The 57671-nt window shown below is 57.6% G+C and carries 48 protein-coding genes (2 of these 48 cut by a window edge); 21 read left to right on the top strand and 27 right to left on the bottom strand.

Annotated features, from left to right (window positions below; translation table 11 throughout):
- The 5 genes from IEW65_RS12490 to otnC form a co-directional block, all read left to right on the top strand.
- On the top strand, positions 1–147 hold the final stretch of the coding sequence (locus IEW65_RS12490) for a Bug family tripartite tricarboxylate transporter substrate binding protein (RefSeq protein ID WP_229755557.1). Its footprint begins 822 nt before the window's first position; only the last 147 of its 969 coding nucleotides appear in the window; its start codon lies beyond the left edge, outside the window; it ends in the stop codon at positions 145–147.
- Between the two features lie 111 nt (positions 148–258).
- Complete coding sequence (locus tag IEW65_RS12485) at positions 259–729, top strand: tripartite tricarboxylate transporter TctB family protein (RefSeq protein WP_229755556.1); 471 nt, start codon at positions 259–261, stop codon at positions 727–729.
- Between the two features lie 57 nt (positions 730–786).
- Entirely contained in the window at positions 787–2277 is a 1491-nt protein-coding gene (locus IEW65_RS12480) for a tripartite tricarboxylate transporter permease (RefSeq protein WP_188639794.1), read from the top strand.
- Positions 2278–2299: 22 nt separating this feature from the next.
- Entirely contained in the window at positions 2300–3586 is a 1287-nt protein-coding gene (gene otnK / locus IEW65_RS12475) for a 3-oxo-tetronate kinase (RefSeq protein WP_188639793.1), read from the top strand.
- On the top strand, positions 3583–4242 hold the full coding sequence (otnC, locus tag IEW65_RS12470; RefSeq protein WP_188639792.1) for a 3-oxo-tetronate 4-phosphate decarboxylase: 660 nt from the start codon (positions 3583–3585) through the stop codon (positions 4240–4242). Before otnK ends, otnC begins: the two co-directional genes overlap by 4 nt.
- 139 nt (positions 4243–4381) lie before the next feature.
- Here the strand turns inward: otnC and IEW65_RS12465 are convergent, their stop codons facing one another.
- Positions 4382–4873, bottom strand: a complete 492-nt coding sequence (locus IEW65_RS12465) for an Lrp/AsnC family transcriptional regulator (protein ID WP_188639791.1) — start codon at positions 4871–4873, stop codon at positions 4382–4384.
- A gap of 222 nt (positions 4874–5095) precedes the next feature.
- Between IEW65_RS12465 and IEW65_RS12460 the strand changes: the two genes are divergently transcribed.
- From IEW65_RS12460 to IEW65_RS12445, 4 genes are all read left to right on the top strand, one after another.
- Positions 5096–6112, top strand: coding sequence for a 1-aminocyclopropane-1-carboxylate deaminase (locus IEW65_RS12460; RefSeq protein ID WP_188639790.1), 1017 nt, complete (start codon positions 5096–5098; stop codon positions 6110–6112).
- Positions 6113–6269: 157 nt separating this feature from the next.
- Positions 6270–6608 (top strand): DUF6482 family protein, encoded by a 339-nt coding sequence (locus IEW65_RS12455; protein WP_188639789.1) that lies wholly within the window; start codon positions 6270–6272, stop codon positions 6606–6608.
- A 156-nt stretch (positions 6609–6764) separates the two neighbouring features.
- Positions 6765–8123 carry a magnesium transporter gene (mgtE, locus tag IEW65_RS12450; protein ID WP_188639788.1) on the top strand — a complete coding sequence of 453 codons (1359 nt, stop codon included), beginning with the start codon at positions 6765–6767 and terminating at the stop codon, positions 8121–8123.
- Between the two features lie 135 nt (positions 8124–8258).
- Positions 8259–8999 carry a sulfite exporter TauE/SafE family protein gene (locus tag IEW65_RS12445; protein ID WP_188639787.1) on the top strand — a complete coding sequence of 247 codons (741 nt, stop codon included), beginning with the start codon at positions 8259–8261 and terminating at the stop codon, positions 8997–8999.
- 25 nt (positions 9000–9024) lie between these two features.
- On the opposite strand, the gene IEW65_RS12440 is transcribed toward IEW65_RS12445, so the two are convergent.
- The 9 genes from IEW65_RS12440 to IEW65_RS12400 form a co-directional block, all read right to left on the bottom strand.
- Complete coding sequence (locus tag IEW65_RS12440) at positions 9025–9918, bottom strand: EamA family transporter (RefSeq protein ID WP_188639786.1); 894 nt, start codon at positions 9916–9918, stop codon at positions 9025–9027.
- Positions 9915–10733 carry a phosphonoacetaldehyde hydrolase gene (gene phnX / locus IEW65_RS12435; protein ID WP_188639785.1) on the bottom strand — a complete coding sequence of 273 codons (819 nt, stop codon included), beginning with the start codon at positions 10731–10733 and terminating at the stop codon, positions 9915–9917. The genes IEW65_RS12440 and phnX overlap by 4 nt, the downstream gene beginning before the upstream one ends.
- Positions 10733–11890 carry a 2-aminoethylphosphonate--pyruvate transaminase gene (locus IEW65_RS12430; RefSeq protein ID WP_188639784.1) on the bottom strand — a complete coding sequence of 386 codons (1158 nt, stop codon included), beginning with the start codon at positions 11888–11890 and terminating at the stop codon, positions 10733–10735. The genes phnX and IEW65_RS12430 overlap by 1 nt, the downstream gene beginning before the upstream one ends.
- Before the next feature lie 54 nt (positions 11891–11944).
- Complete coding sequence (locus IEW65_RS12425; protein WP_188639783.1) at positions 11945–13639, bottom strand: putative 2-aminoethylphosphonate ABC transporter permease subunit; 1695 nt, start codon at positions 13637–13639, stop codon at positions 11945–11947.
- Complete coding sequence (locus IEW65_RS12420) at positions 13636–14760, bottom strand: putative 2-aminoethylphosphonate ABC transporter ATP-binding protein (RefSeq protein ID WP_188639782.1); 1125 nt, start codon at positions 14758–14760, stop codon at positions 13636–13638. Before IEW65_RS12420 ends, IEW65_RS12425 begins: the two co-directional genes overlap by 4 nt.
- Positions 14761–14804: 44 nt before the next feature.
- A complete protein-coding gene (locus IEW65_RS12415) occupies positions 14805–15842 on the bottom strand; it encodes a putative 2-aminoethylphosphonate ABC transporter substrate-binding protein (protein ID WP_188639781.1) in 1038 nt (345 codons plus the stop codon).
- A gap of 109 nt (positions 15843–15951) precedes the next feature.
- Entirely contained in the window at positions 15952–16662 is a 711-nt protein-coding gene (locus IEW65_RS12410) for a UTRA domain-containing protein (RefSeq protein WP_188639780.1), read from the bottom strand.
- Positions 16655–17383: an HAD family hydrolase gene (locus tag IEW65_RS12405; RefSeq protein ID WP_188639779.1), complete on the bottom strand. Its 729-nt coding sequence runs from the start codon at positions 17381–17383 to the stop codon at positions 16655–16657. Before IEW65_RS12405 ends, IEW65_RS12410 begins: the two co-directional genes overlap by 8 nt.
- Before the next feature lie 79 nt (positions 17384–17462).
- Positions 17463–20162: a bifunctional diguanylate cyclase/phosphodiesterase gene (locus tag IEW65_RS12400; RefSeq protein ID WP_188639778.1), complete on the bottom strand. Its 2700-nt coding sequence runs from the start codon at positions 20160–20162 to the stop codon at positions 17463–17465.
- 204 nt (positions 20163–20366) lie between these two features.
- Between IEW65_RS12400 and IEW65_RS12395 the strand changes: the two genes are divergently transcribed.
- Positions 20367–21896, top strand: a complete 1530-nt coding sequence (locus IEW65_RS12395) for a sensor domain-containing diguanylate cyclase (RefSeq protein WP_188639777.1) — start codon at positions 20367–20369, stop codon at positions 21894–21896.
- Between the two features lie 36 nt (positions 21897–21932).
- Here the strand turns inward: IEW65_RS12395 and IEW65_RS12390 are convergent, their stop codons facing one another.
- From IEW65_RS12390 to IEW65_RS12375, 4 genes are all read right to left on the bottom strand, one after another.
- Positions 21933–23237 (bottom strand): TRAP transporter large permease, encoded by a 1305-nt coding sequence (locus IEW65_RS12390; RefSeq protein WP_188639776.1) that lies wholly within the window; start codon positions 23235–23237, stop codon positions 21933–21935.
- Positions 23238–23260: 23 nt separating this feature from the next.
- The gene (locus IEW65_RS12385; RefSeq protein WP_188639775.1) at positions 23261–23824 is read right to left on the bottom strand and encodes a TRAP transporter small permease; all 564 of its coding nucleotides are present in this window, start codon (positions 23822–23824) and stop codon (positions 23261–23263) included.
- A 69-nt stretch (positions 23825–23893) separates the two neighbouring features.
- Entirely contained in the window at positions 23894–24883 is a 990-nt protein-coding gene (locus IEW65_RS12380) for a TRAP transporter substrate-binding protein (RefSeq protein ID WP_188639774.1), read from the bottom strand.
- A 17-nt stretch (positions 24884–24900) separates the two neighbouring features.
- Positions 24901–25890, bottom strand: coding sequence for a LysR family transcriptional regulator (locus IEW65_RS12375; RefSeq protein ID WP_188639773.1), 990 nt, complete (start codon positions 25888–25890; stop codon positions 24901–24903).
- 529 nt (positions 25891–26419) lie between these two features.
- Here IEW65_RS12375 and IEW65_RS12370 point away from each other — a divergent pair.
- From IEW65_RS12370 to IEW65_RS12360, 3 genes are read left to right on the top strand one after another with little or no spacing between them, the layout of a single operon-like run.
- Complete coding sequence (locus IEW65_RS12370) at positions 26420–27172, top strand: 5-oxoprolinase subunit PxpA (RefSeq protein ID WP_188639772.1); 753 nt, start codon at positions 26420–26422, stop codon at positions 27170–27172.
- A complete protein-coding gene (locus tag IEW65_RS12365; protein WP_188639771.1) occupies positions 27169–27873 on the top strand; it encodes a 5-oxoprolinase subunit B family protein in 705 nt (234 codons plus the stop codon). The genes IEW65_RS12370 and IEW65_RS12365 overlap by 4 nt, the downstream gene beginning before the upstream one ends.
- Positions 27870–28802: a 5-oxoprolinase subunit C family protein gene (locus tag IEW65_RS12360; protein ID WP_188639770.1), complete on the top strand. Its 933-nt coding sequence runs from the start codon at positions 27870–27872 to the stop codon at positions 28800–28802. Before IEW65_RS12365 ends, IEW65_RS12360 begins: the two co-directional genes overlap by 4 nt.
- A 75-nt stretch (positions 28803–28877) precedes the next feature.
- Here IEW65_RS12360 and katG read toward each other — a convergent pair whose 3' ends face one another.
- On the bottom strand, positions 28878–31034 hold the full coding sequence (gene katG / locus IEW65_RS12355; protein ID WP_188639769.1) for a catalase/peroxidase HPI: 2157 nt from the start codon (positions 31032–31034) through the stop codon (positions 28878–28880).
- Between the two features lie 478 nt (positions 31035–31512).
- Here katG and IEW65_RS12350 point away from each other — a divergent pair, with 478 nt between their 5' ends.
- Genes IEW65_RS12350 through IEW65_RS12330 form a run of 5 tightly spaced genes read left to right on the top strand, consistent with a single transcriptional unit; the run spans position 31513 to position 37343 of the window.
- On the top strand, positions 31513–31983 hold the full coding sequence (locus IEW65_RS12350) for a GspH/FimT family pseudopilin (protein ID WP_188639768.1): 471 nt from the start codon (positions 31513–31515) through the stop codon (positions 31981–31983).
- Positions 31984–32002: 19 nt separating this feature from the next.
- A complete protein-coding gene (gene pilV / locus IEW65_RS12345; RefSeq protein ID WP_188639767.1) occupies positions 32003–32410 on the top strand; it encodes a type IV pilus modification protein PilV in 408 nt (135 codons plus the stop codon).
- 1 nt (position 32411) lies between these two features.
- Entirely contained in the window at positions 32412–33446 is a 1035-nt protein-coding gene (locus tag IEW65_RS12340) for a PilW family protein (protein ID WP_188639766.1), read from the top strand.
- A 1-nt stretch (position 33447) separates the two neighbouring features.
- A complete protein-coding gene (locus IEW65_RS12335) occupies positions 33448–33894 on the top strand; it encodes a pilus assembly PilX family protein (protein WP_229755555.1) in 447 nt (148 codons plus the stop codon).
- Positions 33891–37343: a pilus assembly protein gene (locus IEW65_RS12330; RefSeq protein ID WP_229755554.1), complete on the top strand. Its 3453-nt coding sequence runs from the start codon at positions 33891–33893 to the stop codon at positions 37341–37343. Before IEW65_RS12335 ends, IEW65_RS12330 begins: the two co-directional genes overlap by 4 nt.
- Positions 37344–37398: 55 nt before the next feature.
- On the opposite strand, the gene IEW65_RS12325 is transcribed toward IEW65_RS12330, so the two are convergent.
- From IEW65_RS12325 to IEW65_RS12315, 3 genes are all read right to left on the bottom strand, one after another.
- The gene (locus IEW65_RS12325) at positions 37399–38841 is read right to left on the bottom strand and encodes an NAD(P)(+) transhydrogenase (Re/Si-specific) subunit beta (protein WP_188639765.1); all 1443 of its coding nucleotides are present in this window, start codon (positions 38839–38841) and stop codon (positions 37399–37401) included.
- Between the two features lie 16 nt (positions 38842–38857).
- Positions 38858–40429 (bottom strand): Re/Si-specific NAD(P)(+) transhydrogenase subunit alpha, encoded by a 1572-nt coding sequence (locus IEW65_RS12320; protein ID WP_188639764.1) that lies wholly within the window; start codon positions 40427–40429, stop codon positions 38858–38860.
- 217 nt (positions 40430–40646) lie between these two features.
- On the bottom strand, positions 40647–41570 hold the full coding sequence (locus tag IEW65_RS12315; RefSeq protein ID WP_188639763.1) for a LysR family transcriptional regulator: 924 nt from the start codon (positions 41568–41570) through the stop codon (positions 40647–40649).
- Positions 41571–41730: 160 nt separating this feature from the next.
- Between IEW65_RS12315 and speB the strand changes: the two genes are divergently transcribed.
- Positions 41731–42633 (top strand): agmatinase, encoded by a 903-nt coding sequence (gene speB, locus IEW65_RS12310; protein ID WP_188639920.1) that lies wholly within the window; start codon positions 41731–41733, stop codon positions 42631–42633.
- Between the two features lie 24 nt (positions 42634–42657).
- Here speB and IEW65_RS12305 read toward each other — a convergent pair whose 3' ends face one another.
- The 7 genes from IEW65_RS12305 to IEW65_RS12275 all read right to left on the bottom strand — a co-directional run bounded on the left by IEW65_RS12305 (position 42658) and on the right by IEW65_RS12275 (position 53238).
- Positions 42658–44421: an ABC transporter transmembrane domain-containing protein gene (locus IEW65_RS12305; RefSeq protein WP_188639762.1), complete on the bottom strand. Its 1764-nt coding sequence runs from the start codon at positions 44419–44421 to the stop codon at positions 42658–42660.
- A 90-nt stretch (positions 44422–44511) separates the two neighbouring features.
- Positions 44512–45195, bottom strand: a complete 684-nt coding sequence (locus tag IEW65_RS12300; protein WP_188639761.1) for a LuxR C-terminal-related transcriptional regulator — start codon at positions 45193–45195, stop codon at positions 44512–44514.
- Between the two features lie 206 nt (positions 45196–45401).
- Positions 45402–45959 (bottom strand): response regulator, encoded by a 558-nt coding sequence (locus tag IEW65_RS12295; protein WP_188639760.1) that lies wholly within the window; start codon positions 45957–45959, stop codon positions 45402–45404.
- 343 nt (positions 45960–46302) lie between these two features.
- Complete coding sequence (locus IEW65_RS12290) at positions 46303–48291, bottom strand: sensor domain-containing diguanylate cyclase (RefSeq protein ID WP_229755553.1); 1989 nt, start codon at positions 48289–48291, stop codon at positions 46303–46305.
- A 96-nt stretch (positions 48292–48387) separates the two neighbouring features.
- Positions 48388–50508: a sensor domain-containing protein gene (locus IEW65_RS12285; protein ID WP_229755552.1), complete on the bottom strand. Its 2121-nt coding sequence runs from the start codon at positions 50506–50508 to the stop codon at positions 48388–48390.
- Between the two features lie 121 nt (positions 50509–50629).
- Positions 50630–52288: a methyl-accepting chemotaxis protein gene (locus IEW65_RS12280; RefSeq protein ID WP_188639758.1), complete on the bottom strand. Its 1659-nt coding sequence runs from the start codon at positions 52286–52288 to the stop codon at positions 50630–50632.
- A 743-nt stretch (positions 52289–53031) separates the two neighbouring features.
- The gene (locus IEW65_RS12275) at positions 53032–53238 is read right to left on the bottom strand and encodes a cold-shock protein (protein ID WP_159343401.1); all 207 of its coding nucleotides are present in this window, start codon (positions 53236–53238) and stop codon (positions 53032–53034) included.
- 306 nt (positions 53239–53544) lie between these two features.
- Here IEW65_RS12275 and IEW65_RS12270 point away from each other — a divergent pair, with 306 nt between their 5' ends.
- Both IEW65_RS12270 and IEW65_RS12265 read left to right on the top strand, forming a co-directional pair.
- Positions 53545–54714, top strand: coding sequence for a M20 metallopeptidase family protein (locus tag IEW65_RS12270; protein ID WP_188639757.1), 1170 nt, complete (start codon positions 53545–53547; stop codon positions 54712–54714).
- Between the two features lie 68 nt (positions 54715–54782).
- The gene (locus IEW65_RS12265; RefSeq protein WP_188639756.1) at positions 54783–56288 is read left to right on the top strand and encodes an AbgT family transporter; all 1506 of its coding nucleotides are present in this window, start codon (positions 54783–54785) and stop codon (positions 56286–56288) included.
- A 145-nt stretch (positions 56289–56433) separates the two neighbouring features.
- On the opposite strand, the gene IEW65_RS12260 is transcribed toward IEW65_RS12265, so the two are convergent.
- Together IEW65_RS12260 and tyrS are read right to left on the bottom strand one after the other, a co-directional pair.
- Entirely contained in the window at positions 56434–57330 is an 897-nt protein-coding gene (locus IEW65_RS12260) for a LysR family transcriptional regulator (RefSeq protein ID WP_074211385.1), read from the bottom strand.
- A gap of 221 nt (positions 57331–57551) precedes the next feature.
- Positions 57552–57671, bottom strand: partial view of a tyrosine--tRNA ligase gene (gene tyrS / locus IEW65_RS12255; protein ID WP_188639755.1) — the 3' end only. It continues 1146 nt past the right edge of the window; the window shows 120 of its 1266 coding nt (coding positions 1147–1266); the start codon falls outside the window, past its right edge — the gene reads right to left on this strand; the stop codon is at positions 57552–57554.

Genomic DNA, 57671 nt, shown 5'->3' with positions numbered 1-57671 from the left:
GGCATTTTCGATTCGGAAGACTACCAGGCCTATGCCGAGCGCGTGAACCTGACCTACCGCGACGGCTGGATGGCGGGCGACGCCTACCGCGAGCGCCTCGAGCACAACTACGAGCTTTACTCGCGGCTGCTCAGCAACGAGCAGTAAGCCACTCGTACCGGGGAAAGGCAGGCAGCCACCGCTGCTTGCCTTTCGATATTCATCGGCACGAGCAATGCGTTGCGGATTGTTCGTGCCATGCTCCCTTCGGGGTTGATCATGTACGCCAGGATTTCTCTCTTTGCGATGGCCATCGTAGTGCTCGGCCTTGCCAGCCTAGTGCCTACTTTGCAATTTCCTAGTTCGGAGCAAGTGTCGACCTTCATCGGCCCACGTGTCTGGCCGCTGACCCTCTTGCTGGCGCTCATTGGATTGGGCGCGGCGCTGTTGCTGACCACTTGGCGGGATGCCAAGCAAGGCAAGCGCTACGACGACGAGCCCGTTGATGAAGCACCCAAGCCGTGGCGCCTTACGCTGGCATCGACGCGCCATTGGTGGCTGATCGCTGCCACGCTCGTCTATACCTGGCTAATTGGCTTGATTGGCTTCCTGGCTGCCAGCGTGGCGTTCACATTGGTATGTACGCTGTTGCTAGGCGCACGCTCCTGGCGGGTCATCGCGGCCACGTTAGTTATCGCTGCGCTGCTGATGCAGGGCGTCTTCGTCATGCTGCTGGGGATACCGCTATGAGCCCGTTACGCCTGATGCTCTCCCTTGTCATCACTGTTTTCTGTCAAGGAGCTACCCATGCTTGAGAATTTTCTTGGCGGGCTAGCCGTCGTGATGCAGCCTCTGAACCTGTTGCTGCTGACCTCTGCCGTGTTCATTGGCTTCATCGGTGGTGCCTTGCCGGGCATCAGCGGTGTGATTTTGGTCGTGATTCTGCTACCCATCACTTACGGCATGGACTCCACCACGGCATTCATGGTACTGACAGCCATTTATGGAGCCACGGTTTTCTCGGGGCTGATCACGGCCATTCTCTACCGTGCGCCCGGCACCCCGGAGGCGGTCATGACCGCGTTCGATGGCTACCCCATGACGCAGCAAGGTCAGGCCGGCAAAGCGCTGGGCATCGGTGTGCTCAGCTCGGCCATTGGCGGGCTGGTCGGCACCATTGCCCTGATCATTTTCACACCGATGCTGGCCACCATGGCCCTGCGCTTTTCGTCTCCGGAGTATTTTGCTCTGGCGGTATTAGGGTTGACGGTGGTGGCTTCACTCGGCGGGCGCTTGATTTATGGCTTGATCGGCGCGACCTTGGGGCTATTCATCGCCACCATCGGGATCGACCCGCTCACCGGCACTAGCCGCTACACCTTCGATAACCTGAACCTGATGGAAGGTGTCGGACTGATTCCCATGATCGTGGGTCTGTTCGCCGTCTCGGAGGTCATGAAGCGTGCTCTGGATCAAGACACTCATCAGCCGCTCAAGAAGGTGAAGGTTAAGATCTTTGACCTGCCCATCCTGCGCAAGATTGGCCCGACGCTGACGCGTTCGTCCCTGATTGGCGTCATCATCGGCATCCTACCGGGCATCGGTGCCAGTACAGCCGCCATGGTCAGCTATAGCGAGACGGTGCGCTGGTCCAAGCATCCCGAGAAATTTGGCAAAGGGGCACCCGAGGGCATAGCGGCTCCCGAGTCGGCCAATAATGCCGCCGCCATGGGAGCTCTGGTGCCGCTATTTGCCCTGGGCATCCCCGGCAGTGGCACAACAGCCGTGATTCTGGGGGCATTCATCATGCACGGCCTGCAGCCAGGGCCCATGTTCATGATGACGCATAGCAGCCTGATCTATGCCGTGTTTGCCGGCCTGTTTATCGTCAACTTCATGATCCTGCTGTTCTCCAAGCCCTTCATCACCCTGTTTACCAAGCTGCTGAACGTTCCGTATTCCGCTCTTGGGCCCATCATTATCATGTGCTGCATCGTGGGCACCTACTCGGTGCGCAACTCGATGTTCGATGTGTGGCTGATGCTTGGCTTCGGTGTGCTGGGGTACCTGCTGGAGAAACTCAAGTTCCCGCTGGTCTCCATCATTCTTGGCTTAGTGTTGGGACCCATCGCCGAGAGCGAGCTTCGCCGTGCGCTTTCCATGTCGCAGGGGGATCTGTCTATTTTCTTCACGCGACCCATCAGCGCCTCGTTACTGGCGGTGGCGGCGCTGTTGCTGGCTGTCACGATTGTTATGCCACTTATCAAGCGCGCACGCCTGAATAGCGCCACCTCTTAACCTCTGACCACGGAAGCGACACATGACTCTTCTCCTTGGCGCTATTGCCGACGACTTCACTGGTGCCACCGATTTGGCTAATAACCTGGTGCGCGGCGGCATGCGCTGCCTTCAGGTGATCGGCGTGCCGCAGGAAGCGGTGGACCTTCGCGACATCGATGCCGTGGTGGTGGCGCTCAAGTCGCGCTCCTGCCCGGTGCAAGACGCTGTGGCCGACTCCCTGGCCGCGCTTGAGTGGTTGCGCGCACAGGGCGCCCGCCAGCTGTTCTTCAAGTACTGCTCCACCTTCGACTCCACCGACGAGGGCAACATCGGCCCCGTGGCCGATGTATTGCTGGAGGCGCTGGGTGCCTCTCAGACCGTGATGGTGCCAGCCTTTCCGGTTAATGGCCGCACGGTGTACCAGGGGCATCTGTTCGTCGGCGACCGTTTGCTCAACGACAGCGGCATGCAGCACCACCCGCTCAATCCCATGCAGGATGCCGATCTCGTCCGCGTGCTTTCCCGCCAAACGCCTCACGCCGTGGGGCTAGCCAGCCGCCAAGTGTTAGCGAACGGTGCTGAGGCCACAGGTGCGCACTTGTCATCACTGGCCGAGCAGGGCATCCGTCATGTGATCTGTGACACCTTGGATGAGCAGGATCTCGATGTGCTGGCCGAAGCGACGGTGTTACTTCCGTTGATCACCGGCGGCTCGGGCCTGGGGCAGGCGCTGCCCGCTCAGTACCGCGCCCAGGGCTGGCTGGCAACGATCGCTGAACCAGGGCGTTTAGCGTCTGCGGCAGGTGGGGCGTTGGTGCTCTCCGGCAGCTGTTCACGGGCCACTCTGGCGCAAGTGGCCGACTTTTTGGCCAAGCATCCGGACGGAGGCTTTGCGCTGGACCCTTTATCGCTGAGCGAAGGCGACAAGCAGTGGGAACAGGCGCTGGCCTTCGCCCTGCAGCGTTTATCGTTGCAGGCACCCACCCTGATCTACGCCTCGGCCGACCCAGACAATGTGAAAGCCGCTCAGGCTGCGTTGGGCGTTGCCCAGGCAGGGCACCTGGTGGAAACCGCACTGAGCCAGTTGGCGGTCACGCTGGTCAACGAAGGCGTGGGCCGCTTGCTGGTGGCCGGGGGCGAGACTTCCGGTGCGGTGGTCTCGGCGCTGGGCATTACCACGCTGCGCATCGGCGAGCAGATCGACCCCGGCGTGCCCTGGACCCAGACCCCGTGGCCAGGCCGCGAGGCGCCGCTTTCGCTGGCGCTTAAGTCTGGCAACTTTGGCGGCGTGGACTTCTTCACCCGGGCCTTCGAGGTGCTGGCATGAGCACGCCCCTTCGCCATCGACATCAGAACACCCTGCGCGAGCAGATCAGTACGCTCGGCAAGTCTCTGTTTGACCGCGGCCTCACCATGGGTTCCAGCGGCAACATCAGCGTGCGGCTGGACGATGGCGGCTGGCTGATGACGCCCACCAATGCCTGCTTGGGGCGGCTGGACCCGGCACGTATTTCGCACCTGGACCCACACGGCCAGCTGCTCAGCGGCGATGCCCCTACCAAGGAGCAGTTCCTGCACATGGCCATGTACGACGAGCGCCCGCAGTCCGGCGCTATCGTACATCTGCACTCCACTCATTCGGTGGCGGTGTCGTGTTTGCCGGGGGTCGACCCCTGCGACTGTATTCCGCCACTCACTGCCTACTACGTGATGCGGGTGGGCAAGCTGCCGCTGGTGCCCTATCACATCCCTGGCGACCCCCAGTTGGGCGAAGCGGTGCGGGGCCTGGCGGGCAAGCACAGCGCGGTGCTGCTGGCCAATCACGGCCCGGTGGTGGCAGGCAAAAACCTCGAAGCGGCGGTGTATGCCACCGAAGAGTTGGAAGAGACCGCCAAGCTTTACCTGCTGCTGCGGGGAGAGAACCCGCGCGGGCTGACCTCAGAGCAGGTTGCCGAGCTGGAAGCGCGTTTTCCCAGAGACTAGGCTTTGTATGAGAAGTCGGCGAGCGATGGCCAGACAAGGCAAAAATCGGCGAAAAGACGGAGTTTACAAGGTGTAAATGAGTACTTTGAGCCGATTTTTAACGCCGTATGGGCGAGCGTAGGCAGTTTTCGTACAAAGCCTAAATCGGTACCTTGTGGGTCGACACCACCTCCCGCAGCCCCATAAACGAACGGATCTGACGCACGCCGGGCAGGTAGAGCAACTGCTCGGCGTGTAGCCGGTTGAAGCTTTGGCTGTCCTTGGTGCGCACCAGCATGAAGTAGTCGAACTCACCCGTGACCACGTGGCACTCCATGCAGCCCGACACTTTTTGAGCCGCCGCTTCGAACGCCGCAAAGGATTCTGGCGTCGAGCGGTCCAGCACCACGCCAATCAACACCACCATGCCTGCCTGCAGTGGCTCTGGGTTCAGGTGGGCCACAATCCGGCTGATCACACCGTCTCGCTTCAGCTTTTCGACACGCCGCAAACAGGCCGCAGGGCTGAGGTTCACCTGCTCGGCCAGCGCCACATTGGAAAGCGTCGCATCCTCTTGAAGCAGCTTGAGAATACGCTTGTCGATACGATCCAGCTCACTGCCCGTGGCGTGGGCTTCTGGGGAATTACCCACTCGCTTTGCGCACACTATTATTTACTCAAAAGTTTAAATAAAAGATTAATACAACATATAACCACATAGTAACGATGTTTTGTTGCTTAAAAAGCCACCACTTCGCAACCCATAAATTCACACAACCACCTACTATAAATCACAGGGAGCACGCCAACGTTCCGACCACCGTTACCCAGCGATCTTTGCCTATCGCTTTCACTGCCAACGCAGGAGCTTGCCATGAACCTTGAGCGCTTTTCACGTTATCCACTGACGTTCGGCCCCTCCCCGATCACTCCCCTCAAACGGCTAAGCGCCCACCTTGGCGGCGAGGTCGAGCTGTATGCCAAGCGCGAGGACTGCAACAGCGGCTTAGCCTTTGGCGGCAACAAAACACGCAAGCTGGAGTACTTGATACCGGAAGCGCTGGAACAGGGCTGCGATACGCTGGTGTCGATTGGCGGGATCCAGTCTAACCAGACGCGCCAGGTGGCTGCCGTCGCGGCGCACCTGGGCATGAAGTGCGTCCTCGTTCAGGAGAACTGGGTGAACTACTCCGATGCGGTGTATGACCGGGTCGGCAATATCGAAATGTCACGCATCATGGGGGCCGACGTTCGCCTGGACGCCGCCGGTTTCGATATTGGCATTCGCCCTAGCTGGGAGCAGGCCATGGAAGATGTTCGCCAGCAAGGCGGCAAACCGTTCCCCATTCCCGCTGGCTGTTCCGAACACCCTTACGGCGGTTTAGGTTTCGTCGGGTTTGCCGAAGAGGTGCGTCAGCAGGAAAAAGAGCTGGGCTTTACCTTCGACTATATCGTGGTGTGCTCGGTGACCGGCAGCACCCAGGCGGGGATGGTGGTCGGCTTTGCAGCCGATGGCCGCGCCCAGCGGGTGATCGGCATCGATGCCTCTGCCAAGCCAGAGCAAACCCGTTCGCAGATTCTGCGAATTGCCCGCCACACCGCGGAGTTGGTCGAACTGGAAGGCGGCATTGCCGATGACGATGTGATTCTGGATACCCGCTACGGCGGCCCAGAGTACGGCCTGCCCAATGAGGGCACGCTGGAGGCCATTCGCCTTTGCGCCCGCCTGGAAGGCGTGCTCACCGACCCGGTGTACGAAGGAAAATCGATGCACGGCATGATTGATAGGGTACGCAATGGGGAGTTTCCGGCAGGGTCCAAAGTGCTCTACGCCCACCTTGGTGGCGTTCCCGCGCTAAATGCCTACAGCTTCTTGTTTAGAAACGGCTAACCTATTTTTTCTTTCTATTCTTTATCGCCTACCAACGCCCCAAGCGTGTCATCCCTTGGGGCATTTTTCTGCTCGCGAAATGCACGACCAAAAGCTATACAAATCCATCACGCTCATTAGACTCTATATAAACACAGTTGAGTCAATGAGGTGCGCTATGTCTTCACCACTCCCCCCTCGTTTAACCCTGGCTGAGCTTTCACAACTGGCCGAGCCGCTGCCCGACGTTGAGCTGCACGGGATTGATATGGGCTGGTATATCGTGCGCCTGCACCGCGATGAGTCGGTCAGCTTACTGGTCAATCCGCAGGGCGAAACGAAGCGCTTTAGCGGCACCCAGTGGGTGAGCCGCGCGCTGGCACCGTTGGGTTTTACCCACGGCATTCTTACCTGGGCCGATGCGGCCGATGAGATGATCGGCAACCCGATACCGCCTGTCTCTGCCCAGCAGCGGCTTCAGCATGGCGTACGCGTGGCCTTTGCAACTCGGCACTAAAACGCCCCGGTATCCCCTTCGCGATCAGGCGCTCCTAGCCATGATGGTAAAAAAGCCTTCATGGCTTTCAACCCCGCCTGCCGATAAGATTCATAGTGAGCCATCAAGCGCTTTCAAGTAGTTGTGTTAAAAATTAATGACCAAAGGATGGACTCTATGCGCGATGAAGAGAAATACACCAATACTGAGGAGCAGCTGCTGTATCTTCAAAAGTTACTAGATGAAGAAGATACAGCTGCCTTAAACGAGCTGTTTAATGAGCTCGATATTTTAGCGATTGCGCGCACCCTTGAGTCTTTTCCCGCCAAAACCCGTGACCGGCTATGGGAGTACATTCCAGAAACGATGCTCGGCGAGGTGCTGGCCGAAGTCGATGAGGACATCCGCGCCGATTACATCGAAGACCTCACCGCCAGCGACGTTGAGCAGATCGTTAAGGGCCTGGATGCCCAGGAAGTCGCCGAGGTTCTTGATGTTGCGGATGAAGAGATTAAGACCACCGTCTATGCCAGCCTGGACCAGGAGATTCGTGCCCAGGTTGAGAACCTCTACACCTATGAAGAGGACATGGTGGGCCGTTACATGGACCCGGAAACGGTCAATGTAAAACAGGGCGTTTCACTGGAGGCAGTTCAGCGCTATATCCGTATTCACCACCTGTTAGATGATGAGTCTCAGCAGGTGATGATCACTGATAAGGATAAGCGCCTGCTAGGCACCCTGACGCTGATTGATTTGGTCAAACAGCCACAGGAAAGCACCGTCGACGCGTTCATGGACGATGCTCCCTACACGCTCAACGATCAGATGAAGGTCAGCGATGCCGCTGCACTGTTGCGCTCCAAAGAGCTGCCCTTTGTGCCGGTGTGTAACAGCGAAGGGTTGCTGGTGGGCCAATTGAACGCCGCTGACGTACTGGAAATTACCCAAGACGACGCGGACATGACCTTGAAACACATGTCCGGCGTCAGCGACGAAGAGGAAGTGTTCACCCCGATTCTGCGCAGTGCCAAGAGCCGCGGCATTTGGCTTGGCATCAACTTGCTAACTGCCTTTCTAGCTGCCTTTGTGATCGGGCAGTTTGAAGAAGTGCTGGATCAAATCGTCGCGCTGGCCATTCTCATGCCCGTGGTCGCCAGCATGGGAGGTATTGCAGGCAGCCAAACCCTAACCGTCGTCATACGTGGCTTAGCGCTTGGGCAAATTGCGGGTAACAACAAACAGTGGCTCTACAACAAAGAGCTGTGGGTGGGCATGCTCAATGGTTTGGTATGGGCGCTTGTGGTGGGCGGTATTTCCTACCTGTGGTTTAGCGACCCGCTCATTACTCTGGTCATCACGCTGGCGATTTTTATCAACATGAGCCTCGCCAATGTGTCTGGCGTACTGATCCCCCTGGTACTCAAACGGCTGCAAATTGACCCTGCTCTATCCGGCGCGGTGATCTTGACCACCGTTACGGATGTCGTCGGCTTTCTATCGTTCTTGGGGCTGGCGACGCTGATTATTTTGTGATCACTAGCGTGCATTAACATGCGTCGTGTCATCACTCTCTTCGCCCGCTAACATTTATCTAATGCTATGCTGTTGCGCCCCGCTGCTGCGGGGCTTTTTTATGTCGGTCGCTTTTAAATACCCTGTGAGGCTCCCATGCTCCCCGAATACTCCCTTATCGCCTGGCTGTTGATCATTTTTTCTGTCTACATCACTGGCGTCTCTAAAGGGGGCTTTGCAGGCGGCTTTGGTACGCTCTCGGTGCCGTTGATGGCGCTGGCGATTAGCCCCACCCAGGCAGCCGGTCTGCTGCTGCCCCTGTTGCTTGTGATGGATGCGTTTGCCGTCAAAGCGTGGTGGGGTAAGCACGATAGCGCGGAGGTATGGCGCTTTGTGCCGGGGCTGTTTATTGGCGTGACGGTGGGCACTTTGCTGTTTGGCAGCCTGAGCGAGCAGGGCGTGCGGCTGGTGCTGGGCATTCTCTCGGTCGTGTTTGCGGCCTATATGCTGCTCAAGCCCGTGGCGAAAAAACCCATTTCCACCTACTGGGCACTGCCCGCCTCTAGTGTGTGCGGCTTTACCAGCTTTATTGCCCACGCAGGCGCGCCGCCGATGAATATGTACCTGATGCCGCGCAAGCTCACTAAAGAGACGTTTATTGCCACCTGCACAGTGACCTACGCCGTAGTGAACTCCATCAAACTTGGCCCGTATATGTGGCTGGGCGAGGTCAATATGACCAGCGCCTGGGCCTCGCTGCTGCTGGTGCCTGTCGCGTGGATCGGGGTACGTAACGGTCTTTGGCTACAGAGTCGCGTCAATGAAAAGCTGTTTTACCGCCTCGTGATCATCGCCATGTTCTTAGTGGGGATTAACTTGGTGTGGCAAGCGCTCTAGTTGAGAGAACTAGCAGGTGGCGCGACTACAGCGCCACCATCACCAACCCCGCCAGCATCACCAAGGTGCCGAGTGTTTTAGCGGTGGAAGCGGGCTCTTTTAGCCATAGCACACCCATCAACACACCTACCGGAATCGATAGCTGGCGCAGGGCGACCACGTAGCTCACTTCATCGGTCATCGCCATGGCCATCAGCACGAGGCCGTAGGTGCAGGTCATCATCAGCCCGGTGGTGATTAGCATCGTTAGACCCTGCTGACGAAGTGCGGGCAGGCGGCGGCGCTCGGCAGGCAGCAGCGCCAGCAGCGGTACCGCCCAGGTCAGCGTCATCACCGCTTGCAGCACCATAAAGACGGCCCCGGCGGTGAGCCCGCTGTGCCCAGCGCTCTGCATGAGCCCTAAGGCCTGCTTATCAATCAGCGAATAGCCCACAGTTCCCGCCGCTGCCAGCAGCGCAAACCCCATGGCGGGGGTGAAGTAGGTGGAAAACCGACGCGCCTCCGGGTGGCTAAGCGGCAGGCAGAGTGCCCCCGCCACCACTAACGCCATTCCCAAACCGTCCTGAGCATCTAGCACGCGGCTGCCTAGTAACGCGATGGAGACCAAAGGCACCAGCACCACGGGGAGCGCCCTGGCGATGGGGTAAAGCACGCTCACTTCACCCCGCGCATAGGCCCAGGCCAGGCCGCCCATATAAAGCATCTGGCAGAGCCCCGAGAGGGCCAGCCACCCCCAGAACGACCCCGGCAGCGCCATGAGCGATGGCCCCAGCACTAACAGCGGCAGCATCACTACCCCGCCTGCACCATAGGCCAGCACAAATGCCCCCAGCGAGGGCGTGTTGCGTTTGCCCAGCACGTTCCACCCGGCGTGCATACACACCGAGACAAGCACGAGGGCAAGTGCCGCTGGACTCAAGGTCGCTCCCCTTGCTGCAGGCGAGCGGTAATCTGCTCAATCACGTTGGGCAGCTCGGCAATGGTGGGAATGCAGTAGTGGGGCTGGGAGGTAGCAAACTGAGCGGCAACCCGCTCATGAGCCGCCTGACGCTCGGCAGCGCTCAGCGCTTGGTACTGCGCATAATCAAGCCCTAACGCGTTGCCCGAACAGGTCAGCGCTACTGTCCACATGCCCGCGCTGCGGCCTTCTAAAATCCCCGGCGTGGTGTCGTCCACCTTGATACAGGCGGCTACATCGCTCACGCCCAGCGCAATCACATTCGCTAGCGCCTGAGCGGGGTGCGGGCGGCCATTGGGCACTTCGTCGGTAGCCACCACATGATCGACCTCAAGCCCCTTTTCCGCCGCCAGCGCCACCACTTTTTCCATGACCACGGCCGGATAGCCCGAGCAAGAACCAATCTTCAGCCCTTGGCTGCGCAGGGCCGACAACGTATCCAGCGCGCCGGGAATGACGGCCGAATGGTCGGCAATTTTGGCGATCTGGAGCGGCATGAAGCGCTCATAAAGGGCCGTGACATCGTCATCGCTGGGCGCATGGCCAACCGCTTGCGTGAAGCGTTCGGCGACCTCCGGCTGATTGCACAGGGTGCGGATATGGTCCCACTTGCCCATCCCCATGGGCCCACGCGCCTCTTCCAGGCTGATCGTCACACCCAGCTCGGCAAAGGCTTCGACAAAGATTTGAGTGGGGGCAAACGAGCCGAAATCCACTAGCGTGCCTGCCCAGTCGCAGATGACCGCCTGCAGACGGCGAGGAGAGTCGTAGTGCATTAGGCGCTCCATGCTTGAGGTGAAAGATGAGTTGAAAGATGAGGTGAAATAGAGACGCCCATCTCGCTCAGCGCGTCTTGAATGGCCAGCAGCAGGGTGTCGATCACCGCGACATCCAGTTGGCCGATACAACCGATGCGAAAGCTGTCTACTTCCGTCAGCTTGCCGGGGTAAATCAAAAAACCACGCGCTTTGAGCGCGGCGTAGAAATCCCGAAATGCAAAGGCGGGGTCATCAGGGCTTAAAAACGTGGTAATGATCGGCGACAGCCAGCGATCCTCCAGCAGGGTAGCAAACCCCAGCGCACGCATACCCGCCACCAGCGCATCGCGGTTTTGGGTATAGCGGGCGCAGCGGCCTGCCACGCCGCCCTCTGCGCGGTGCTGGGCAAGGGCTGCTTGAAACGCCACTACGGTATGGGTGGGCGGTGTAAAGCGCCACTGGCCAGTGCGTTCCATATAGGCCCACTGAGCATGAAGGTCCAGGCTAAGCGAGTGGGCGCGACCTTCCCCCGCGTCGAGCAGCTCACGGCGAATAATCACGAACCCAAACCCCGGCACGCCTTCGATGCACTTATTGGCCGAGGAGATCAGCACGTCGATGGGCGTTTTGGACAGGCTCAGCGGCACCCCGCCAAAGGAGCTCATGGCATCCACGATCAGCGTCTTGCCGTGGGCATGCACGACTTCCGCGATGGCCTCCAGCGGGTTCAAGATGCCGGAGCTGGTCTCGCAGTGCACCAGGAAAACGGCGCTGATCTCGGGGTCTTGGTGCAGCAGAGCGTCGACTTCGTCCGGCTGAGGCGGCAGGTAGTCGCCTTTATCCAGCGTGACGTAGCGGCGGCCCATCATGTGCAGCAGCTGCGCTGCGCGCTTGCCGTAGGCACCGTTCATCAGCACCAGGGCTTTGCCGTGGGGGGCGACGGCGCAGGCCAGCGCGCTCTCTACCGCGAAGGTGCCGCTGCCCTGCATGGGCACGCAGGCAAACTCGCTATCGGCGGCATCGGCCATGGCCAGCAGTTGGGCACGCACGTCGGCCGTGACCTGGTTAAAGTCATCATCCCAGGAACCCCAGTCATTCAGCATGGCGGCTTTGGTCTCGGGCGATGTGGTAAGCGGCCCGGGCGTGAGTAAATAGGGAGTCGTTGGAGGCGTCATTTTTGGTCTATACCAGATAATCCACACAGGTTAGCGGTTGGTGCGGCGAGCTGTCTAGCCCGCCTGACGCCAGCGCTGTGCGTTGTTGAGAAGTACGTGCGTGAGCGCTGCGTGCAGCAACTTCACCACCAGTGAGGTAAGGAAAATCAGCACCGCCATGGCCGCCGCGCTGGCAAAGTAGCCCGCTTCGTCCAGATGCAGCACGGCCACCGATGCCAGTCGCGTATCGCTGTTGTAAAGAAACACCACAGCTGACACCGTCGTCATGGCATTGACGAAGAGATACACCGAGATATCCAGCACGGCAGGCAGCGAGACCGGTAGCGTCACGCGGCGAAACGTTGTCCAGAAAGGCACTTTCAGCGATGCACCCACGGCTTCAAACTCCGGGTCGAGCTGCTTTAGCGCCGTCACCGAGGTGAGGTGGCAGACCGTATAGAAGTGCACCAGCGTATTGAGCACCAAAATCGCCATGGTGCCGTACAGCCAGTTGAACGGGTTGCCCGCCTGGTTGAAAAAGAAGATATAGGCCAGCCCCAACACCATGCCCGGCACCGCCATGGGCAGCATGGCCATCAGGTGCAGCCCTTGGCGCAGCGGGCGATAGCCTTCGCTTTTTTCAATCAGCCAAGCGTTGAAGAAGATCACCAGTGTTCCGATCAGCGCCACGCTAAAAGCCAGTTTCAGCGAGTTAAACCATGCTCCCCAGCCGCCTCCACCTAGCCCTTGAAAGGTATAGTGCTGCAGCGTCAGCGTTAGGTTATAGGGCCAGAACTGCACTAGCGAGGCGTACATCGCGGTGCCAATCACCAGCAGAATCACCCCGGCCACGCCGTAGCACAGCAGCGCAAACAGGCCATCGCGTAGCGGGCTGGGCGTGGGCTGCCACGGCACGGCGCGGGCGGAGAGCTGCGCCACCTGCCGACGCTGAATCCAGCGGTCGACCATGAACGAAATCACCGCAGGCAGCAGCAGAATCACACTCACCACCGCGCCCATCTGAAAGTTCTGTTGCCCCACCACCTGGCGGTAAACATCGGTGGCCAGCACGCTGAACTGGCCGCCGATGATTTTCGGCACGCCAAAATCGGTGATTGCCAGGGTAAACACAACGAACAGGCAGGAAATCAGGCCGTAGCGAACCCCCGGCAAAGTGATGGTTAAAAAAGTGCGCCATTTGGGTGTGCCCAGCGCATCGGCAACTTCGTAGAGCCGCGCATCGCTGTGGGTTAATGCTGTAATGAGCAGCATCAGCGCATGGGGGAAAATCCAGAAGCTCATGCCCAGCACGATGCCGATGGGGCCATAAATCGTCTCCCCCATCAGCACGTCACGCAGAAAGCCTTGGTTGCCAAAGAGATACACTAAACTGATCGCGGGCAGCAGCGAAGGTGCCAAAATAGGCAGAATGGCCAGCATCCGAAACAGCCGCTTGCCCGGCATGCAGGTACGGGTAATCCCGTAGGCACAGAGAAATGCCAGCCCCACGACGATCACCGTTGTGGTCAGCGCCACACGAATCGAGTTGGCAATGGAGTTCACCAGCGCCGGGGTCTGGAAATACTGAACGAAGTTAGCGATGCCGATAAAGTCACCGCTGCGGTCCTGTACGCTTTTGACCAGCATGGCGAACAGCGGAAACAGCAGGCCAACAACCAGCAGCGCGACGCCTGCTAACAGCACCAGCAAACGGATCAGCGCTTCAGGCGACAGCCTGCTCATCGGCGGAATCCACGCGAGCGCTCTCATGACTGACAGCTCCCAGCGGGGTACAAACGCGCCGCATCCCCAGGCAAATGAAGGCCAACCACCTGCCCCAGCTTGAGCGACAGCATCGCACTGTCTCGGCTTGGCACATCGGCAAGCACGCGTTGCTCAGTGCCCGCTATGCGTAGCGAGACGCGCTGAAACGCACCTAAAAACTCGATGCCGGTGACCTCACCTACCAACGCGCCGGGCTGGCGGGTCAGGGCAACCGCTTCTGGGCGAATGGCAAGCTGCGCAGGCCGCCCTTTGGCAAACGTATGGGGCAAGCAGTCGCACACGGTGTTGCCCAGCTGCACCTGATGGTTGGCTGCTGCGGTCACGTCCAGAAAGTTCATGGTACCGATGAACGAGGCCACAAAAGCGCTAGCGGGTTGGTGGTAAATCTCCGCCGGGGTGCCCACCTGCTCGATCACGCCGTGGTTCATTACCACGATCCGGTCGGCCATGGTCAGTGCTTCTTCCTGGTCGTGGGTCACCATGATGGTGGTGACTCCCAAGCGGGCCTGTAGCGCTTTAATTTGACTACGCAGATGCCCACGCACCCGCGCATCCAGCGCTGATAGCGGCTCATCCAACAGCAGCAAGCCAGGCTCCATCGCCAGCGCTCTTGCCAGCGCCACCCGCTGCTGCTGCCCGCCAGACAGCGCCGCCGGGTACTTGGCCTCGCTCCCGGAGAGATCCACCAGCGCCAGCAGTTCGGCCACGCGGGCATGAATGTCAGCCCGAGCAACACGACGATTGCGCAGCCCATAGGCCACGTTGTCGAAGACGGTTAGGTTGGGAAACAGCGCGTAAGACTGAAACACGATACCGAAATCACGCGCCTGCGGGGGCAGCGTGGAAATATCCTTCCCACGCTGAATCAGCGTGCCCGCGCTCTGGCGGGTAAGCCCGGCAATCATACGCAGCAACGTGGTCTTGCCGCAGCCCGATGGCCCGAGAAAGCAGACGAACTCGCCTTCTTGAATCTCGAGCGCGATATTATCCAGCGCGGTAAAGCTGCCAAAGCGTTTAGTCACACCGTCGATGCTTAAGTGCGTCGTGGTGGCATGAGGGGTCGCCGCTGCGGAGGCCGACAGCGGCGATGTCAGTGTTGGGGGCATAACATCTCCAAGCCCCGGCCTTAGCCGGGGCAGCTGTGCGGTGCTTACTCTTCGGTTTTGCTGTCGTAACGGCGCTGCCATTCGGCTAATACGCGCTCACGATTTACCGCCGCCCACGAGAAGTCGGCGTCGATCATGCGCTCGGTAATATCGGCTGGGTAGTTCTCGATAGGCTGCGCCACACCGGGGTAAGCCACCACGGCATAGCCTTCGTTGTAGAGCTCGTTAGCCTCCTGAGACACGACCCAATCCATCAGCGTTTGGGCGGCTTCCTGTTGGTCGGTACCGGCCACAATGGCAGCCGCTTCCATATCCCAGCCCAGGCCCTCTTCAGGGAAGACCACCTCGATAGGCGCACCTTGTGATTTCAGGCGGGCACCGCGGAAGGCAAACGACACGCCCACCACGGCTTCACCGGTGGCCGCGAGGCTGCACGGTGCCGAGCCAGAGTGGGTGTAGCGGGAGATGTTGTTGTGCAGGCGGTCCATGTAGTCCCAGCCTTGATCTTCACCCCACAGCTGCAGCCAGCTCGCCACGTCCAGGTAGCCGGTGCCCGATGAGTTGGGGTTGGGCATAATCACGTGGCCTTCAAATTCAGGCTGGGTGAGGTCTTCCCATGAGGTGGGCATCGGCACGCCCTGACGCTCACCTTCGATGGTGTTGTAGCAAATCGCCGCAACCCAAGCGTCCATACCCACCCATGCCGGGTCTTCACCGTTGCGGTAGGCCGCATCGACGAATTTTGGGTCGAGGTTCTCAACGCCTTGCGGGGCGTAGCGGGCCAGCAAGCCCTCCTCTTCCAGCACCAGCAGGCTGGTGGCGGCCAGGCCCCAGATAACATCCGCCTGGGGGTTCTCTTTTTCCGCTAGCAGGCGAGCGGTGATCACACCGGTAGAGTCGCGCACCCAATTGATGGTGATCTCAGGGTGAGCGGCGTTAAAGCGCTCGGCGTATTTTTGCAGGTCGTCAGACTCAACGGCGGTATACACCGTCAGCTCGGTGGCCTGGGCAGAGGCGGCGAACACACTGGCCATAGCGCTAACCAGTAACGTGGGTTGGAACAAGCGGCGAAGCATCGACATGGGTGGTCTCCAGCGGTTTGGTATAGACCAGAATTTTGCCGAGCTTAAATGACAGTGCCGTGACGCTTCATTGACCGATTCTTTAAGTTCTTGTGTCTAGACGGGAAAGCTACTGCTGGCCCGACAGCTCGACGCGGATGCACAGCGAGTCGTGCAGCCAGTGCTCTTCGTCATACTCAATCGGGCGCTGCTGGTCATCGAAAATCGCGCGGCAAATATTCAGCCCCGCCGTGCCCGGTGCCACAAATAGCTCTTCGGCATCGCCCGGTGACAGCGCCTCCGACACCATGGAGATGGAGCGATTGGCCAAGTGATGCCCCCAGCGCTCGCGCAGCAGCCCCCAAAGTGACTGGCTGGCGTAGATCGACAGCAACTCTGGGGCGCGTTCGGGCACCACCCAGAGTGACTCCGCCAGCACCGCGCGGTCATCCACATAGCGGCGACGGCGAATATGGTGAAAAACGTGATCATCCGGCAGGTTTAACGCCCGGGCAGCGGGCAGGTGGGCGCGGGACTCCAACTGGAGAACGGCGGTGCGCGGCTGGCGGCCTTGGGCGCGCACGTAGTCGTTAAAACCAGCATCGCGGGTGGGGTCGTACATCAACCGTGCCGGAGAGATAAACCAGCCGCGGCGATTGCTACGGTGGATAAGCCCCTCGCCCTCCAGCTGCGCCAGCGCTTGGCGCAGGGTGACGCGAGTGGTGGAGAAACGTTCGGCCAGCGCGCGCTCAGCGGGCAGTTTGCCCTCCCACTGAGCGGCATGCTGAGTAATCAGGTGACGAAGCTGTTCGGTAAGCTGTAGGTAATAGGCATCAGGCATGCGCCGATTTTCCTGGACGGTCGTGAGCAGCAGATACACCGGCGGGTGCAGAGGCCCGCCAGTCTAAGCGCCGCCACCCTTCTACGCTAGCCACCTCGGCCAAGACCGGGTCGGGGTTGACCGCCACAGCGCAATCCACGTACTGCAGCAGCGGCAGGTCGTTGCGGGAGTCGGAGTAGAACGTGGTATGGCTAGGCGTGATGGCCCGCTCCGCCAGCCACTGCTGAAAGCGAATCACCTTGCCACCTCGGTACGAGAGCACGCCTTGGCTACCACCGGTATAAACACGCGCTTCCTCAGAAGTAGCGACCTCCAGCTCTACCGCGAGCACATGCTCGATGCCGAGCGCCGCCGCAATAGGGGCTACCAAATGGTGGGAAGAGGCAGAGATCAGCACCAGGGTATCGCCCGCTTTTCGATGGCTTTCCAGGCAGCGCCACGCCTGATCAAAAATACGCGGCTGTAGATGGGTAGCGACAAAGCGCTCTACCTCTTTTTCCACCTCAGCAACTCGACGCCCCTTCAGAGGCGCCAGGGTCATGGCAAGGTACTCTTCCAACTTAAGCTTGCCCGCATGATAGGCCTGCTGCATCTGCTCCGCGCTCGCCATAAAGCGCTCCGTGTCGCTGATCCACCCTTGCTCAATCATCCATAAATTCCAGCGGTCGCTGCAGTCTCCATCCAGGAGCGTATCATCAAGGTCAAACAGGGCCAGGCGCATGGGGGAAACTCCTATCGTCGCGGTTTGGCGCGCGTAGAGTATGCCAACGATGATGACAAGACGATGACGAAGCGCCGCGCTAGCCGTTCAGCCAAGTGCGGGCAAACTCATCGGCGGGCAGCGGTTTTCCAAACCAGTAGCCCTGGGCCTGATTGCAGCCCATCTCGGCCAGCAGCGCCGCTTGCTCGGCACTTTCAACCCCTTCGGCGAGGGTTTTCATTTCTAGTGTGTTCGCCATGGCGATAATCGTTTGCACAATCGCTCGGTCGTGATGGTTGTCGAGCATATCGCGCACAAAGGAGATATCGATTTTCAGTGCATCGGCAGCAAAACGGCGCAGATAAGAGAGCGAGGAGTAACCGGTGCCAAAATCATCAATAAACAGCGCATAACCTGCTTGGCGCATGGCTTGGGTGATGATGATGGCTTGGTCTGGGTCACGCATAAAGTCGCTCTCGGTTAGCTCCAGCGCAATCGTGCTAGGCGACACATTGGCGGTCAGCGTAGCAATGTGCGTGGTTAACCGAGGGTCGGCGAACTGCTGAGCGGAAATATTAATCGATAGGCGACCGGGCAGCGGCGTGCCGACCGACTGCCATACGCTGAGCTGGCGGGCGGCCTCTTTTAACACCCAGTCGCCGAGTAAACGAATCAGACCGCGCTCCTCCGCCAGGGGAATAAACTCACCGGGGCTAACCCACCCCCACTCGGGGTCGTGCCAGCGGCATAGCGCTTCTGCGCCGGTCAGCGTTTGGGTATGTAAATCTACCTGAGGCTGAAAATAGAGCTCAAGCCGCCCTTCTAAAATCGCCACATGCAGCCGCTCGGTCATCCATTGGCGGCGCTCCAACGTATGGCGCATGGCCTGAGTGTAAGGGGAGATGTTGGTGTCACGCTTTTTGGCGTGATGCAGCGCGATGCTGGCCGCATTGAACAGCTCGCTGACCTTGGGGACATCGCTCGGATAGCGCGCAAAACCAATGCTAACATCCAGGTTAAACACGCGGTGATCCAAGCGAATAGGCCGCTTCACCAACGCACATAGCTGCTTCACCACTTCATCGAGGCTGGCCCGCTCAATCTGTGGAAACAGGAGCGCGAACTCATCGCCAGAAAGACGCGCGCAGTGCACGCTCGGCAAATCTAAATGGCGTAACCTCCCCGCCACCGTGGCCAACAGCTGGTCGCCAATTTGATGGCCGTGCAGGTCGTTAATTTCTTTAAAGCGCCGCAAATCGAGCAACAGCAGTGCCAGTGGCGACTGCTGCGCTTGCGCCTGCTGACCCATCTCAAGCAGGTGCTCCATAAACTGCACCCGGTTCGGCAAGCCGGTGGTGCTGTCGGTATAGGCCAATTGGTGCATATGGCGGTGATCGCGGCGTCGCTCTAGCTCGGCTGCGGCACCGGTGGAGAGAATTTGTAGCACCGATGTCGCAAAGGCATTCGTCGTGAGCGGCGCTTGATAAAACACCATCATCACACCAATGGCTTCGCCTTTCGCGTTATCTAAGCGTCGACCAATCCATGCCTGCGCACTCAGTGTCGCCCCCGGCAGCGTAAACCGCTGGCCGTGATGCACAACGCTCTCTTGTTCTAATACCACCCGCTCGACGGGCGTATCGCGCAACAGAAAGGTGTGATTTTTACGGCTTTGGCCATCGACCACTAAGCTCACGGTATGGCCAGTGGTCGCAGGTAATAGGCTATTGGGGTGCGTGTGCTCGCTCTGTTGAGACAGTACAGGTTGGTCTAAGAGGGCAATAAAGCCCGCATCGGCTTCTAACAGCGTAGTGAGCGTAGAAATAAGCTGCTGAAAGTAGTCATCCCCTACCCGCGAGGTCACGGTTGAGGCGACTTGCACCACCGCCTGCTGCACCCGCTGCGCCTCCTGCTGGTCGGTCACATCGGTAATAAAACCTTCCAGGCAGAGCACGTCACCTTCATCGGAAAAAATGGCCTGCCCTTGCTCCCACATCCAGCGCTCGCTGCCGTCACGATGGCGAATGCGGAACGTCATGCGGTAAGGGCGTCGCTGATGAATGGCGGACTGCACGGCTTTAACCAGCCGGTCTTGGTCTTCTTTGTGGACTAAATTCGCAAAACTGGTGATGCGACTATTCTCCAGCTCATCAGGCCGATAGCCGGTCAGCGCTTCAGCGCCTTTACTCACTAGCTGCATGGTCCAGTCGTTATCATTCAGGCAGCGGTAGGCCATCCCCGGCAGGTGATTCAGCAGGGTATTGAGCCGACGTTCGCTCTCTTTGGCAGCGGCTTCGCTTTTACGCAAAGCACTTTCCGCTTGGCGTCTGCCTAGCTCAGCCCCCGCTTGGGCGGCGGCAATACGTAGAATTTCATTCTCTAACCCATCAAACGCCATGGGTTGATTACTAAGCACGGCCAGTAAGCCAATAGCAGAGCCATCAGGAGAAAATAGCGGCAGGCCCATATAGCTATCAGCGCCCAACTCACTAAGAAGATCATCTTCCGGGAAGCGGGACTGCACATCGCAGGCATACAAGCATGGCTCAAAACCCACCACGGTTTCGCAAGGCGTTCCCGTTAAGGGGTAAGCAATATTGGCCTGTAGGCCGCCTCTTGACCAAACGGCCAAGGTTTCGGCTATATTGGCATCTGTGACCACCGCGACCAGCGCATGGTCGACGGCAAGTAGATGAGCAAGCTGTTCCACCAGGGTGGCAAAGAAGCTGGGCTGACCACTGCGTCCAACCCCTTCCGCTAGCTGGCGAAAAATCTCTGCTGCTTCTTTCCTTGTGTGCATCGTTGCACTCGCTTATTTCGTTTTGGAGCAGCCTAGCGTTGTTCTGTTTTAACAAAGCACAGCGACGTTTGCACCATAAACAGCTACCTTATGGAAGAAGCCTGGGGTGACGAACCGTATCGGCGGGTCTGACAATATGATAGAAACCTCTATCGTTATTATTTTTTACTGCCCGCTTCGCTGCACGGCATTTGAGGAGACACTATGACGGGGCCTACCGCCGTCAGCGAAACGCTCTACACCTCGCTGGCTGACCAGCTTCCCGGCTTTATCAGCAGCGCTTTGCTGCAGTGTAAGCGGTTACCAACCCTTCCGGCCGTCGCACTCAACGTGCTGAAGATTTCTCGCGGCGCTGACGCGACCTTAAGCGACTATGCCAATGCCATTGAGCATGATCCTGCGTTAACAGCGCGCGTCATGAGCGTGGCCAATAGCGTGCATTACCTCCGCGCTGCCCAGCCTCCGCACACCTGTTTTGATGCCACGCAGCGCATGGGGCTGGATGTCACCCTCGCCACCGTGTTGAGCTTCTGCCTATTTGAAAAGGATCATACGGCTCGCGCTCGGCTGCAGTTTTGGCAGCGTGCGCTAACCGCCGCCGTTGCCGCAAGCTACTTGGCCCAGCAGCTCTGTCCCCATCAATCAGGCAGCGTGTTTACCACCGCACTGCTGCAAGATATCGGCATTCTGGCGCTGCAAACCGCCTATCCAGCCGATGCTGAATTACTTTATGGCACTGAGTACACGTCTCATCCGCACATTATGCAGGTGGAGAAGCGCTATTTTGGTTGCGACCATGCGCTTGTGAGCGCTTGGTTGCTCGCGAAATGGGGTGCCCACGATGAGTTGGTTCAGGCCGTGTTGCATAGTCACGATGGCTTTGAGACAGCAGACAACGCGGCGCTTTGCCTCAACGTTTCTGGTTCAATCGCCGATGCTTGGTTATCGGCAAATCCCGCACAAGCTTTAGCGGGTGTGATCCGCCAACTGAATGCATTAACGCCTTCTAACGAGTGGGCAATCTCCGGCCTACTGGCTCATTTAGAGCACACCCTGCCCCCGCTGATGGACACGCTCAATCTCAGCACGCCAGCAGTCGTCAATAGTGTGGCGCTGTTACAAGAGGCTCAACAGCTACTGTTTGAACACACGCTATCGCTGAGCGCGCGCTTAGATGCCCAGCAACAAGCACGGGAAACGCTACTCCACGACTACGCCGAGCTAGAGCAGCGCAGCCGTATTGACTCTTTGACTCAACTGGCCAATCGCGCCTGGCTGGAACAGCAGCTGCGGGAACGTTTCCATCTCTGCCTAACGACCAAGCGTACGATGTCCGTCGTGTTTATCGACTTGGATCACTTTAAGGTGCTAAACGACCGATATGGTCATCAGGCGGGCGACCAGGTGCTAGCTCACTTCGGCAGGATGCTCGCCTCGTTAATTCGCGTGGGCGATCTTGCAGGCCGCTATGGTGGAGAAGAGTTTCTGGTGATTCTTCCCGATGAAGATGCCGAGGGCGCCCGGCGCTTTGCTGAACGCATTACCCGGCGACTGCAGGAGCGGCCCATGGCCCGAGTAGACCAAGAGCCGCTCTACGTGTCCGTGTCGATTGGCGTGGCCTGCCTCACCGACGGCGGGTTTGGAGATGAACGGGAGCTTATCGACGCCGCCGACCAGAGCATGTACTTCATCAAGCGCTCTGGCCGGGGCGGCGTATCGGTTTATGGCCACTAACCCCGCCGCTTGTCGGCGGTGCGGTGGAAGGAAGGCTTAGCTCGTCATCGCGTAGGGCAGATAGAGCGCAATGCTGGGGAAGATATGCATAAGCGCAATGGCCAGCATCATCAGCAGAAAGAAGGGCAGCGTGGCTTTGGTAATGGTCAGAATATCCTTGCCGGTTAACCCCTGAATCACAAACAGGTTAAACCCAACCGGCGGCGTGATTTGCGACATTTCCACCACAATCACCAGATAGATGCCAAACCAAATCAAATCAAAACCTGCCGCACTCACCACCGGCATAATAATGGCCGTCACTAGCAGAATCAGCGAAATACCGTCCAGAAAGCAGCCCATAATCAGCAGCAGCAGCGTCAGTGCAATCAACAGCATGGTGGGCGACAGCCCCATTTCACCAATCGCCTGGGCGAGCTTCATGGGCACTTGAGTAAAGCCCATGGCCGAGGTTAAAAACGACGCACCGGCAATAATAAAGGCGATCATGCAGGCCGTGCGTACCGCCGCAAACAGCGAGTCGGTAAAAATAGCGCGATTAAAATGGCCGTTAAAATAGGCAATGATCATCGACAACACCACGCCCACCGCCGCCGCTTCCGTCGGCGAAGCCAGCCCGCCGTAAATGGATATGATAATGCCGCCGATCAGCAGCAAAATAGGCAACAGCGCCCAGGTATTACGCAGCTTTTCAGCAAAGCTCATATCGGATTCATCAGCACCCGTCAGGCCTTCGCGGTTGCCTTTGAGCAGCGCCCACAGCACTAAATAGGTCATAAACATCGCTAAGATCATCAGGCCTGGGCCAATGCCCGCCATAAAGAGCCGCGAGATAGACTGCTCAGTGACCACGCCGTAAACGATCAGCACGATAGAGGGTGGAATCAGCAGGCCCAGCGTGGACGCACTGGCCAGCGTGCCAATCGCCATATTGCTGTCGTAGCCACGGCGTTCCAGTTCCGGCAGGGTCATTTTGCCCACCGTAGCGCAGGTGGCAGCTGATGAACCACACACCGCCGCGAACATGCCGCTACCAATAATATTGGTATGCAGCAGGCGGCCCGGCAGGCGATTCAGCCAGGGCGAAAGCCCACGAAACATATTGTCCGCCAGCCCCGAGCGGAAGAGAATTTCGCCCATCCAGATAAACATCGGCAGCGCCGTTAAATCCCAGCCGTAGCTTGCCCCCCAAAAATCGGAGGCTAAAATTGAGCCTGGGTCGAAAGGGCTGAAAAACTGCAGTGCAATCCAGGCGGTGCCTATCAGCGCAAAGGCAATCCACACCCCGCTGCCCAGCAGCAGCACCAGGGTAAACATAGTGACTAAACTTAGTAGTAGCACGAGGGTATCTCCCGATTAGCCGCTTAATGCGCTTCGTTATCGTCGATGGAAGTGGCTTCGCGGAAGCTTGACGGGTCGCGTATGGCGATGCGTCCGGCCATCCACAGCGCTTCTAACAGCGCCAGGGCCAGAAGCCCTACCCCAACGGCCAATACCACCTGGGGAATCCATAAAGGAATCGATAAAAAGCCCGACGAAACATCGTTGTATTGCAGGCTTTCCCTCGCCAAACCGATCAGGCCATAGGTCAGTAGTACGCTGATGACCAGCGCAATAATCAGTCCAGACACTTCAAACCACACGCGCACCGCAGAGGGCAGGCGTGATATCAGTAATGTCACTCGGATATGGGCATGATGCACAAAGGTGTACGCCAGCCCCAGAAAGGTGGCACCCACTAATAAATAAGACGCCATTTCGGATACGCCAGTAATACTAATACCCAGTCGGCTGAGGCCCACCAGCACCAGCAGTGCATCCACTAAACGGAACGTCACCTGAAGCGCGATCAGCGCACAGATCGCCACCATGCACGCTGCTGCGCCCCAGGCACCCAGGCGGTAGAGTTTGTCGAATTTAAACGTCATGTTCGCAGTCTCACAGAGCGCGTGGAGAAAGGGGCAGCACGCGGGCTGCCCCAAAGGGGTACTTCAGGCTTAGTTGCTACGCTGCTCGCGGTAGGTTTCAAGCGCCGTTTTGGCTTCGTCATCGGCACGGGACTGCCAATCGGCAAACAACACATCGCCTGCGGCTTGGAGCGCGGCGGACACTTCTGCATTGGGCTCAGATACGTTGATGCCGTTCTCCTGCAGGGCCGCAAGGCTTGCATCGTTGTTGTCACGGCTCATCTGCCAGCCACGCTCTTCAGCACGAGCCGCCGCTTCCATCAGCGCTTCTTGCGTCGTTTCATCTAGGCGGTCAAAGCTGCGCTGGCTGATAAACACAATGTTCTTCGGCAGCCACAGGTTGGCATCGGTGTAATCAGTGACGTAATCCCACGCGGCCATGGAATTACCCGTGGAGCTGGAGGTAATCATGGCGTCTACACGGCCGGTGCTAAACGCCGTAGGAATATCCGACTCTTCGGTTTCAGTGGGGCTACCGCCTAAGTTGTTGACGTAGCGCTGGGTGTTGATGTTCGGCGCACGCACACGAAGGCCTTCAAACTGAGCCGGATCGGTTAGCGGGGAGGCGGTGTAGATGCCCTGAGCGGGCCATGCCACGGCGTAGAGCGGAATCAACCCTTCATAGGCGAACAGCTCGGTAATCATTGGCTTGGTCGCTTCCCACAGCGCGTAAGCGTCATCGTAGCTACCGGCAACACCGGGCAGCGTATCGACTTCAAAAATCGGGTCGTCGTTAGAGAGAATGGAGAGGAACACTTCACCGGCATCGATGGTGCCGCGACGTACAGACGGCTTAATTTCGCCGTGAGACACCAGCGAACCACCGCTGTGTACGGTAATGGTGAGCTCGCCGTCAGTGGCTTCCGCCACGTCTTCTGCAAACTGCTTGGTGTTTTGGGTATGGAAGCTGGCATCCCCATAGGGCGTCGCCATGGTCCATTCAGCGGCCTGAGCAGTCGCTGCGGCGGCAAGGCTGCAGGCAGTGGCAAGAAGCAGGGGGGTCGCGAAGCGGGTACGCATAGGAAAAATCCTCTTATTCATATTGATGGAGGTGTTGCACGGGGGGTGGAGGAAGCGGCGCTAGGGGTGACCCAGCGTCCGGTAAAACACGTGTTTGTAATATCGGTATGCTTTTCCGCGGCATACTCTAGCGCGCACTCCTGCGCCAAACGGCCAACGCCGCGGCAGAAGCGTGGATGATTCGCGCTGCGCCAAATAACATCATAGTGCATAGCCGGGAGCGGCGCGGGGAGCGCCAAACGATACAGCTCACCCCGCCGCCACTCATCCAGCACGGTGGCCACCGGCAGCGCGCCAATCCCCAGGCCTTCCGTGGTCAAACGCACAATGGTCATCAGGGTGCTTACGCTGTGAATGCGCGGCTGATGAACACCCTGTGCCGCTAAATAGCTCACCAGCTCTTCATAAGGGCGCGCCAGCTTGCCAAACGAAATAAACGGCAGCGTGGTACACCAAGCATGGGGGCGTTCGCTCAGCATTTGAGCATGGCGTGGCGAAACGAACATGCCCATCTCGTAAGGACTTAGCGTCTCTTGGTCGATCTGTTCCGGCGGGAGATAGCCGTTCATGGCTAGCAAGATATCCAGCTCATTGCTGGTTAAGCGTTCGTTCAGCGCTGGGGAGTAATCGACGGTAAGTTCAATAATCAGCCGCGGATAGCGCTCGGTGAGACGCTGCATAAACCGGGGGAACCAGCTGTGGGCGATGGTTTCAATGGTGCCCAACCGCAGCGGGGCGGAAAAGTCTTCTTCACTATCGAAAAGTTTGAGGGCTTCATCGCGCTGAGCCAGCATGCGTTCAGCGTGTAGGAAAAACTCCCTACCACGCATGGTGGGCTGAATAGGCCGCGCCGAGCGCTCAAGCAGTAACTCGCCCACCGTGCTCTCTAAACGCGAGATACGCTCGGATACCGACGGTTGCGTAATGTGTAAGCGCACCGCCGCCTTACGAAAAGAGCCAAGTTTCACCGCCCAAACAAAGGCGTCGAGTTCCTTAAAATCCAGCATCGTACTTAACCAGCCTGTAATTGAGCATTTATAGAAAGCGCCGTGTGACGCGCTTTCACTACGCCGACGATGAGGGGTTTCCATCGCGAGACGTCGATATGCAAATGTATGTGCAACATGCCGTGCTGGGCACGGGCATGCTGTCGCGGGGCTGGCAACCGCATGTGGCACTCCTCGGAAATCACCCTTTCCTGACCATTTTTATAGGTAGCGCGAAGCGCACAACAGCAGGCGGATAAGGGCGTCTCTTTTGTAATCTTTTTTGAGTCGCTTTATTTAGTTGATAATCGTATCACGCCCTAGCGTCAACTATTTTTCCACTAAATAACAGCATGATAGGAACCACCGATACTTAATATCGCTAAAAACGATTGGCACTTGCGACACGGGCTCCATATATTATTTTTGCGCTAACACAACCATAAACATGCTGACTAATGAGTAATAATGATGAGCAAACGGCCTTACTCATTTAGCTAATTAATTGCGATATCAATCACTAACAACACGCAACCCTGCAGGAGACGTTATGGCGATTCCGCTGCTTAACTGCGATATGGGCGAAAGTTTCGGCAACTGGTCGATTGGTTTAGACGCTGATGTCATGCCCTACGTTGACTGTGCCAACATTGCCTGCGGCTACCACGCATCCGACCCCCATGTGATGCGCAAGACAGTGAAGCTGGCTGTTCAGCACGGCGTGAAGATCGGCGCACACCCCGGTTACCCGGATTTAATGGGCTTTGGCCGCCGCTCAATGGCCTGCTCCCCTGCCGAAGTGGAAGACATGATGCTCTACCAAATCGGCGCGCTGGCAGGCATTTGCCAAGCGGAAGGCACCGCGCTGAGCTACGTCAAACCCCACGGGGCGATGTACAACGACATGGCCGCCAATCTGGAATTGCTGGAAGGTGCCATGCGCGCCGTGAAGGCATTCGATGCCCGCCTACCGCTGATGGTGATGGCCACCGCCAACCCAGAGCCACACCGCCAGTTAGCGGAAAAAATGGGCGTGACGCTGTGGTTTGAAACCTTCGCTGACCGCGCTTATGAGGCCACCGGGCATCTCGCCTCACGCCGCCTGCCGGGGGCTGTGCACCACGACCAAGACGCTATCGTTGCCCAAGCCGTCACGCTCGCGAAAGGTGACGCCCTCACCGCCCGCGATGGCAGCGCCTTGCAGCTGCCCTGCGACACGCTCTGCGTGCATGGCGATAACCCCGAATCCGTGGCCGCCGTGCGCGCCATTCGTGAGGCCTTTACGGCGCTGGAGTCCGCGTGAAACTGCGCTTAGAAACGGCAGCGATGGACGCCCTAACGGTGCGTCTATTCGACGCCATTGATGAAACCAACATGGCGTGGATCATCGCCGCCGATGAGGCGCTGCGGCGCGCCTTTGATCACGCGTTGATTGATCTCATTCCGTCGTACATCACCCTGCTGGTGCACTACGACTGCCAAAAGCTCACTTTTGCCCAAGCCTCGACGCTGGTGCGCAGCGCGCTGCGCAATTTAACGCCCGCCGATGCCCAACAGGGCCAGCTCCACGAAATCCCCGTGTGGTACGACGAGCGCGTTGGCCCGGAGCTGCCCACCGTAGCCCAGCGCGCCGGGCTCAGCGTCGAGGCGCTGATTGAGCGCCACTGCAGCCACGACTACTGCGTGTTTGCACTGGGCTTCGCCCCTGGCTACGGCTTTATGGGCCTGGTGGATGAAGCCATTGCCACGCCGCGTTTGAAAACGCCCCGCCGCCGAGTTGCAGCAGGAAGCGTGGGCATTGCCGACCGGCAAACTGCCATCTACCCGCTGCTTTCGCCCGGCGGATGGAACATTCTTGGCAGAACGGCTGTGCCGCTTTTCGAGCACGCCAAACGTGGCGAGCCGCTGCTGCGCCCGGGCGATAAAGTGCGCTTTAAGGCGATATCCCAATCAGCATTTGAAGCGGCCGGGGGCGATACGACCCCACTGGAGGAGCGGTCATGAGCCAACCCATGTTGACCGTTAAGCAAGCCGGGCCGCTGGCACTGATCCAAGACGCGGGCCGCTTCGGCGTCGGCCACTTGGGCGTGACTCAAGGCGGTGCCGCCGACTGGATCGCCTTCCGCTGGGCCAACTGGCTGCTGGGAAATCCGCTGGAGAGCGCCGCGTTAGAAATCGTCATGGGCGGCAACCTGACGCTGGTGGCCAATAGCGATGTGCGCCTTGCCCTCACCGGAGCCGACCTTGCCGCCACGCTGGATGGCCAACCGCTGGCGCCCAACGACAGCTTTATGATGCAGGCGGGCCAAACGCTGGTCTTTCGTCAGCCGAAAAAGGGCCTGCGCGCGTACCTCGCCTTTCCTGGCGGTCTTGATGCGCCAACCGTGCTCGGCAGCCAAGCCTGCACGGCAAGAGAGCAAATCGGCGGCCTGCACGAAGATGGCAAACCGCTTAAAACCGGCGACCAACTCACCTGGAAAGGCAGCAGCGCCACGCCGCGTCAGTTGCCCCAAGGCACCCATCTCTCTCTGCCTGATGCAGAAGACACCGTGCTGGACATGGTGCTGGGCTCCCAGGCCGCGCACTTTGCCGGGCGCAGCCTGTTTGACGCTTTCAACCAGCCCTGGACCGTAGACCAACGCGCCGACCGCATGGGCATTCGACTGACCGGCAAAGCGCTGAACAGCCGCCTGGGCGGCATCATCTCTGAAGGGATTCCGTTAGGAGCAGTGCAGATCCCCCCCGATGGCCAGCCGATCATTCTGATGAACGACCGCCAAACCATCGGCGGCTACCCACGTCTGGGCGCACTCACCCCGATGGCCTGCGCCCGCCTCGCCCAGTGCTTACCGGGCACCACGGTGCGCTTGCAGCCGATCAGTGCGACGCAGGCGCAGGCGGCGTATCGCAAGCAGCTCGGCGTCTGGGGGTAACCGACAACCTCGCCGCCATAAAAAAAGCCCGCATCGTTGGATGCGGGCTTTGCGCTTCTATGCGTTTAGTACATGTTACGACGCGACGTCGAAACGGTCGGCGTTCATCACTTTGGTCCAGGCGGCGACGAAGTCTTTAACGAACTTCTCGCCGTTATCGTCCTGGGCGTACACTTCTGCGTAAGAGCGCAGCAGCGAGTTGGAGCCGAACACCAGATCCACACGCGAGGCGGTCCACTTCACGGCACCGGTCTTGCGATCACGGATCTCGTAGGCGTTGCTGCTCACCGGCTTCCAGGTGTTACCCATATCGGTCAGGTTCACAAAGAAGTCGTTGGTCAGTTGGCCTTCACGATCCGTGAATACGCCGTGTTTGGTGCCAGCGTAGTTGGTGCCCAGTACGCGCATACCGCCCAGCAGCACGGTCATTTCAGGGCCGGTTAAGCCCATCAGCTGCGCACGATCCAGCAACATCTCTTCCGGCTTCACCACGTACTCTTTCTTCTGCCAGTTGCGGAAGCCATCGGCCAGCGGCTCCAGCGGTGCGAAGGAGTCACCATCGGTCATCTCGGCAGTCGCATCGCCGCGGCCTTTCAGGAAAGGTACACGTACCTCGTAACCTGCTGCTTTCGCGGCTTTCTCGATGCCTACGCTACCGGCCAGAACGATGATGTCAGCGACGCTAGCGCCGGTGTCAGCAGAGATCTGCTCGTAAACGCTCAGCACTTTCGCCAGGCGCTCCGGCTCGTTGCCCTGCCACGCGTTCTGCGGGGCCAGACGAATGCGGGCACCGTTAGCACCGCCGCGCATGTCAGAGCCGCGGTAGGTACGGGCGCTGTCCCAAGCGGTGGAGACCATGTCGCTAATGCTCAAGCCGCTTTGCGCGATTTTCTGCTTCACAACTTCTTCGCAGTAGTCGGTGCTGCCTGCTGGGACCGGGTCTTGCCAAATCAGGTCTTCCGCCGGAACTTCCGGGCCGATGTAGCGCGCTTTCGGGCCCAGGTCACGGTGCGTCAGCTTGAACCATGCTTTCGCGAAGGTGTGCTTGAAGTATTCCGGGTCCGCGATGAATTTTTCGCAAATGGCACGATAGGTCGGATCCATCTTCATCGCCATATCCGCATCGGTCATGATCGGGTTGTGGCGAATAGAGGGGTCGCTGGCGTCGACCGGCTTGTCTTCTTCTTTGATATCAATCGGCTCCCACTGATGGGCACCGGCAGGGCTCTTTCTCAGCTCCCACTCGTAGCCAAACAGCAGGTCGAAATAGCCCATATCGAACTGAGTTGGGTTGGTGGTCCAGGCACCTTCAATGCCAGAGGTCACGGCGTTGCTCGCCTTGCCCTGCATGTTGGGGTTGCCCCAGCCAAAGCCCTGGTTTTCAACGTCAGACGCTTCAGGCTCAGCGGCCAGCGCAGAGGCATCGCCATTACCGTGACATTTACCAACGGTGTGGCCGCCAGCAGTGAGGGCTGCGGTCTCTTCGTCGTTCATCGCCATACGGGCGAAGGTTTCACGCACCTGCTGAGCGGTCTTCAGCGGGTCAGGCTGACCGTTAACACCTTCCGGGTTAACATAGATAAGACCCATCTGAACAGCCGCCAGCGGGTTTTCCATGGTCTCTGGCTTGTTAACGTCGCCGTAGCGTTCGTCAGAAGGCGCAAGCCACTCTTTTTCGTCACCCCAGTAGATATCTTTCTCGGGTTCCCAAATATCGGCACGGCCGAAGGAGAAGCCGTAAGCAGGTAAGCCCATGGACTCATAAGCCACGGTACCGGCCAGAATCATCAGGTCAGCCCAGCTGATTTTGTTGCCGTACTTCTTCTTGATCGGCCACAGCAGGCGACGCGCTTTGTCCAGGCTGACGTTATCCGGCCAGGAGTTGAGCGGCGCAAAACGCTGAGCGCCAGTACCACCGCCCCCACGGCCATCAGCAATACGGTAGGTGCCTGCGGAGTGCCAAGCCATGCGGATCATTAAACCGCCGTAGTGTCCCCAGTCGGCGGGCCACCACTCTTGGCTGTCGGTCATCAGCGCGTGGACATCTTTTTTCAGCGCGTCGAAGTCGAGCTTGCGCACTTCGTCGCGGTAGCTGAAATCCGGGTCCATCGGATCTGATTTGCGATCTTGCTGATGCAAAATATCCAGGTTCAACCCTTCCGGCCACCAATCTTTGTTGGAGGTACCCGTTGAGGTGTTACCACCGTGCATGACAGGACATTTACCGCTCATAGCTCTCTCCCTTATTGCTCTTAGCCTTGGTAATACCAAGGGAACAAATGCTGTGCATCTTCGTGCTAGGCATGGCAGTGAGGCTCACCTGCACTAGCGTATGGATGCGTTATTCACGTATCACAGTTTTAAAGCACCTGATCAATAGTCACAATTTGCATTTTACGACCAACGCAATAGCTCTCAGCTATTGAAACTCCTCTCACCTCTGTCGATAACCTTGGATAGCCCTTGTGAGATAGCTCTTGCGAGATAACCCATGCGTCTATCGAGCATAGCGCGAGTTATGTGACAGCGTATGACGAATGTCCGCTAATGGGGTTCGCTTATTGCGCCATCACTGTATGGTATAAACGCTATACTTCCATACCATAAAACTAAATATCGATATAATGAAATCAGCCGATAATGACAGCATGGGTGCCTTATTTTTCGACCGTCATGCTGCTGTTTATTTGACCTCTCAGAGTAGCGACGCATGCTGACGGCAAGACGTTCCGCGCTTGGCTTTACCTTGCTAGAGCTACTGGTGGCGCTGGCCCTCTTCGCCACGCTTGCCACCGTTGCGATCCCGAATTTTTCACGCATTATTCAAGAAAATCGCGTTGTCACGACCACCAACGACTACAAGATTGCCTTAAGCTTTGCCCGCAGTGAAGCGGTTCGGCGTAACCAGGCGGTGAGCTTATTGCCCGTGGCAGCGGGCTGGAGTGCAGGCTGGGAAGTGCGCGCCAACAACGCCGTACTGCGCAGTTGGGCGCAAGAAGTTAACGATATCGCCATTACGGATGCGCCGGAGCGGTTCACCTTTAATAGCCAGGGTCGATTAGCGACGGCGGCCTTCGCACCACAGAGTGTTTCCGTCACGCTGAATGAGATAGGCCGCTGCGTACGCGTTGAGCCGAGCGGAATCTCCCGGGTACTCACTAACCGCCAAGCCTGTGACTAATTCATCAGCGAGCAACGCCATGCCAACACCACAACGGGGTATCTCACTGCTGGAGTCATTGATTGCACTACTCGTGCTGTCGATTGGCCTGCTGGGGGTACTCGGCTTACAAACTCAGTCGCTGGTGCATAACCGCGCCGCCTATTTTGAAACCCAGGCCACCAATATGGCCCAGGACATGTTGGACCGTATTCGTGCCAACAGCGAGCAGGCTGCCGACTACGCGCTCACACTAGGCGATGATGCGGGCGGTAGCGGCTTACCCGCCACTGACCAATCCGAGTGGGTAGCGGATGTGGCCACTATGCTCCCAGGTGGCGAGGGCGGTATTGAGGTGAATAATCGTCGCGTCAGCGTCACGGTACGCTGGGATGACACCTCTTCCCCCAACGACATCCGGCAAATTCAACTGGTTTCGGAGCTATAGCGTGGGCAGATTGACACCCCAACAAACACAGGCTGGGTTTACGCTGGTCGAGCTACTGGTGGCGATGGTGATTGGCCTGCTGGTCATGGGCGGCGCGACCCAGCTGTTTATCTCCTCCCAGCAGAGCTACCGTTTTCAAACCGCCCTTGCCGATATGCAGGATACCGGCCGATTTGCGCTGGATACGATGGCCCGTGAGTTGCGCCAAGCGGATTACAGTGGCGGCTGCACGCCGCCCCAGACGACTGTACATCTACGTCCTTGGGCAGATAGCAATGAGGACGTCTTGCCACTTCAAGCATGGAACACGCCCAGCAACCATGACTTTTCAGCAAGCTTAATGAATCCTGTGGCAGGGCAAGATGTGCTGGCGTTTCGCGGCGGCCTGATCGCTCGAACAGGCTTTACCAGCGATTCGCTGAATGTCACTAGCGTCGATAACAACCAACAAATCACGTTAAGCCGAGACATGGCAGGTGTCTTTAACAATCGGCTGGTCCTGCTTCAGGGGCTTCAGAATTGCGACATCTTCTATAACACGTCTAACAGTGCTCGAACGCTGCAGAAAACCGCGACAGCTGGCTGGCAAGGAAATGTCGATCCCGGTGATAGCGAACAGGGAGGTGAGAACGACATTATTTACTCACCAGGACAAAATGTATCACTGAGTGCGTTAAACAGCGCCATTTACTACATTGGCCAAGACGCCAATAACGACAACGCGCCGTCGCTCATGCGGTTAGATCTGAGCCAAACCGCTCCGCGCAATGACATCGTCGCCAGCCACGTGGTGGCCATGCGAACGGCCTTTTTGATCGACGACGCGTACGTGCCTGCCGATGAAGTGGACGCTGCAGAGTGGCCCAACGTGCAGGCACTACGTATTACGCTCATTGTGCAAAGTGACCGACCCAACTTGCGTAACGCTAACACGACGCTAGCGCTTGGCAATTTCCGAGGGGAGAACGCGTTTACCGGCGGAGACGGGCGGATTTATCAGGCCTTTACGACCACCGTCGCTTTGAGGAATCGCTAACATGCAGAGCCACGCAATGACACATCAGCGGGGAATGGCGCTCGTGTTAAGTCTGATTTTTCTCGCCATTGTCACCATTCTAAGCCTCTCTTCCATGCAAGGGGCGATTACCCAAGACCGAATGGCCTCCAGCCAGCGGGATTACAGCGTGGCTTTTCAAGCAGCAGAGGCCGCGCTACGGGAAGCAGAGACCCTGTTACAAAACGGCGCTAACCCCGGCAATGGCTGGAGTAACCATGCGATGAATATGGCAGAACTGACGCAGAACCCGCGCTACCGCATTCAAACACTGGCACCGCTGGGGTCGCGCTCCAGCAATAGCAGCACAGAAGTGGTGGAGATGCTTTACCGCATTGAGGCCCAAGGGTTTGGTCGTGGCGTCGATACCAGCGTGACGCTTGAAGCGCTATACGTGCGCCAACAGCAAGTGGAGGTGATAACCCCATGACAGGTGCACGACTCACATTACTGCTATTAGTCGCGATGCTAACACTCAGCGCTGTGGAACACTCTGCGATGGCGGCAGGCGCCTTTCCGCCCAACCCTCCGCCCACAGACCCTGATCCAGAACCAGAACCAGAACCAGAGCCAACGCCCGAACCGGAACCAGAACCTGAGCCCGAGCCAGAACCCGAGCCCCCTATTGGCGGCGGGGGTGACGAGCCCATTGATGAAGATTACGACATCCCAGACGACCAAACGGGCCTCTCCCCTGCGCCGTTGAACGTTGTCAGTCGCGTACCGCCCAATGTGCTGCTGATTTTGGATAACTCAGAAAGCGGTCAGGAAGGGTTAGATGGGCGCGTGGCCGTCGGTAACAACCCAGGCGACAGGGAAACACTGGCAGCTTGCCAACCCAATACGTTCAATGCCTCCCAGTGCCCGGCAGGTGCCCGCTCGCCGCTCAGTAAATCCAGTACGATGAAGCGCGTTGGGCGTGACTTATTAGACCGCTACCGAGGCGAGCTCAATCTTGGCCTCATGGCTTATCAGCAAAATCCCGCTTCACGCACGCGGGATAACGCGTTTAGCGGAAGCACCGTGGTATGGCGTTTAACGGAGCGTGCCCTGGAGCCGCGTTACTCTACAAACGCTAACCCCAGCTGGTATAACCCAGAATTCGATGGTGCCTGGAACGCCAGTACCAAACGCTATCGCACTCGCCTGCCTGGATTAAATATCTATGCGTTCTTTAACGTAGGTGTTCCTGGCTATATGTTTGAGGAAAACTTTAGCACCGGTCTGCCTACCAATGATGTCACAGAGTATTGGCGGCGTACTTCAACGCCAACGTCATCATCCGACCAAGTCTCTGAACGTTATCGCAGTCTCACCAGTAGTTCATCTAGCTCTCCTTTTATAGGCGACGGTATTTCGTACCGCTCCCCGGTCAACTCCAGCTACTCACTACCGCTTGTGGATAGCCTGCGCCAGCGCGGCATACCCAACTGGGGCTCGCATACCGCGTCGGTTCAGTTGAATCAGTGGGAGTGGCGTACCACTTCCTCGCCTGGCCTGGGTTACTTGCACGTCCCCATTGGCGGGCTAAATAACGACGGCACTATAGACGAAGCCCACTGGGACGCCATTGAAACCAAGCTGGGTACACAGCGGCATGAGTGGAACGGTAGCGGTAACCCCATGACCGACCCGAACTGGCCACTTTTAGCCACCGGGCTGACGCCGATTGAAGGCACGATGTACACCGCAAGGGACTATTTCCTAAATAACACTGGCCGAAATAGCGCGTTTCGTAGTGACCAAGGCCAGCGCTCCGGCATTGCTATTCCCAACATCAATAATCCAGATGCGCAGCAGTGCCTGGTGAATGCCAATATCTGGCTGACCGACGGCTTACCGTCGGTAGACCGCTCTGGCAATTCGTTAGGCGGCAACGTTAGCGGCGCATTAGCCAGCGCTGAAGCGGCGATTAAACGGCTTTACGACGATACCAACGCACAGCTGCCTAACCCTGTGAGAACCTATGTGGTGGGCTTTAACTTACCGCCGGATATCGCCAACTTACCGAACGTGTCCGATGACCCGCTTGGGGATTTGGCACGGGCAGGCGGCACCGAGCGCGCCTACTTTGCCAATGATGAGGCATCGCTTAATCAAGTGATGCAGCAAGTGCTAGGCAATATTATCGCCGCCTCTCAGTCCAACACCTCCGCGGCGGTGAATAGCGACGAATTTGGCGTTGAAGATGGCAATCTGCTCTATACCGCCGGGTTTAGAAGTGAGGACTGGTCAGGGCGTTTAGCCGCCTCGGTGATTCAACCCGATGGCCGTCGCAGCCAGCGCTGGAATGCCGAAACCGAACTCGCCGGGCAGGTGGGTAGCCGGCGGCTACTCACTTTCCAACGGCTAGAGAATGGCTCTCGGCGCGGCGTTGTGCTCAGCGCCGAAAACAGCGGTTTAAGCAGTGCAGAAGTTCGCTGGCTACAGGGGGAAACCGTACCGGGGCTACGGCCACGCCAATCGCTGCTGGGCGATATTATCAACGCTAACCCCGTGGTCTTACAGGGCAATGGGGACCGTGTGCCGCTGCTGCTGGTAGCGGCCAACGACGGCATGCTGCACGGCTTTAACGCGGCAACCGGTCGAGAGCTGTTTGGCTTTTTACCGGCCGAACTGACCCAAGGCGATGCACCCACCATTCGCCCACTGATGCAGCCCAACTATAACCACCGCTACTTTATGGATGGCACACCGGCGGTGCGTGAAGTGAATATCGCCGGCGGCCCTTCTGCCGTGGCCGTCGGCACCATGGGCGCTGGTGGACGGACGGTGTTTGCACTTGATGTGAGCGACCCCAGCAGTATGAGCGCCTCAGACGTGCTTTGGGAGTTTCGCCATCAGGAGCTGGGCAGCGGCGTGACGGAACCCACCATTACCCAACTGACCAACGGCACCTGGGTGGCCATTTTTAGCAATGGCTATAACAGCACGGGCTATCAGGCATCGCTGTTTGTGGTGGATCTGGCTACTGGCGAGCTGCTCAAACACCTGAAAACAGACGTAGGCAGCGCTGAGCTACCCAACGGGTTAGCAACACCAACCGTCACCGCCTGGCCTAGCTATAATGGCGCGCGCTTTGCCTATGCAGGCGACTTAGCAGGCAACCTGTGGCGCTTCTCATTAACCGGCAATGGCACCGTTAACCGGCTATACCAAGGCAGCGCCCGCCAGCCCATCACGTCTGCCCCGGCCGTGACCCTCAGCAGCGGCTCGCCGGATACGCTACTGGTCAGCTTCGGCACCGGCAGCTATTTCCGCAACGGCGATATTGGCGACCGCTCGACGCAACAGCTCATCGGGCTGCGTGACCAAGTGAATCGCAGCTCGACCATTACTCAAGGCGATCTACTGCTTCAACGCATTACGGGTGAAAACTCACAGAGTGGCTTTAACCGCCGCGCCAGCAGCAATTTTGCCCCTGACAGTAACGACTTGGGATGGCGCTTGGAGCTGCCTGCCGGAGAGCGGGTGATTGCCGCCCCCTCGATTTCCAGCAGCCTCCCACGGCGGGTGCGTTTCTCGACGCTGCTACCTGATGAATCCGACCCCTGCGGCGGTGGGCGCAGCGGGTTCTTTATGTCGCTACTGGCCGACACAGGCGGCAGCGGCGGCTCGACCACGTTCGACTTCAATGGCGACGGCACGCCCGATAGCGACGCTACGATCAATGGCGATGCCATTACCGGCCTTCAGGCAGGCACCGGCGAGCGTTTGGTGGGCGTGAACGATGGCAACATTGAGCGCCTCTTCGTCGGAAACCCTAATGACCCCAACGCTTCACCGAATGGCGATGGCTCCATCACCATTGGTTTTAGCGATGACCACCTGGGGCGTCGCTCCTGGCGTCAGTTAACCGGGGAAGAGAACGACACCTAAGCAGGTAAAAAAACAGGGGAGCCATTGGCTCCCCTGTTCCTAACGACTGACTGGCTTAGTCCACTAGCGGTAGCAGCGCATTCAAGCTATCGCGGGCATCGCCGTAGAACATCCGGGTGTTGTCCTTGAAGAACAGCGGGTTCTCGATACCCGAGTAGCCGGTACCCTGACCACGCTTGCTGACGAACACCTGCTTCGCGTCCCAGACTTTGAGCACCGGCATCCCTGCGATAGGGCTGTTGGGGTCCTCTTCGGCAGCGGGGTTCACGATGTCGTTAGAGCCGATGACGATAACCACGTCGGTCGTGGCGAAGTCGTCGTTGATTTCATCCATCTCCAGCACGATATCGTAAGGCACCTTGGCTTCCGCCAGCAGCACGTTCATATGTCCTGGCAAGCGCCCGGCCACGGGGTGAATGCCAAAGCGTACGGTTTTACCCGCGGCGCGCAGCTTGCGGACTAAATCGCTCACCGCCGTTTGCGCCTGCGCCACGGCCATGCCGTAACCCGGCACGATGATGATGCTGTCGGCGTCGTTCAGCGCTGTAGCCACGCCGTTGGCATCAATCGACACCTGCTCGCCTTCAATCTCGGCAGCTGGCCCTTGAGTGCCACCAAAGCCGCCCAGAATCACGCTGACGAAGTTGCGGTTCATCGCCTTACACATAATGTAAGAGAGAATCGCCCCGGAGGAGCCCACCAGCGCACCGGTCACGATCAGCAGGTCGTTGGAGAGCGTGAAACCAATCGCCGCCGCCGCCCAGCCGGAGTAGCTGTTCAGCATGGAGACCACCACCGGCATATCCGCCCCGCCGATCCCCATGATCAGGTGGTAGCCGATAAAGAACGCCAGCGCCGCAATAATAAGCAGCGTCCAGAAGCCAGCACCGTTGAGGTAGAGAATCGCTAACAGCAGCGAGAGCGCCGCCGCCCCAGCATTCAGCATATGGCCGCCGGGCAGCTGCCGTGGCTTGCCATCTACCTTGCCCGCGAGCTTTCCGAAAGCCACCACCGAGCCGGTGAACGTGACCGCACCAATAAAGATACCCAGCACCACCTCGATTTGCAGGAACGTCAGCTCGTCGGGGGCTTTGGTCGCCACCAGTGCCGCAAAGGCGGAGAACTGATCCAGCGATGCTTCAGCGGCACGGGCGGCCATCACTCGGCGACGCTCCAGGTCCGCGCTCCAGGCAACGAATACCGCCGCCAAGCCCACAAAGCTGTGCAACGCGGCCACAAGCTGCGGCATTTCGGTCATCTCGACCTTGCCTGCCACGTACACGCCAATGCCCGCCCCAATCAACATCATGGGAATCAGCCACCAGTAGCCGCCAATACCGGGGCCAAACGAGGTGAAAAACACCGCGACCGCCATACCGACAATGCCGTACCACACGGCCCGCTTGGCCTTTTCCTGATTACTCAAGCCGCCTAGCGACAGAATAAACAGCACGCTTGCCGCAATTGCCGCGGCAGATACGAATCCTTGCTCTAACATATCGTCTCTCCGCCGCTTAGGATTTTTGGAACATGGCCAGCATCCGGCGTGTCACCAGAAAGCCACCCACGATATTGATTGACGCGATTAACACCGAAATAGCCGCCAACACGCTGACTAACGCGCTGCCCGAGCCAATTTGCAGTATCGCCCCCAAAATAATGATGCCGGAAATGGCGTTGGTTACCGCCATCAGCGGCGTATGCAGCGAATGGCTCACTTTCCAAATCACTTGGAAGCCGATAAAGCAGGCCAGTACAAACACAATAAAGTGCTGCATAAAGGAGGCAGGAGCGACTAACCCCAATAGCAGCATCAGCGCACCGCCCACGGCCAGCATGGTCACTTGGCTCTTCGTTTGCGCTTTGAAGGTGGCAAGCTCGGCGGCTTTCTTCTCTTCCGGCGTGGGTGCTTTCTCCTTTTTCTTCGGTTTGGCGGCCGCAATGGCTTTTACCTTGGGCGGCGGCGGCGGGAAGGTGACTTCCCCTTGGTGGGCCACCGTGGCCCCCCGAATGACGTCGTCTTCCATGTTGTGATGGATCACGCCGTCTTTCTCAGGGGTGAGGTCGGTGAGCATGTGGCGAATATTGGTGGCGTACAGCAGCGATGCCTGTGTTGCCATGCGTGACGGGAAGTCGGTGTAGCCCACCACCACCACGCCGTTATCACTCACCACGCGCTCGTCGGGCTGGGTCAGGTCGCAGTTACCGCCCTTCTCAGCGGCCAAGTCAATAATCACGGAGCCAGGCTTCATGGCCGCCACCATGTCTTCCAGCCACAGCTTGGGCGCGGGCCTGCCAGGAATCAGCGCCGTGGTGATGACAATATCCACCTCCGGTGCTTGTTCACGGAAGCATTCCAGCTGCTTTTCACGGAATTCAGGACTTGAGGGCGAAGCATAGCCACCGCTTTCAGAGCCGTCCTGGCTATCCTCAAAGTCCAGAAACAGGAACTCAGCACCCATGGATTCGATCTGCTCGGAGACCTCCGGGCGCACATCAAAGGCGCGCACTACCGCGCCTAAGCTGGTCGCGGTGCCAATCGCCGCCAACCCCGCCACCCCGGCACCGATCACCAACACCTTGGCGGGCGGTACTTTGCCTGCGGCGGTCACCTGACCGGTAAAGAACCGGCCAAAGTTATTGCCCGCCTCGATCACCGCCCGGTAGCCCGCGATGTTGGCCATCGAGGAGAGCGCATCCATCTTCTGCGCTCTAGAAATACGCGGCACCATGTCCATGGCGATGACGGTGGCACCCTGGGCTTTGCAGGTTTCCAGCAGCGCTTCGTTTTGTGCTGGCCAGAAAAAGGCGATCAGCGTTTGGCCTTCGCGCAGCTGTTTGGCTTCACTTTCCGACGGCTCGCGAACTTTAATCACTACCTCAGCGTCGCGCCACAGCGCGTCGGCGCTCTCTACTACCGTCACACCGGCGTCGCGATAAGTGTCGTCATTGAAACCCGCGGCCAGGCCAGCACCTGTCTCAACCAGGCACTCATGGCCAAGTTTCTGCAGCTGCTTTGCGCTCTCGGGGGTCAGTGCGACCCGCGCTTCTCCCCGAGCACTCTCTTTTGGTGCGCCTATTTTCACACGCCTTCTCCCTTGGTTTGCTCGCGTTCAGCGCCCGCCCCCTCGTGGCTAGGGTGGTCACCCCAGCATCGTTGAGCGCTGCCTATTCACTGTGGCGCGAAAAAACGCGCCAGCTAGCAGTTTAGGATCTACTGCCAAGCCCGCCAGTGACCATTCAACCTTTGCTTCAACTGCGTTGTTTATCTACAACACGTTGATATAAAAATGGCAGAGCCCGTTAACGATGGGTGTTTTTTGAAAACGCCGTCAGCTCTTCACCGAGCCAGACGTTAGCGGGAGCATTGGCGTAGAGGCTGTGTTGGATCAGCGTCATGGTTAACGCAGGGAGCTCTGCCGGTGGGGCGACAATCCGCACCGGCAGCATCGCGACGAAGCGCTCGGCCATTTGCCGGGGCAGCGTCATAATGGCATCGGTCAGCGATACCACCCGCGCCGCGGCAATGTAGTTGAGGTTTTTCGAGATCACCCGACGGCTGAGCCCATGTTGAGTCAGGCAGTTTTCGATGGGGCTAGGCAGCAGGCCACTGATATCGGCCAGCTCTACATGGAGCTGACGGGCAAACTGCTCTAGCACAACGGCATCGCCAACGTGGGGATTCTGCTGAGCGGCCAGACACACAAGCTCTTCGTGCATCCAGGGGGTTTGCACCACGCCGCTGGGCAGCGATGACTGGCTATCTAAGCCCACGACCATATCCACCTGACGCTGCTCTAGCGCTTCGCTCAGTACTTCCGGCGTAATCAGCTCAATGGAGAAGCTGATGCCCGGCGCATAGCCCAACAGCTGGCTAAGAAACGCCGGGTACATGACCTCCTCAAAATAGTCGGTGGTCGCCAGTGTAAAGCGCCGCGTGCTGGTTGCTGGGTCAAAGGTAGCGGGCGGCGTTAAGCCTGCCTGAAGCGCCGCTAACGCTTGCTGGACGATCGGTAAGAGTTGCAGCGCTCTAGGCGTGGGCTGCAGGCCATGCTCGGTGCGCACCAACAATGGGTCGTCTAGCGCGTCACGCAGCCGCTTGAGCGCATGGCTGAGCGCTGGCTGGCTTAAATGAAGCTTTTCAGCGGCGCGGGTAACATGGCGCTCGCGCATTAGCATTTCGAATACCAGCAGCAGGTTTAAATCAAAGTGGCGGAGCGAACGCATAGCACCTCATTATTCACATCAACGATTTACGCCCATCATTCATATGGCGAATGATTTCATTCTAAACATTCATTTTATTCATCGCGAAAAATTCCTTATCGTCGCGCTTCTTCGAGCAGACCACCATAGGAGTACACGTTAGGTGACCCCATCTCAGATCATGCCCAGCCTATTTGGTGACGTTATCTCCACGTTTATGGGCGTGCCCAAAGCGACGGACCCCAATGCCACCGATGCTGAAGTCGTGGTCAGCGGCGTACCGTTTGACCTAGCCTGCTCTGGCCGTTCCGGCACCCGTATGGGCCCGAACGCTATTCGCCAAAGTACCGCTAACCTGATTTGGGAAGGCAAGCGCTGGCCGTGGGATTTTGCGCTAGAAGATCGCCTACGTGTATGCGATGCCGGCAACCTGGATTACGCCTACGGTGAGCCAGAAAGCTTAGTCGACAACTTGGAAACCCACGCCATGCGCTGGCTGAAAGCGGGCAAAAAGATGCTGACGCTGGGCGGCGACCACTACATTAGCCTGCCGCTGCTGCGCGCCCATGCCCGGGAACATGGCCCGCTGGCACTGATTCACTTTGATGCCCACACCGATACTTACGAGCAAGGCACGCGCTTTGACCACGGCACCATTTTCCACCACGCCCTCAAAGAAGGCCTGGTGGTGCCGGAGCACTCGCTGCAAATCGGTATTCGTACCAGCTATGACCGCAACAACCACCCTTACGAAGTGCTCGATGCAGACTGGGTGAACGACCACGGCCCGGCGGCGGTGCTGGAGCGCATTCGTGCGCGGGTGGGCCATCACCCTGCGTATGTCACGCTGGATATCGACGGCCTGGACCCCGCCTTTGCACCGGGCACCGGCACGCCGGTATGCGGCGGTATGTCTACCGACCTGATGCTAAAAGTGATGCGCGGCATGGTGGGGATGGAACTGGTGGGAATGGACCTAGTGGAAGTGAACCCTGCTTACGACCACGGCGATATTACCTCACTAGCAGCGGCCACCTTGGGGCTGGAGTTTCTGTACACCCTGGCCGCCTCCAAATCGGCCTAACCACCGCGATGCCAGCGCCACCGCTCAGGGGTGCTGGCTAAACTGTAGCGCCGCAAGGTGGCGATAGAGTTCACTGCTTTCCATAAGCGCAGCATGGGTGCCCGAGGCAACCAGCCGCCCCTCTTGAAATACCAGCAAGCGATCTGCATGCACCACCGTTGCTAACCGATGCGCTATCACGATGCTGGTTCTACCCTGCATGAGCCGATCCAGCGCTTTTTGTACCAACCGCTCACTTTCCGCATCCAGCGCGCTGGTGGCTTCATCCAACAGCAGCACCGCCGGATTCTTCAGCAGCGCACGGGCAATGGCCAAGCGCTGACGCTGACCGCCAGAGAGCTGCACGCCACCCGGCCCTAGCGGCGTGTCGAACCCTTGCGGTAACGCCTCGATAAACGTCAGCGCATTGGCATCTTGGGCGGCAAGGCGCAGTTGCTCCTCGGTGGCCTCTGGGCAGCCGTAGCGTAGGTTATCCGCCACCGTGCCGCTAAACAGCACCGGCGACTGGGCGACCAGCCCTAGGGCGCTACGCAGCTCGGCCAGCGCTAAGGTGCGAATATCCACGCCATCTAGCGTTACTTGGCCTTGATCAGGGTCGTAAAAGCGCAGCAGTAGCGCCAACAGCGTACTTTTGCCCGCTCCAGATGGCCCTACCACCGCCACTCGCTCGCCGGGCTGAATGCGAATGTCGATATCACTCAGCGCAGGCGCATCGCGGCCAGGATAGGTGAAGCGAATATGTTCTAACGTCAGTGCGCCCTGGGGTGGGTGCACCAGCGCTACTGGCTGAACCGGAGACTGAATGGTGGGTGGCGTATCAAGCAACTCCAGCAGGCGCTCAGCGGCCCCGGCGGCACGCTGTACATCCCCCGCCACTTCGGCCAGCGTCGCTACCGCACCGGCGGCCAACACGGCGTAGAAGATAAACGCAGAGAGCTCTCCTGCGCTCATGGTGCCTTCCAGTACCGCCAGCCCACCTTGCCATAACATGACACCCACGGCGCTAAACACCACCAGCATGGCGACACCGGTGAGCCATGCCCGCTGCCGGGTGCGCGCCACGGCGCTACCAAACGCCTGCTCGACGCGGTGGCCGTAGTGACGTTGATCTTCGGCTTCATGGGTGAAAGCTTGCAGGGTTTGGATACCGCTTAGCGCCTCTTCCGCGTAACGGCCCAGTTCGGCCACGTGGTTCTGGCTGGTACGCGACAGCCGCCGTACCCGCCGCCCGTACCACACAATGGGCAGCAGCGTGGCGGGAATACCCACCAGCACTAAGGCAGAAAGCCAAGGCTGTGTGAGCAGCATCAGCACCACCGCACCGATGAGCATGACGCTATTGCGCAGCGCCAGAGAAATCGATGAGCCAAACAGGCTCTGCAGCACGCTGGTATCCGCGGTGAGCCGCGAGGAGATCTCACCCGCCGCACGGCCATCACTGGTACTTTCAAAAAAGCTGGGCTCCAGGGTGAGCAAGTGCTCAAACACCCGCTGGCGTAAATCTGCCGCCAGCCGCTCGCCGATCCAGGTCACTTGGTAATAGCGCAGCGCCGAGGCCGCCGCTAACAGCGCCACCACTCCTAGCATCAGCCCCAAGGTGGTGGCGAGGGCTTTCGCATCAGCAGCGAGAAAGCCCTGATCAATCACCAGCCGCAGGCCGTTGCCCAGCAATAGAACGCTGCCAGAGGCCACAAGTAAGGCACACCCCGCTAGCGAAACACGCAGGCGATAAGGGCGCAAAAAACTCAGCAGCCGAAGCAGGATGCGGGGTTGGGGAGACTGGCTCATAGGCATGGCTCGGCAGAGGAGTACAGCCGTTGACCATAGCAGGAGTCAGGCCCACATGCAGGAATTACATGCAGGCGCTATGGGTCGCGACTAAACGGACTCACCGGTATCTTGAGGGGATGCTAATAATCCCAGTCGAATGGCTTCATGCACTAGCCCCGCCGTATGACGAACGCCCAAGCGGCGCATGATATCGGCTCGGTGGGTCTCAATGGTTTTAATACTGACATTAAGCTGATCGGCTATCGCTTTACTACGATACCCTTGAGCGACGAGCTGCAACACTTCGCTTTGACGGGAGGTCAACGGGTTATCATGATGAGCTTTCACGCCTAACCAGGCGGCGGCGCTGACAAAACGCTCGGGCTCCATGGGGGTCAACATAAACTGCTCGCCTCGGGCGGCTTTTTGAATGGCGGTTTCCAGGGCGGTAACATCTGCATTTTTATGGAGTAACCCGCAGACGCCTGCTTCAAAGAGACCGTGTATAAAACGATCACTGGAGTAGCTGGAAAGAATAACAATGCGCAGCCTGGGGCTAAGCAAAGTCAACTGCCCTAGCAGCCCAATCCCCTTTAACGAAACAACGGCTGCGTCAATCAACGCCACGTCAATGTCTTGATTGGCAACTTCGGTGATCAACTGTTGCTCAGACCCCACCTCCGCCACCACGGTCATACTGTCGAAGGTTTCGATAAGGGAACTGATCGCGGAACGCACAAGCCGATGTTCATCGGCCAGTAATATCCGAGTCGTATTATCTGAACGTTTCATGGAATATGCCAAGACCTTGACAAGGTAAAAACCTGCTGTAGAACCCCCTCGCAAGCACGGGTTCGTTGTTATCTTTGCACCGGTCGAACGTCGGCACACCTCTTCATACAAACGTTAGGAAAAACCCGTTACAAGCGCCTAGTTAAGCTTATTTGACCCGCACGTTAACTCACTGACATACAAATCAGTATAAGCAAAAACCCTGATTATTGTTCCTGCCTTAAAATGCCTGAACGCAGCGCTTTTTCGAGAATATCGTGGAGAGCGGCACGGTCTTGCTCCGCGCCAGGAGTGTCACCTTCCCGCTGCCAAAGCATATCGGTAGGCTTGTGGCCAAACAAACGTTGTAAAATAGTGGGGCAAAGAAACACCTCACCCTTAGCCGCCGCGTGAAGGGCGACTTCTAACTCATCAACCCCCGCCTCTCGTAGCAAAAAGCCATGAGCCCCTGCTTGTAAGACGCGCTCGACCTCCGCCAAGCTTGGGTTGACTGAAATAATCACCACCCTCGTACTCAAGCCGCTTTCACGCAGTCGTCGAGTCACTTCAAACCCAGCTTGGCTGGGAAACTGCGCATCAATCAACGCCACATCGACTGGCTGCGTACGGGTAATGACATCCAATTGGTGTGGGCAGCGCACGCTCGCCACCACTTGAACCTGTTCAAAGCGCTCAAGGACGCGACATAACCCCTCACAAATAAAGCCGCTCTCATTGACAACGGCTACTCTAATCACTGACCCAGCATTGTTGTGCGAACTCATTGCGCACCTCCACCAAAACCTGACTGTCTCGCGGCGCGCCCTGCCAGTTAGAACGCTCCCTGTGATTGCCGACGTTAATACTTCCCCCTTTAAGTTTTGGTCGTTCGCCAGTAGTTTAAACATATTTTAAAAACAACAAGGATGAAACATCTACATAAAAACCCTTAGCAGGCCTTAAAAATAGCAGCCATAAATATTACTTCAAGCATACTTATACTTTACCGCAACAGAATATGCCCGCCGAGAAATTATGATAAGTTAAAATTATCTCAGTGAAATATTGAATACTTAGCGTTTTCTCAAGGGAACTACCAACGATGCGGCCAACATTCAACGCTAACCACTAGACATCATTCACCACAACGCGGTTGCGCCCCTGCTCTTTGGCACGGTACAGGCCTATATCTGCGCGTTTGAGTGCCGCTTTCAGCGTGCTTTCGGCGGCCATGACAGAAGTTACCCCCAGCGATGCAGTGAGCCATAACGTACGCTCGGAGCGCGCTTCGTGTACTTTAAAAGGTGCCGTTTGTACCGTTTGCCGGATACGCTCAGCCACTTGCACCGCCTGAGCAAGCGGCGTATTGGGTAGCAAAATGGCAAACTCTTCACCACCCACGCGGCACAGTAAATCTTCTTGGCGGAGTAACTGAATGACGGTGTTGGTAAACGCTTGCAATACATCATCACCAGCATCGTGCCCATACTCGTCGTTAATATGCTTGAAGTGATCGATATCAATCGTAATCAACGCGATAGCGTAGTGCTGGCGGCGGGAGCGGGCGATCTCTGCCGCAGCTTGAGTTTGCAGATAGCGCCGATTATAGACACCGGTGAGCGGGTCGGTCATCGCCTGCTCACGCAGCTTCTCTTCCAACTGCTTTCGCTCAGTCAGGTCAAACACCGTTGCCCTGGAATGCACAAATCGGCCGTTACGGTGATAGGCAGACGCTTGGATCATCACATGCCGCTGTTCGCCATGGCGGGTGAGTAGGCTGCACTCCGCGCTGCCCGATTTATGCTCAAGCACATCGCGAAACGCCTTGTCGAACGCTGGCCGAGTGTCGGGAGTGATCAGCTCGCGGTAAGCCATGCGGTGAATGACCTCGTCGGCTGAATAGCCCAGCCAGGCAAGCTCCGTTCGGTTCATTTTTACCACTCGCCCTGATTCATCAAGCGAGTGGTAGCCGCAAGGGGCATGTTCATACAAATCGCTGACTTCAATGGCATGGCGTTGAGCAGCGCGGCGCAGTGTTCGCTGACGCTGGCTGCTAATGGCCCATAACACGCCAAACGCCACTGCCACCGCATAAATCAACAGCAAGAACCACAGCACCGTTGTCTCTTCGTCAATTAACGATCGCCAAGTGGGCTTGGGCAGCAGCACGCCCAGCTTCCAGGGGTAGTAGACGTGATCGCTATAGATATTGCCCGCCAAACTACGATAGCGCTGTGTGCGAATATCCTCTGTCTGAAAGTAGAGCAGTTGGTGGTCAATAACAGCAAAGCCTTGATGACGCTGCGCCATGGCCTGCCAATGTGCCGGGGCTAACGTTGCTAAGGCGACTCCAAAATGAGCGGCCCCAAGAGGTAGCGTCGTGTTATTTAGCAGCCACTGCCCTTGAGCATTCACCAACAGTGCACTGCCTTCGTGGGTTAATCGCATCGCCTGATGAAGCGCACCGGTGAGATAGCTCCAGTTAAGGCTGAGTAACACCACGCCTTGCCGCCGTCCGGCAGCGTCAAACACCGGAGTCGACACATTCACCACAGGAATCGTGTCGCCATCCACTAGCTCATAGTGCAGGTCTTGCCCTAACGAGGAGAGGTAGAGGTCTCTGGGCAGCAGCTTGTTGGCTTCGGTAAAATAATCCATCTCCTGATGACGGCGTCCGGTGACCTGCGCGCCAGGAGCCACACTTTGCGGCGCACGTAAGACTTCATTGCCCTGGTTGTCGATGAGCACCAGCTTGGTATAGCGCGGATGGTGGCTGATGATGGTGTCTAGAAAGTGAGAGAGCTGGGTAACTTCACTCAGAGAATAGCGCTGTTCGATCAGCGTTGGCGTATTGTGCGTGGCTAGGTAATGGCGTAGTGCAGGCATTTCAGCAAGGGCCAACACAGAGTTCAGGCTCTCATTGACGTCTCGCGTTAAAGCCTCTTGGCCCGCTTTCAACACCGCCCTGGCTTCGGTATGCAGACCGTTGATGCGCGTTTCCATATGCACGTGGAGCACAGGTAACAGCATCGCAGTCACTAAGAAAAGTGGCACACTCACGGCTAACAGCAAACGAGTGGTTAAACGGCGCAGTGGCACTGGCATACTTCCTGTCATTAAGCCCCTAAAGGAGCTCTCATTGATGTTATTGGGATACGTTAGGCTGCCCACATGGTTAGCAGCGCTCGGGCGTTAGCCGCTTATATAGAGGCATTAGGGCTGAGAGGGAGGATTAAGTAAGAGCGGCAGTTGGCTTAACACATCAAACGGCACCGGTTTGGAGAAAAAGTAGCCCTGTAGCAGATTGCACTGGCGCTGCTGTAGGTCTAATTGCTCCTCTTCGGTTTCAATGCCCTCTGCTACCACGGCAAGATCCAGATGATGGGCCATGGTGATCACCCCCTGAACAATGGCCGCATTTTTAACGTTTTGAGCAATGCCACTGACGAATAGGCGGTCAAGCTTCACCTTGCTGATCGGCAAATCACGCAGGTAGCTCAAGCTTGAGAAGCCCGTACCAAAGTCATCCAACGCCACACTGATACCCAGCTCACGCACGTCGTTTAATAGCGCCACTGCCTGCGCCGTATTCGACATGAGCGTGCCTTCGGTTACTTCCAGTTCCAACAACCCAGGCGGCAGGCCGCTTTTAGCCAGCGCGGCTTTAATCTCATCTAAAAAGCCGCTGCGACGAAACTGCATCGGCGAGATATTGACCGCGACGGCCAGCGGTGTTTCTCGGGTGGCGTTTAACCGCGCGATATCGTGGCAGGCGCGCTCTAACACCCAGCGACCAATGGCAATAATTTGGCCTGTTTGCTCGGCAATCGGCATAAAGGCTGCGGGGGACAGCAGGCCTTTCGTGGGATGATGCCAGCGAATCAGCGTTTCCACGCTGCACACATAGCCGCTTCCTGCTTCCACAATCGGCTGGTAATAAGCCTCAAACTGCTGCTGTTGAATGGCTTCCTGCAACTCACGACGAATAATGACGTGCTCTGCGATATTGTCGATCAAGTCGCCGCAGTACCACTGCCAGGTATTACGCCCTTGGCGTTTAGCATCTTCCATGGCAAGGCTGGCGTGGTGCAGCAAGTCGTGAGCCTTGGTCACACTGCCCTTATTAGAAGCAATACCAATACTGGCACTGATGTGCAGGCAGTGCTGATAGAGTGTAAAGGGCTGAGCGATAACCGCTAACAGTCGCCCTGCTAGCGCAATCACTTCATGTTCATTATGGAAAGGCGCGACCAGCACAACGAACTCATCGCTAGATAAACGCGTGACGTGAACACCGGCCGACACGGTATCCAGCAAGCGCTGTGCCACCGTTTTTAGCAATAGATCCCCCATGCCGTGCCCCAGCGCATCGTTCACTGGCTTGAAGTCATCCAAGTCGATGTGTAGCACCGCCATCGACTGCGCCTGCTGAAGACACAGCTGAAAACCATGCTCTAGGCGAGCCTGCAGCGCGCCTAGATTCAGCAGCCCGGTCAACGGGTCGTGCGACGCTTGATAAGCAAGCAGCGCTTCCTGTTCGCGCTGCTGGGTAATGTCCTGCTGAATACCAATAAAGTGCGTACACAGGCCATGCTCGTCAAACACCGGGCTCACCGACAGCTGGTTCCAGAACAGCCTGCCATCGCGGCGATAGTTGCGCAGCAGCACCTGAACATCCTGATGCTGAGCGATGCCACGCCGCATCTCGTCTACCGCCTCGGCATTCGTGTCATCCCCTTGCAAAAAGCGGCAGTTACGCCCCAGCGCCTCTTCAGCCGAGTAGCCGGTAATGTCCGTAAAGGCGCTATTTACGTACACTAGCGGCAAGTGAGGCTGTGTGGCATCAGCCATCACAACCCCGTTCGGACTTGCCTCAATCCCGCGCTTTAATAGACGCAGCTCGCTATCATCTTTTTTGCGCTGGGTGATATCACGAAAGATTGCGTAAACACCGATGAGCTGGTCTTCCGCGATAATCGGCACGTGGGTGATTTCCAGCTGAACCGGCTCACTGCCCCGCCCCACACACAGCGCCTGAAAGTGCTGGTGCTCCCCTTTTAGCGTGGCATGAAACGCCGCTTGCGCTACGACCAGCGACTCTGAATGGAGAAACTGGCCGTAGTCGGTGCCCGCTAACGCTGCTACCGTTTTTCCCGTGATCCGCGTTGCGGCTATGTTGCTGTGTACAATTTTGCCATAGCGATCTAGCTCGCAAATACCATCAGGATGATAGGTAAACAGTGAGTGATAGCGCGCCTGGGAGTAGTGAGGCACCGCCTGAGTACTATAGTTTTTGATTTTCTCCTTGGAGCTTGCCAAGAACGGTATTTTCACAAACGTATCCACGGTGCTAAGTCACAAAAGGCATTCAAAACAGACAACAATGAACGGCGAGACACACGAACCCACGCCCCACACCGGCTATGCCAGCGGTGGGGGCAACCGCGGGCCGTGCTTAAAACGTTTCCCACTCATCCACAGCAGGCTGCTTGTTAGAAGCCGCCACCTGGGTGCAGGCAGGGGTTTGTGTAAGAGCGGGCGATGTCGGGCGCACGCGAGCCTGAACTGCGGAACTGCTCAGCTTAAAGGTGGCGATAAGCTCCGCTAGCCGGTCAGCTTCATGCTGCAGCGATGCCGCAGAGGTGCTGGTCTCTTCCACCAACGAGACGTTCTGCTGAGTGGCAGAATCCATTTGTGTAATCGCCGTACTGACTTGATTGATGCCGCTCTCTTGCTCGTTGACCGCCAGCGCAATCTCTTTCATAAGCTCATTGACCTGATTCACCGCAGCCACGGTACTTTCGATTCCTTCACCACTCTGCGCAGATTGCAAAGCGCCCTCTTTAATACGTGCGGCGATATCGTCAATGATGCCGCGAATCTGCCCCGACGATTCTGAGGTTTTAGTGGCTAAATTACGCACCTCGCCTGCCACCACTGCAAACCCACGGCCATGCTCGCCGGCGCGGGCGGCTTCTACTGATGCATTCAGCGCCAGGATATTGGTTTGAAAGGCAATGCCTTCAATCACTTGAATGATGTCTTGCACCCGCTTTGAGTGCTGCTCCATCTCGCTCATGAGCGCTGTGGTTTGCAGCACTTCTTCCCGCGCGTGGCTCGCCCGCTGCGAGGCAGTCATGGTGAGTTCGCTGGCCGAGCTGGCCGTTTGGTTGTTATGGCTAACGGTGGAGGACATCTGCTCCATACTGGAAGCGGTTTCCTGGAGAGCGCTGGCCTGCTCTTCGGTGCGCGAGGCCAGGTCTTCACTGCCGCTGGCGATTTCACGAGCACTGTTAGCCACCATTTGACTGGTGTGGGTCAGCGTCACCATCATCTCAGTGAGCTTGGCTTGCATGGCGCTCATGGCGCGATACAGCTTACCCACCTCATTGCTACCCTCGTCGCGAATACGGCTAGTCAGATCGCCTTGCGCAATGTGTTCGCAAATCGTGACTGCACGGCTTAAGGGGGAAACTATGAATCGGCGCAGCCCCACTTGCAGGCCTGCAAACAGCAGCAGTGATAGCACTAGCATCCCGGCAGCGGCCCACACCATGCGTTGGCTTACCGTAGTGGCTTCTGCCCGCATGTCATCGGCCAGCGTTTCAGCAAAGAAAGCAAACTCACGCGTGGCGGTCGTCATTGCCCCTGAGGCAGCATCAAGGCGCTGCACTTGCGCCGCTAACTGCGTCACATCGCCAGCTGCTATCGCATCATGAAGCTCGGCATTCACCATCTCGCTAAAGCGCAGCATCACCTCACTATAGTAGGGATAACGACGCTGCTCCTGGGTGACCGCATAGGTGCCAAGTTCAGCAAAACGCTGCTCCGCTCGCTCCAAACTTTCACGGGTTTGCGTCAGCGCCGTGGCCGCCTCTGGATTACCTGCCGCAGTGTAGTTAACAAAGCGCGCTAAACGTAGGCGCATCTCCATCAAATTAACTTCCACGCGGTTCGCCGTATTTACCTGCTCGGCGCTTAACTCCGTTATCTCATTAATATCATTTAAGCTATTACGCGATGCGCTAATAGCCAGAGCGCTAACAATAACGACCATCAGGATTAAAAGTGACATTGCAGCCGTCAAACTATGCTGAATACGTACGTTTCTCATTGAGCGTTCCCTTGTAATCAGTGATATCCAGCAAAGCACTGAGACCGCCAGGCTGAGGAGGACGGATATTCTTAATGGTGGTAATGTGTGGCTAAGCGCCAACGCACTCTCAAAAGAAGCACTTTTTGCAGAGCATAGGGAGAAGGCTAAAAGACACAACTTAGCCCTATTATTTTATTTTGAAGACGCTATTATTTTACTTAAGCACTGTACGGTCAATTGAGGAGACTGTGTATATTTAACAGGCAATATGATGAGACAAAGTGCTGCCTAAAAGAGATACATTATTATGCTAAATGCCTAAAAAATATTAAGAAAAGCTTATAGAAAAACAAAAAAACCAAACCATATCAAGGACTTAAAAAAATTAAGATTGCATGCACCTAACCTCCATGCCGGCTCACTGACCAACAAGCCCTCCCATCGCCAACAACAAGAGGCTACTACGACCAAAGATGATCAGGGTTTCTACTGAATAAAGATAACTTGAATAGTAGTAATGCCTACCTACTTAACCAACGAGAGACCACCATGACCACACCGACCCCCGCCACGCTGCCAACACCCCCTAACCGCCTACCCTGCAGGGGCTGCACCGCTGACTGCCGAAACTACGCCACCTGCGAAGGAAAGCCCTGGCGAAAATAGCCAAACTCACCCCTCAAAACGCAAAAAACCCCGCCATAAGCGGGGTTTTTTTAAGCTGACCAGCTAAGCCAGCCGCTAACATTCAATCTATGTGATTAATCCATCACTTGAATGTTAGATGCCTGAAGGCCTTTTTGCCCTTGCGTGACATCAAAAGCAACCTTTTGACCATCTTGCAGGGATTTAAAGCCATCAGCCTTAATTTCAGAGAAGTGAGCAAACAGATCGTCGCCGCCCGCTTCAGGAGAGATAAAGCCGAAGCCTTTTGCGTCGTTAAACCACTTTACGGTACCAGTTGCCATGATCGAAATCCTCGATTTAGCGAAATAAATGCCGGGAAATACCCGAGTTACATTGGGTACAACAAGAAACTTTCACCAGGCTCAAACGCTAAATGCTTCGATACAACTGACAACGTGCAACTTGCTAACCAACGAAGGGCAGTCTGCGCTTCTCAAAGCAGTACGTCAACCATACCACCAAAACGATTTCTAGCCACCGTTGCTTTGAAAGCAACAAACTCACCGGTTTAAGCACTCGTTCCTGCCCGCCAAGTCGCTTAGCGTTACCTATGCCCATAACGACACATACAACGGCAAGGACAGGACATGCATTCATCCCCTTTTTTTACCCAGCAGCAAATGAATGATGCGGTGGCAGTGCGCCACCAGCTACACCAGCACCCAGAGCTGAAATTTGAGGAAGCCGAGACGGCAAAGCTAGTGGCCGAGCGGCTGAAAACGCTGGGATACCAAGTGACAGAAGGCATTGCCACCACCGGCGTACTGGCTGAGTTGGACACTGGCCGCGAAGGCCCAGTGATTGCCTTTCGGGCCGATATGGATGCGCTGCCCATCAAAGAAGCCAACGGTTTTGCGCACCGCTCCCAACGAGAAGGGCTCATGCATGCCTGCGGCCACGATGGCCACACCGCGACGCTGCTGCTCGCCGCTGAAGCCATTATTGCTAAGCGCGACCAGCTTTGCGGCTATATCAAACTGCTGTTTCAGCCGGGTGAAGAAGGCGGCAACGGTGCCGATCAAATGGTGAAAGCGGGCGTACTCAAAAACCCGCAGGTAGACGCCATTTTTGGCTACCACAACCGCCCTGGCTTTCCCGAAGGGCAGCTGTTCGTCAAACCCGGCCCCGCCATGGGCGGTAACGATACGTTCAAAATCACCATTGAAGGCGTCTCTGGCCACGCGGCCATGCCGCATTTAGCGGTCGACCCGATCTATGTAGGCGCTTCACTCGTGCAGCAGCTGCAAGGGCTGGTGGGCCGACATAAATCACCGCTGGAAGCAGGCGTGATTACCGTCGCGGCGTTTCATGCGGGCGACGCTGCCAACGTGATTCCAGGCCAAGCAGAGCTGCTGGTGAATATTCGCAGCGACCGGGAAAGCTCCCGCGCTGCATTGGTCGGCAAGCTGGAACAGGTCGTTAACGGGGTGTGTTCAGCCCACGGCGCTCGTTTTCAGCTAGAGCATCAACACCAAATCCCTCCGTTAGTAAACGATACCGCTTGGTCGGAACGCGTGTTGGCGATTGCCACCGAACAAGGCGTTAGCGCCGATATTCAGCAGTTGGACTACATGCCCACCATGGGCGCTGAAGATTTTGCGTTTTACCTGCAAGAAGTGCCTGGGTGTTTCTTCTTTGTGGGGAACGGCGACAGCGCCTACCTGCATAACGAACGCTACGACTTTAACGATGCCATTCTGCCCGTCGCAGGCGGCATGTTTGTGGCGCTGGCTACATCACTACTTAAGCGCGACTAACAGCGCTAGCCGCCACGTTAAGTGGCATAACAACGTTTAATAACAAGGCTTCTTATAAGGAAACTGTCATGCAAGGTGTCCTCGCATCCATCGAGCGGGTAGGCAATAAGCTGCCCCACCCGTTTATCCTGTTCACGATTTTAGCCGCACTGGTGGTGGTCATTTCCGCCATTTTAGCCACCCTAGGCGTCTCGGCCATCAACCCGCAAACCGAGGCAGAAGTGACCGTTCGCAGCTTGCTCTCCGCGGATGGCGTCGAGTTTATGCTCACCAGCGTGGTCAGTAACTTCGTCAACTTCCCGCCGCTTGGGCTGATTTTGGTAGTGATGTTCGGCATTGGGCTAGCCGATAAAGTGGGCCTGATGTCGACGCTGATGCAGGTGAGTGTCGCCAAAGCGCCGCCCTCGCTGCTGACGTTCTGCGTGTTTATGGCGGGTATTTGCGGCAGTATCGCCTCCGATGCCAACTACCTCATTCTAATTCCGCTGGCCGCTATGGTGTACTACTCGGTGGGCAGGCACCCCGTGGCGGGGGCCGCCGCCGCTTACGCAGCCGCCGGGGCGGGGTTTGATGCCAGCCTGTTCATCACCGTGGGCGATGCGCTGTTTGCAGGTATAACGACCGATGCTGCTCGGCTGGTAGACCCCGACGCTTACATTTCGCCCGTGGATAACTACTACTTTGTGGCCTGCTCAGTGTTCGTACTGGCAGCCGTCGGCACCCTGCTGATTGATAAAGTGGTGGAGCCACGGTTACAGCGCACGCTCCCCTTGAGCAAAGACTTCACCACTGAAGTGGTCACGCCGACGCTGACAGATGCCGAAAAGCGTGGCCTCAAGCGTGTAGGGTTGGCAACGCTGGCCTATATTGCCCTGGTGCTCCTGGCAGTAGTGCCCGAAGCCTCGCCGCTGCGCAACGAAGACGGCGGCCTGATTCCTTCGCCGTTTCTAAGCTCACTCGTGCCGCTGATGTTTATCTACTTCGTCACCATTGGGTTGGTGTACGGCATCACCACCGGCAAGATTACCAGCAGCCGCGATGTGCCCCAGCGCATGGCGGAATCGGCCAGCGACCTCGCGCCGACCCTGGTGCTGTTCTTCGCGATCTCACAGTTTATTGCCTACTTCCGCTGGTCGGAGCTGGGCCAGTTTATCGCCATTGAAGGTTCGAACGTGCTGCAAAGCACCGGCTTTACCGGGCTTCCCCTCGTCGGGGCGTTTATCGCTATGAGTGCGGTGCTGAACGTCTTTATGACCAGCGGCTCGGCTCAGTGGGCGCTAATGGCCCCGGTGTTTGTGCCCATGCTGATGATGATCGACTTCGACCCCGCCTTCGTGCTGGCGATGTTCCGCATTGGGGATTCCAGCACCAACATCATCTCGCCCATGAGCCCCTACTTCTCGGTAGCACTGGTGTATATGCAGCGCTACAAACCGGACATGGGGCTGGGCACGCTGATCGCTACCATGCTGCCCCTTGCAATGGGCTTCTTGCTGGCGTGGTCGGCGTTTCTGATGTTCTGGCTGATGATGGGTTGGCCCATTGGCCCTGGCGTCTACATGATGGCGAACTAGGGTCTGTCTGAAAAGTCGGTGAGCAAAGACAAGACAAGGCAAACATTGGCGAAGAAACGGAGTTTACATCGTGTAAATGAGTATTCTGAGCCAATGTTTAACGCCGTATTGTCGAGCGCAGGCACTTTTCAGATAGAGCCTAACGCTACTGCATCGCCATCATTAGCTTCCACAAATAGTCGGCAGCGGGCGAGAGCCTTCTGCCGACACGCTTCACCAAGTTGCCCTGGCTGCTGGCCGCCATGGGGTGATCAATGGGGATCGCCTTCAATAGCCCCGCCTCAATCTCGCTGCGTGCAGCGGCCGCCGTCATAAACGACACCCCAATCCCCGCGCTCGCCATACGCCGCGAGACAGAGTGCAAATTACAGCGATACGCCGGTGTGGCAGGCTGCCCCGCCGCACCAAATAGCGCATTCACAAACTGCTGAGAGCCCGACACATCGGGCAGAAAAATTAGCTTATGCTGCAGCAGTTCCGCCACGCTCACGCGCTCATGCCCTGCCAACGCATGGGAAGGTGCCACGAGTGCACACAGCGGCCCCCGCTCAAAGGAGTGCACTACCAAGCGCGGGTCGGAGATCGGCCCATAGGTAATGGCAATATCCACCTCATCGCTGGCCACCATCTCATGGGGTTCGCGGGGGTAGTAAATGCCGGTTTTGATCTCGATTAGCACATCCGGGTAGTGCTCAGAGACCCGCTTCATCACATGGTTGATAAAACTATCCACAAAGCCATCGCCCACCGACACCACCACCTTCCCGGCCTGCAAATTACGCAGCCGCGACAGCGTATCGCCCAGCTCAGAATTCAACCGCCGCTGGGCCAAAAAGCCATCCACAACCAACTGCCCCGCCTCAGTGAGCATGACATGCCGCCCCTGACGCTCCAGCAGCGCCATGCCCAGCGCCTGCTCCAACGAGCGGATCTGACGGCTCACCACCGACGGGTTGGTATGCAAATGCTCCGCCGCCGCGCGAATACCGCCGCAGCTGCTGACTTCTAACAGGTAGAAGGCACGTTTATCGAGTAGGGTCATGGAGGAAAGCTCTTTTACCTGCGCTGGAAATACCTTAGACACACCCTGTTTTGATAAAAGAGGGGGCTTCACCGCTGTTGCAATAAAAACAACATAGTGAGTATTACATAGTCTCAGCAGATGCCTAAAACAGACGCAGCGTTAGCGAACTAAGCCGTATCTGTTTGTGCGACAAGCGAGCCGCCATCATGGCATTAGCCCCCTACCGCGCCGCGCCATACTTAAGCCGCCCGCTTAAACAGGCAAAAGTGCTTTTTGCCTTTTTGTACCACCCAGTAGGTATCGAAGAGAGCGAAGCTGTCGCCTAATCGACCTGAATGGGCAGGCTCCCCGTTCAAGCG

It is taken from the genome of Vreelandella lutescens (assembly GCF_014640815.1).
Taxonomy (GTDB): domain Bacteria; phylum Pseudomonadota; class Gammaproteobacteria; order Pseudomonadales; family Halomonadaceae; genus Vreelandella; species Vreelandella lutescens.
This window is presented reverse-complemented; position numbering and strand designations above follow the sequence as displayed.

Coding starts and splice junctions, on each gene's coding strand:
- IEW65_RS12460 (WP_188639790.1), top strand. CDS start 5,096: ATGAACCTTGAGCGCTTTTCACGTTATCCACTGACGTTCGGCCCCTCC.
- IEW65_RS12270 (WP_188639757.1), top strand. CDS start 53,545: ATGCATTCATCCCCTTTTTTTACCCAGCAGCAAATGAATGATGCGGTG.
- IEW65_RS12275 (WP_159343401.1), bottom strand. CDS start 53,238: ATGGCAACTGGTACCGTAAAGTGGTTTAACGACGCAAAAGGCTTCGGC.
- IEW65_RS12415 (WP_188639781.1), bottom strand. CDS start 15,842: ATGTCGATGCTTCGCCGCTTGTTCCAACCCACGTTACTGGTTAGCGCT.
- IEW65_RS12380 (WP_188639774.1), bottom strand. CDS start 24,883: ATGCGTACCCGCTTCGCGACCCCCCTGCTTCTTGCCACTGCCTGCAGC.
- IEW65_RS12385 (WP_188639775.1), bottom strand. CDS start 23,824: ATGACGTTTAAATTCGACAAACTCTACCGCCTGGGTGCCTGGGGCGCA.
- IEW65_RS12455 (WP_188639789.1), top strand. CDS start 6,270: ATGTCTTCACCACTCCCCCCTCGTTTAACCCTGGCTGAGCTTTCACAA.
- IEW65_RS12280 (WP_188639758.1), bottom strand. CDS start 52,288: ATGAGAAACGTACGTATTCAGCATAGTTTGACGGCTGCAATGTCACTT.
- IEW65_RS12330 (WP_229755554.1), top strand. CDS start 33,891: ATGACAGGTGCACGACTCACATTACTGCTATTAGTCGCGATGCTAACA.
- IEW65_RS12350 (WP_188639768.1), top strand. CDS start 31,513: ATGCTGACGGCAAGACGTTCCGCGCTTGGCTTTACCTTGCTAGAGCTA.
- IEW65_RS12370 (WP_188639772.1), top strand. CDS start 26,420: ATGGCGATTCCGCTGCTTAACTGCGATATGGGCGAAAGTTTCGGCAAC.
- IEW65_RS12265 (WP_188639756.1), top strand. CDS start 54,783: ATGCAAGGTGTCCTCGCATCCATCGAGCGGGTAGGCAATAAGCTGCCC.
- IEW65_RS12305 (WP_188639762.1), bottom strand. CDS start 44,421: ATGAGCCAGTCTCCCCAACCCCGCATCCTGCTTCGGCTGCTGAGTTTT.
- IEW65_RS12420 (WP_188639782.1), bottom strand. CDS start 14,760: ATGCCCCCAACACTGACATCGCCGCTGTCGGCCTCCGCAGCGGCGACC.
- otnC (WP_188639792.1), top strand. CDS start 3,583: ATGAGCACGCCCCTTCGCCATCGACATCAGAACACCCTGCGCGAGCAG.
- IEW65_RS12480 (WP_188639794.1), top strand. CDS start 787: ATGCTTGAGAATTTTCTTGGCGGGCTAGCCGTCGTGATGCAGCCTCTG.
- speB (WP_188639920.1), top strand. CDS start 41,731: ATGCCCAGCCTATTTGGTGACGTTATCTCCACGTTTATGGGCGTGCCC.
- IEW65_RS12260 (WP_074211385.1), bottom strand. CDS start 57,330: ATGACCCTACTCGATAAACGTGCCTTCTACCTGTTAGAAGTCAGCAGC.
- IEW65_RS12425 (WP_188639783.1), bottom strand. CDS start 13,639: ATGAGAGCGCTCGCGTGGATTCCGCCGATGAGCAGGCTGTCGCCTGAA.
- IEW65_RS12360 (WP_188639770.1), top strand. CDS start 27,870: ATGAGCCAACCCATGTTGACCGTTAAGCAAGCCGGGCCGCTGGCACTG.
- IEW65_RS12375 (WP_188639773.1), bottom strand. CDS start 25,890: ATGCTGGATTTTAAGGAACTCGACGCCTTTGTTTGGGCGGTGAAACTT.
- IEW65_RS12300 (WP_188639761.1), bottom strand. CDS start 45,195: ATGAAACGTTCAGATAATACGACTCGGATATTACTGGCCGATGAACAT.
- IEW65_RS12395 (WP_188639777.1), top strand. CDS start 20,367: ATGACGGGGCCTACCGCCGTCAGCGAAACGCTCTACACCTCGCTGGCT.
- IEW65_RS12485 (WP_229755556.1), top strand. CDS start 259: ATGTACGCCAGGATTTCTCTCTTTGCGATGGCCATCGTAGTGCTCGGC.
- mgtE (WP_188639788.1), top strand. CDS start 6,765: ATGCGCGATGAAGAGAAATACACCAATACTGAGGAGCAGCTGCTGTAT.
- IEW65_RS12290 (WP_229755553.1), bottom strand. CDS start 48,291: ATGACAGGAAGTATGCCAGTGCCACTGCGCCGTTTAACCACTCGTTTG.
- phnX (WP_188639785.1), bottom strand. CDS start 10,733: ATGCACTACGACTCTCCTCGCCGTCTGCAGGCGGTCATCTGCGACTGG.
- pilV (WP_188639767.1), top strand. CDS start 32,003: ATGCCAACACCACAACGGGGTATCTCACTGCTGGAGTCATTGATTGCA.
- otnK (WP_188639793.1), top strand. CDS start 2,300: ATGACTCTTCTCCTTGGCGCTATTGCCGACGACTTCACTGGTGCCACC.
- IEW65_RS12405 (WP_188639779.1), bottom strand. CDS start 17,383: ATGCGCCTGGCCCTGTTTGACCTTGATGATACGCTCCTGGATGGAGAC.
- IEW65_RS12400 (WP_188639778.1), bottom strand. CDS start 20,162: ATGCACACAAGGAAAGAAGCAGCAGAGATTTTTCGCCAGCTAGCGGAA.
- IEW65_RS12430 (WP_188639784.1), bottom strand. CDS start 11,890: ATGACGCCTCCAACGACTCCCTATTTACTCACGCCCGGGCCGCTTACC.
- IEW65_RS12445 (WP_188639787.1), top strand. CDS start 8,259: ATGCTCCCCGAATACTCCCTTATCGCCTGGCTGTTGATCATTTTTTCT.
- katG (WP_188639769.1), bottom strand. CDS start 31,034: ATGAGCGGTAAATGTCCTGTCATGCACGGTGGTAACACCTCAACGGGT.
- IEW65_RS12295 (WP_188639760.1), bottom strand. CDS start 45,959: ATGAGTTCGCACAACAATGCTGGGTCAGTGATTAGAGTAGCCGTTGTC.
- IEW65_RS12325 (WP_188639765.1), bottom strand. CDS start 38,841: ATGTTAGAGCAAGGATTCGTATCTGCCGCGGCAATTGCGGCAAGCGTG.
- IEW65_RS12315 (WP_188639763.1), bottom strand. CDS start 41,570: ATGCGTTCGCTCCGCCACTTTGATTTAAACCTGCTGCTGGTATTCGAA.
- IEW65_RS12335 (WP_229755555.1), top strand. CDS start 33,448: ATGCAGAGCCACGCAATGACACATCAGCGGGGAATGGCGCTCGTGTTA.
- IEW65_RS12410 (WP_188639780.1), bottom strand. CDS start 16,662: ATGCCTGATGCCTATTACCTACAGCTTACCGAACAGCTTCGTCACCTG.